Source organism: Frankia sp. R82 (genome assembly GCF_023716925.1).
GTDB lineage: Bacteria > Actinomycetota > Actinomycetes > Frankiales > Frankiaceae > Frankia.
The window spans coordinates 1-57,289 of the sequence record NZ_JAMQQG010000003.1; the positions used below are offsets into that span (position 1 = coordinate 1).

Annotated in this window: 53 protein-coding genes (1 of these 53 cut by a window edge); 30 read left to right on the forward strand and 23 right to left on the reverse strand. The window is 71.2% G+C overall.

Translation table 11 applies throughout. From position 1 onward, the window contains the following. The 4 genes from ND747_RS01340 to ND747_RS01355 all read left to right on the forward strand — a co-directional run. Window positions 1-531, forward strand: a 531-nt coding sequence (locus ND747_RS01340; RefSeq protein WP_251731068.1) for a PP2C family serine/threonine-protein phosphatase, incomplete at its 5' end; no start/stop codon positions are given. Then, window positions 531-1,853, forward strand: coding sequence for a VWA domain-containing protein (locus tag ND747_RS01345; RefSeq protein WP_251731071.1), 1,323 nt, complete (start codon window positions 531-533; stop codon window positions 1,851-1,853). The genes ND747_RS01340 and ND747_RS01345, both read left to right, overlap by 1 nt. Further along, window positions 1,850-2,548, forward strand: a complete 699-nt coding sequence (locus ND747_RS01350) for an FHA domain-containing protein (protein WP_251731073.1) — start codon at window positions 1,850-1,852, stop codon at window positions 2,546-2,548. Before ND747_RS01345 ends, ND747_RS01350 begins: the two co-directional genes overlap by 4 nt. A 212-nt stretch (window positions 2,549-2,760) precedes the next feature. Beyond that, window positions 2,761-5,385 (forward strand): ATP-binding cassette domain-containing protein, encoded by a 2,625-nt coding sequence (locus ND747_RS01355; RefSeq protein WP_251731074.1) that lies wholly within the window; start codon window positions 2,761-2,763, stop codon window positions 5,383-5,385. A gap of 109 nt (window positions 5,386-5,494) precedes the next feature. Here the strand turns inward: ND747_RS01355 and ND747_RS01360 are convergent, their stop codons facing one another. Both ND747_RS01360 and ND747_RS01365 read right to left on the reverse strand, forming a co-directional pair. Further along, window positions 5,495-7,069, reverse strand: coding sequence for an OmpA family protein (locus ND747_RS01360; RefSeq protein ID WP_251731075.1), 1,575 nt, complete (start codon window positions 7,067-7,069; stop codon window positions 5,495-5,497). A 4-nt stretch (window positions 7,070-7,073) separates the two neighbouring features. Beyond that, on the reverse strand, window positions 7,074-7,436 hold the full coding sequence (locus tag ND747_RS01365; RefSeq protein WP_251731076.1) for a hypothetical protein: 363 nt from the start codon (window positions 7,434-7,436) through the stop codon (window positions 7,074-7,076). Window positions 7,437-7,581: 145 nt separating this feature from the next. Here ND747_RS01365 and ND747_RS01370 point away from each other — a divergent pair, with 145 nt between their 5' ends. Continuing rightward, entirely contained in the window at window positions 7,582-8,211 is a 630-nt protein-coding gene (locus ND747_RS01370; RefSeq protein WP_251731077.1) for a TetR/AcrR family transcriptional regulator, read from the forward strand. On the opposite strand, the gene ND747_RS01375 is transcribed toward ND747_RS01370, so the two are convergent. After that, on the reverse strand, window positions 8,208-8,933 hold the full coding sequence (locus ND747_RS01375; RefSeq protein ID WP_251731079.1) for a helix-turn-helix domain-containing protein: 726 nt from the start codon (window positions 8,931-8,933) through the stop codon (window positions 8,208-8,210). The two genes, ND747_RS01370 and ND747_RS01375, sit on opposite strands and share 4 nt — an antisense overlap. 54 nt (window positions 8,934-8,987) lie before the next feature. Between ND747_RS01375 and ND747_RS01380 the strand changes: the two genes are divergently transcribed. The 7 genes from ND747_RS01380 (at window position 8,988) to ND747_RS01410 (ending at window position 16,369) form a co-directional block, all read left to right on the forward strand. Next, complete coding sequence (locus ND747_RS01380; RefSeq protein ID WP_251731080.1) at window positions 8,988-10,337, forward strand: 4Fe-4S binding protein; 1,350 nt, start codon at window positions 8,988-8,990, stop codon at window positions 10,335-10,337. A gap of 122 nt (window positions 10,338-10,459) precedes the next feature. Next, window positions 10,460-11,326 (forward strand): STAS domain-containing protein, encoded by an 867-nt coding sequence (locus ND747_RS01385; RefSeq protein WP_251731082.1) that lies wholly within the window; start codon window positions 10,460-10,462, stop codon window positions 11,324-11,326. Further along, entirely contained in the window at window positions 11,326-11,790 is a 465-nt protein-coding gene (locus tag ND747_RS01390) for an STAS domain-containing protein (RefSeq protein ID WP_251731083.1), read from the forward strand. The genes ND747_RS01385 and ND747_RS01390 overlap by 1 nt, the downstream gene beginning before the upstream one ends. A 2-nt stretch (window positions 11,791-11,792) precedes the next feature. Then, window positions 11,793-12,239, forward strand: coding sequence for an ATP-binding protein (locus tag ND747_RS29615; RefSeq protein ID WP_374216122.1), 447 nt, complete (start codon window positions 11,793-11,795; stop codon window positions 12,237-12,239). Further along, entirely contained in the window at window positions 12,227-13,390 is a 1,164-nt protein-coding gene (locus ND747_RS01400) for an ATP-binding protein (RefSeq protein ID WP_251731085.1), read from the forward strand. Before ND747_RS29615 ends, ND747_RS01400 begins: the two co-directional genes overlap by 13 nt. A 10-nt stretch (window positions 13,391-13,400) precedes the next feature. Then, window positions 13,401-15,221 (forward strand): ATP-binding protein, encoded by a 1,821-nt coding sequence (locus ND747_RS01405; protein ID WP_251731087.1) that lies wholly within the window; start codon window positions 13,401-13,403, stop codon window positions 15,219-15,221. Then, entirely contained in the window at window positions 15,218-16,369 is a 1,152-nt protein-coding gene (locus tag ND747_RS01410) for a PP2C family protein-serine/threonine phosphatase (protein ID WP_251731088.1), read from the forward strand. The genes ND747_RS01405 and ND747_RS01410 overlap by 4 nt, the downstream gene beginning before the upstream one ends. On the opposite strand, the gene ND747_RS01415 is transcribed toward ND747_RS01410, so the two are convergent. Together ND747_RS01415 and ND747_RS01420 are read right to left on the reverse strand one after the other, a co-directional pair. After that, on the reverse strand, window positions 16,335-17,228 hold the full coding sequence (locus tag ND747_RS01415; RefSeq protein WP_251731089.1) for a CYTH domain-containing protein: 894 nt from the start codon (window positions 17,226-17,228) through the stop codon (window positions 16,335-16,337). The two genes, ND747_RS01410 and ND747_RS01415, sit on opposite strands and share 35 nt — an antisense overlap. 580 nt (window positions 17,229-17,808) lie before the next feature. Next, complete coding sequence (locus ND747_RS01420) at window positions 17,809-18,927, reverse strand: ABC transporter substrate-binding protein (protein ID WP_251731090.1); 1,119 nt, start codon at window positions 18,925-18,927, stop codon at window positions 17,809-17,811. 728 nt (window positions 18,928-19,655) lie between these two features. On the opposite strand from ND747_RS01420, the gene ND747_RS01425 reads away from it, so the two are divergent. Beyond that, window positions 19,656-20,867: an alpha/beta hydrolase gene (locus ND747_RS01425; protein ID WP_251731091.1), complete on the forward strand. Its 1,212-nt coding sequence runs from the start codon at window positions 19,656-19,658 to the stop codon at window positions 20,865-20,867. 311 nt (window positions 20,868-21,178) lie between these two features. On the opposite strand, the gene ND747_RS01430 is transcribed toward ND747_RS01425, so the two are convergent. From ND747_RS01430 to ND747_RS01440, 3 genes are all read right to left on the reverse strand, one after another. After that, window positions 21,179-21,982 carry a hypothetical protein gene (locus ND747_RS01430; RefSeq protein WP_251731092.1) on the reverse strand — a complete coding sequence of 268 codons (804 nt, stop codon included), beginning with the start codon at window positions 21,980-21,982 and terminating at the stop codon, window positions 21,179-21,181. Between the two features lie 45 nt (window positions 21,983-22,027). Continuing rightward, entirely contained in the window at window positions 22,028-22,870 is an 843-nt protein-coding gene (locus tag ND747_RS01435; RefSeq protein WP_251731093.1) for an SDR family oxidoreductase, read from the reverse strand. A gap of 145 nt (window positions 22,871-23,015) precedes the next feature. Beyond that, entirely contained in the window at window positions 23,016-23,504 is a 489-nt protein-coding gene (locus tag ND747_RS01440) for a MarR family winged helix-turn-helix transcriptional regulator (protein WP_251731094.1), read from the reverse strand. A gap of 69 nt (window positions 23,505-23,573) precedes the next feature. Between ND747_RS01440 and ND747_RS01445 the strand changes: the two genes are divergently transcribed. Further along, a complete protein-coding gene (locus tag ND747_RS01445; protein ID WP_251731095.1) occupies window positions 23,574-25,217 on the forward strand; it encodes an MFS transporter in 1,644 nt (547 codons plus the stop codon). A gap of 33 nt (window positions 25,218-25,250) precedes the next feature. Next, window positions 25,251-26,576 (forward strand): acetyl-CoA hydrolase/transferase family protein, encoded by a 1,326-nt coding sequence (locus ND747_RS01450; protein WP_251731096.1) that lies wholly within the window; start codon window positions 25,251-25,253, stop codon window positions 26,574-26,576. A gap of 28 nt (window positions 26,577-26,604) precedes the next feature. On the opposite strand, the gene ND747_RS01455 is transcribed toward ND747_RS01450, so the two are convergent. After that, a complete protein-coding gene (locus tag ND747_RS01455) occupies window positions 26,605-27,468 on the reverse strand; it encodes a universal stress protein (protein ID WP_251731097.1) in 864 nt (287 codons plus the stop codon). 436 nt (window positions 27,469-27,904) lie between these two features. Here ND747_RS01455 and ND747_RS01460 point away from each other — a divergent pair, with 436 nt between their 5' ends. Next, the gene (locus ND747_RS01460; protein ID WP_251731098.1) at window positions 27,905-28,924 is read left to right on the forward strand and encodes a nitroreductase; all 1,020 of its coding nucleotides are present in this window, start codon (window positions 27,905-27,907) and stop codon (window positions 28,922-28,924) included. Between the two features lie 277 nt (window positions 28,925-29,201). On the opposite strand, the gene ND747_RS01465 is transcribed toward ND747_RS01460, so the two are convergent. Next, on the reverse strand, window positions 29,202-29,840 hold the full coding sequence (locus ND747_RS01465; protein WP_251731099.1) for a CBS domain-containing protein: 639 nt from the start codon (window positions 29,838-29,840) through the stop codon (window positions 29,202-29,204). Further along, window positions 29,819-30,103 (reverse strand): hypothetical protein, encoded by a 285-nt coding sequence (locus ND747_RS01470; RefSeq protein WP_251731100.1) that lies wholly within the window; start codon window positions 30,101-30,103, stop codon window positions 29,819-29,821. Before ND747_RS01470 ends, ND747_RS01465 begins: the two co-directional genes overlap by 22 nt. 429 nt (window positions 30,104-30,532) lie before the next feature. On the opposite strand from ND747_RS01470, the gene ND747_RS01475 reads away from it, so the two are divergent. From ND747_RS01475 to ND747_RS01485, 3 genes are all read left to right on the forward strand, one after another. After that, window positions 30,533-31,447, forward strand: a complete 915-nt coding sequence (locus ND747_RS01475; RefSeq protein ID WP_251731101.1) for a PP2C family protein-serine/threonine phosphatase — start codon at window positions 30,533-30,535, stop codon at window positions 31,445-31,447. Between the two features lie 91 nt (window positions 31,448-31,538). Further along, window positions 31,539-33,161 (forward strand): AAA family ATPase, encoded by a 1,623-nt coding sequence (locus ND747_RS01480; protein WP_374216119.1) that lies wholly within the window; start codon window positions 31,539-31,541, stop codon window positions 33,159-33,161. Between the two features lie 208 nt (window positions 33,162-33,369). Then, window positions 33,370-35,190 (forward strand): GAF domain-containing protein, encoded by a 1,821-nt coding sequence (locus tag ND747_RS01485; protein ID WP_374216120.1) that lies wholly within the window; start codon window positions 33,370-33,372, stop codon window positions 35,188-35,190. A 115-nt stretch (window positions 35,191-35,305) separates the two neighbouring features. Here ND747_RS01485 and ND747_RS01490 read toward each other — a convergent pair whose 3' ends face one another. From ND747_RS01490 to ND747_RS01500, 3 genes are read right to left on the reverse strand one after another with little or no spacing between them, the layout of a single operon-like run. Beyond that, window positions 35,306-35,959 carry a response regulator transcription factor gene (locus tag ND747_RS01490; RefSeq protein WP_285899806.1) on the reverse strand — a complete coding sequence of 218 codons (654 nt, stop codon included), beginning with the start codon at window positions 35,957-35,959 and terminating at the stop codon, window positions 35,306-35,308. Window positions 35,960-36,000: 41 nt separating this feature from the next. After that, window positions 36,001-36,903, reverse strand: a complete 903-nt coding sequence (locus ND747_RS01495) for a M48 family metalloprotease (RefSeq protein WP_251731102.1) — start codon at window positions 36,901-36,903, stop codon at window positions 36,001-36,003. 36 nt (window positions 36,904-36,939) lie between these two features. Further along, window positions 36,940-37,425 (reverse strand): BlaI/MecI/CopY family transcriptional regulator, encoded by a 486-nt coding sequence (locus tag ND747_RS01500; protein ID WP_251731103.1) that lies wholly within the window; start codon window positions 37,423-37,425, stop codon window positions 36,940-36,942. Window positions 37,426-37,582: 157 nt separating this feature from the next. Here ND747_RS01500 and ND747_RS01505 point away from each other — a divergent pair, with 157 nt between their 5' ends. Beyond that, window positions 37,583-38,116 carry a DUF2231 domain-containing protein gene (locus tag ND747_RS01505; protein WP_251731104.1) on the forward strand — a complete coding sequence of 178 codons (534 nt, stop codon included), beginning with the start codon at window positions 37,583-37,585 and terminating at the stop codon, window positions 38,114-38,116. Between the two features lies 1 nt (window position 38,117). Here the strand turns inward: ND747_RS01505 and ND747_RS01510 are convergent, their stop codons facing one another. The 3 genes from ND747_RS01510 to ND747_RS01520 form a co-directional block, all read right to left on the reverse strand. Continuing rightward, a complete protein-coding gene (locus tag ND747_RS01510) occupies window positions 38,118-39,002 on the reverse strand; it encodes a universal stress protein (protein WP_251731105.1) in 885 nt (294 codons plus the stop codon). Window positions 39,003-39,409: 407 nt separating this feature from the next. Further along, a complete protein-coding gene (locus ND747_RS01515; protein ID WP_251731107.1) occupies window positions 39,410-40,063 on the reverse strand; it encodes a hypothetical protein in 654 nt (217 codons plus the stop codon). Next, entirely contained in the window at window positions 40,060-40,512 is a 453-nt protein-coding gene (locus ND747_RS01520) for a hypothetical protein (RefSeq protein WP_251731108.1), read from the reverse strand. Before ND747_RS01520 ends, ND747_RS01515 begins: the two co-directional genes overlap by 4 nt. Before the next feature lie 337 nt (window positions 40,513-40,849). On the opposite strand from ND747_RS01520, the gene ND747_RS01525 reads away from it, so the two are divergent. From ND747_RS01525 to ND747_RS01550, 6 genes are all read left to right on the forward strand, one after another. Beyond that, a complete protein-coding gene (locus ND747_RS01525) occupies window positions 40,850-41,725 on the forward strand; it encodes a universal stress protein (RefSeq protein WP_251731109.1) in 876 nt (291 codons plus the stop codon). A 95-nt stretch (window positions 41,726-41,820) separates the two neighbouring features. Then, window positions 41,821-43,536, forward strand: coding sequence for a sulfate permease (locus tag ND747_RS01530; RefSeq protein WP_251731111.1), 1,716 nt, complete (start codon window positions 41,821-41,823; stop codon window positions 43,534-43,536). 187 nt (window positions 43,537-43,723) lie between these two features. Then, a complete protein-coding gene (locus tag ND747_RS01535) occupies window positions 43,724-44,905 on the forward strand; it encodes an HAF repeat-containing protein (RefSeq protein WP_251731112.1) in 1,182 nt (393 codons plus the stop codon). Between the two features lie 193 nt (window positions 44,906-45,098). Then, window positions 45,099-45,794 (forward strand): DUF4232 domain-containing protein, encoded by a 696-nt coding sequence (locus ND747_RS29105; protein WP_285899807.1) that lies wholly within the window; start codon window positions 45,099-45,101, stop codon window positions 45,792-45,794. Between the two features lie 178 nt (window positions 45,795-45,972). Then, window positions 45,973-46,383 carry a VOC family protein gene (locus tag ND747_RS01545; RefSeq protein ID WP_251731115.1) on the forward strand — a complete coding sequence of 137 codons (411 nt, stop codon included), beginning with the start codon at window positions 45,973-45,975 and terminating at the stop codon, window positions 46,381-46,383. Between the two features lie 105 nt (window positions 46,384-46,488). Next, window positions 46,489-46,854 carry a hypothetical protein gene (locus ND747_RS01550; protein WP_251731116.1) on the forward strand — a complete coding sequence of 122 codons (366 nt, stop codon included), beginning with the start codon at window positions 46,489-46,491 and terminating at the stop codon, window positions 46,852-46,854. Window positions 46,855-46,904: 50 nt separating this feature from the next. On the opposite strand, the gene ND747_RS01555 is transcribed toward ND747_RS01550, so the two are convergent. The 4 genes from ND747_RS01555 to ND747_RS01570 form a co-directional block, all read right to left on the reverse strand. Further along, entirely contained in the window at window positions 46,905-47,951 is a 1,047-nt protein-coding gene (locus tag ND747_RS01555) for a type III polyketide synthase (RefSeq protein WP_251731118.1), read from the reverse strand. Window positions 47,952-47,986: 35 nt separating this feature from the next. After that, window positions 47,987-49,315 carry an acyl-CoA dehydrogenase family protein gene (locus tag ND747_RS01560; RefSeq protein ID WP_251731119.1) on the reverse strand — a complete coding sequence of 443 codons (1,329 nt, stop codon included), beginning with the start codon at window positions 49,313-49,315 and terminating at the stop codon, window positions 47,987-47,989. Further along, the gene (locus tag ND747_RS01565) at window positions 49,312-50,070 is read right to left on the reverse strand and encodes a class I SAM-dependent methyltransferase (protein WP_251731120.1); all 759 of its coding nucleotides are present in this window, start codon (window positions 50,068-50,070) and stop codon (window positions 49,312-49,314) included. The genes ND747_RS01560 and ND747_RS01565 overlap by 4 nt, the downstream gene beginning before the upstream one ends. Before the next feature lie 133 nt (window positions 50,071-50,203). Further along, window positions 50,204-50,959, reverse strand: a complete 756-nt coding sequence (locus tag ND747_RS01570) for a UbiA family prenyltransferase (protein ID WP_251731121.1) — start codon at window positions 50,957-50,959, stop codon at window positions 50,204-50,206. Window positions 50,960-51,251: 292 nt separating this feature from the next. Here ND747_RS01570 and ND747_RS01575 point away from each other — a divergent pair, with 292 nt between their 5' ends. The 3 genes from ND747_RS01575 to ND747_RS01585 all read left to right on the forward strand — a co-directional run bounded on the left by ND747_RS01575 (window position 51,252) and on the right by ND747_RS01585 (window position 53,749). Next, window positions 51,252-51,599, forward strand: a complete 348-nt coding sequence (locus ND747_RS01575) for a hypothetical protein (RefSeq protein WP_251731122.1) — start codon at window positions 51,252-51,254, stop codon at window positions 51,597-51,599. A 189-nt stretch (window positions 51,600-51,788) separates the two neighbouring features. Then, on the forward strand, window positions 51,789-53,240 hold the full coding sequence (locus tag ND747_RS01580; protein WP_251731123.1) for an MFS transporter: 1,452 nt from the start codon (window positions 51,789-51,791) through the stop codon (window positions 53,238-53,240). Beyond that, complete coding sequence (locus ND747_RS01585) at window positions 53,240-53,749, forward strand: universal stress protein (protein WP_251731124.1); 510 nt, start codon at window positions 53,240-53,242, stop codon at window positions 53,747-53,749. The genes ND747_RS01580 and ND747_RS01585 overlap by 1 nt, the downstream gene beginning before the upstream one ends. Window positions 53,750-53,816: 67 nt before the next feature. On the opposite strand, the gene ND747_RS01590 is transcribed toward ND747_RS01585, so the two are convergent. Further along, window positions 53,817-54,695: an SDR family oxidoreductase gene (locus tag ND747_RS01590; RefSeq protein WP_251731125.1), complete on the reverse strand. Its 879-nt coding sequence runs from the start codon at window positions 54,693-54,695 to the stop codon at window positions 53,817-53,819. Continuing rightward, on the reverse strand, window positions 54,692-56,188 hold the full coding sequence (locus tag ND747_RS01595) for an NAD(P)/FAD-dependent oxidoreductase (protein WP_251731127.1): 1,497 nt from the start codon (window positions 56,186-56,188) through the stop codon (window positions 54,692-54,694). Before ND747_RS01595 ends, ND747_RS01590 begins: the two co-directional genes overlap by 4 nt. A 183-nt stretch (window positions 56,189-56,371) precedes the next feature. Here ND747_RS01595 and ND747_RS01600 point away from each other — a divergent pair, with 183 nt between their 5' ends. Next, on the forward strand, window positions 56,372-57,289 hold the 5' portion of the coding sequence (locus tag ND747_RS01600; protein WP_251731129.1) for a CdaR family transcriptional regulator. It continues 276 nt past the right edge of the window; the window shows 918 of its 1,194 coding nt (coding positions 1-918); it begins with the start codon at window positions 56,372-56,374; the stop codon falls past the right edge of the window.

The following is a 57,289-nucleotide window of genomic DNA, read 5'->3' on the forward strand; positions in this document are numbered from 1 at the left end:
GCGCTGCGGGTCGCGGCCGCGGCCGGGCAGGCGGCGATCGCGGCGCTGGCCGTGGCCCCGGGAGATGAGCCGTCCTGCACGTTTGCCGCGGCGCTGTACGCGGACCGGACGCTGACCGTCGGCTGGCTCGGCGACAGCCGGGTCTACCTGCTCGACCAAGCCGGCGCGCGGGTGCTGACCGTCGATGACACGGTCGCGGCGGCGGCGGCCCGCAAGGGACTCATCCCACCCGAGGTCGCTGGGACCGCGCCGGGCGCACACACGATCACGACCTGGCTGGGCTGGGGCAGTCCCCGGACCATCCCGCACATCCGCACCGCTCACCTGGCGCCCCCGGGACGGGTCGTGGTCTGCACGGACGGACTGTGGAACAGCTTCTCGGCGGTCGGGCCACTGGCCGCCCGGGTTGCCGAGCTGCCCGGCGAGGCCGCCGCGGTCGAGATCGCCCGCCATCTGGTCGCCGTCGCCCTGCGCGCCGGCGGTCGGGACAACATCACTGTCGTCGTCATGGACATCCCCGGGAGAGCCTGATGGTGTCGTTCACCTGCGCGGTACACCAGAACCCCTACCTGCCCGCGGACGGGACACAGGTCGACGCGGTCGTCACCGTCACCGCCGACGTCGACGTCGCGGGCCCAGGCGGGGCCGCCGGGGCCGCCGGGGCCGCCGGGGCCGAAACCAGGCCGGACGCGGTGGAGGTCATCCTGCTCGACTGTTCCGGGTCGATGTTCAACGACAACCGGATCGGCCAGGCCCGCCGGGCGGCGGCGGTAGCGGTCGACACATTGCGCGACGGCATCGCGTTCGCCGTGGTGCAGGGGACGTCCACGGCGAAGCTCGTCTACCCGGACCGGGGCCTGGCCATCGTGTCCGACCGGACCCGTGCGGAGGCGAAGGCCAGGATCGGACGGCTGGCGGCCCATGGCGGCACCGCCATCGGCGCCTGGCTGCTGGCCGCCCGCGAGCTGATGCTGAGTGCCCGCGAGCTGGGGTTGACCGCGCCGGATGCCATTCACCATGCGCTGCTGCTCACCGACGGGGAGAACTTCGAACCACCGGGGACACTCGAGCATGCGCTGTCCGCCTGCGAGGGCGTCTTCCAGTGCGATGCCCGGGGCGTCGGCGACGGCTGGAAGGTCGACGAACTGCGCAAGGTTGCCACGGTGCTGCTCGGCGGGGTCGCCCTGCTGCGCCAGCCCGCGGACCTGGCGGCCGACTTCGAGGCGGTGATCTCCACGGTGATGGCCCGTCGGGTCCCGGACGTCCGGCTGCGGATCTGGGTGCCCCGTGGCGCGCGGATCCGCTTCGTCCGGCAGGTGTCGCCGCAGCTCGACGAACTGACCGACCGGGCGGTGGCCGTCAGCGATCTGATCGCCGACTATCCGACCGGCGCATGGGGATCGCAGACCCGCGACTACCACGTGTGCGTCGATGTGCCGCCTGCCCCGGTCGGCGGCCGGCGCCTGGCGGCCCGCATCACCCTGCTCGACGGCGAGGAGACCCTTTCCACGGCGAAGGTCGAGGTGCTCTGGACCGACGACACCGACGAGGCCACCCGGATCGACGAGGTCGTCGCCCATTACACCGGGCAGGCGGAGCTGGCCCGGGCCATTCAGGACGGGCTCCGGGCCCGTCAGGCCGGAGACGAGACCAGCGCCGTCACCGCCCTCGGCCGGGCCGCCCAGCTCGCCTTCGAGGCCGAGGACGAGCTGACCCTGCGCCGCCTGGCGAAGGTGGTCGACATCCTCGATGCGCGGACCGGGCAGGTCCAGCCGCGCCACGGCGTCGAGCGGCTCGACGAGATGGACCTGGACGCCTCGTCCACGCGGACCGTCACCCCGAAGCTTCCGTGAGCGCAGTCTGCCCGGAAGGACACCACTCCGTCACCGAGGACTGGTGCGACAGCTGCGGTTCCCCGATCTCACCCGGCCCCATGATCCCCAGCCCCCTTGTCGTGCCCGTTCCTGTAACGCGTGGCCCCGAGGGGGGCGACCTGTCGTCGACGACCCGGCCGGACTGGCCACCGGCCGACCCTCCCCCGCCCGCACCGAACTGCCCGATCTGCGCCGAGCCCCGGGCGCGCCGACGGTACTGCGAGAACTGCGGCTACGACTTCGACACGGGAACCGCGCTGGACCACCTCGTCCGGACGGGGGTGGTGGTCGGCTGGGTGGCCGAGATCCGCCCCGACCGGGAGTTCTTCGACCGCAACGACGATGACGTCGTGTTTCCCACCGTCCTCACGCGCCGCCAGGTCGCCCTGGCCGGCGACCGCACCCTGATCGGACGGTGCAGCCCCCGCCGCAACATCCACCCGGACATCGATCTGTCCCTGGCCCCGGAGGACCGCGGCGTGTCGCGCGTGCACGCGTTTCTCGATCACACCGCAGACGGACGACTCACCGTCACCGACGAGGGATCCGCCAACGGCACCTGGGTCGGGGACGACCCCGATCCGATCGTGGCGGGACGCACCGTTCCTCTCGCCGACGGTGATCACATCTATGTCGGCTCCTTCACCCGGATCACCATCCGTCGACGTCGCTGACACCGGCCGTCAGGCAACATCGTCGCGCCGCCGGGCTGCCGGTCCGTCCCCGTCCGCCTCGGACAAGCCCGCCGTCCTACCGTGTGGTCCGGCACAGTCGCGGTGTTTCGTCGGCTTTCGGTCAATGGACGCTCATGGGTGGTGCGACCGATTATGCTCGCGGCGAATCGGCCGGCCTGACCAGCCGGTTCTTCATCGCGAGGGGGAGATGCATGTCCACGGCCGTTCTGAAAGTGACGAGCATGGCCGGCGAGGTGACGGTGCCGTCAGGACAGCCACGCTTCATCATCGGTCGGGCTCGCAACTCGGACCACGTGATCGCGGACGGCCAGGTCTCCCGGCAACACCTGATGATCGAACAGATCGGTCCCGGCTGGGCGGTACGCGACGTCAGCACCAACGGCACCTGGTTCGGTGGCAGCAAGATGCTGACCGTGATCGAGGTCCGCGGCGAGACCCGGTTCCGGCTGGGCACGCCGAGCGGCCCGGAGGTCATCATCCGCGCCGAGGCCCTCGGCCGGCCCGGCGCCGGTTACGGTGACACCGGCGGCGCCTACGGCGACCAGTACGCCGACCAGTACGGTGCCGCGTTCGGCGGGGACGCCGATCAGCACACCATGCTGCCCGGCCAGGCGGACTACCTGCCGCCGCGGGCGCCGCAGCGGTCCGCGGTCCCCCCGGCGCGGGAGCTGGCCCGCTCGGGAGCCGCGGCCGGTGGATCCGGCTCCGGTCGGAGTGGCCCCGGCAGCGCCCCCCGCCAGCCGGCCGGTCACGCCCGGCTGGACCGTGAGCACGAGCGCAGCACCACCTATCCGCTGCGCCAGGGCAGCATGACGATCGGCCGGGCCCGCGGCAACGACATCGTCATCGCCGACCTGCTCGCCTCGCGCCACCACGCCACGCTGACCATCCGCGGCGGCAACATCGATCTCGTCGACCACGATTCGGCGAACGGCACGTTCGTCGACGGTCGCCGCATCCAGCGCGCGCAGGTCGCCCAGGGCAGCATCATCGCGATCGGCCACCACGTCCTGCAGCTCGAGGGCGATCAGCTCGTCGAGTACATCGACTCCGGTGACGTCAGCTTCGAGGCCGAGCATCTCAACGTGTGGGCCGGCGACAAGCAGCTCATGCACGACATGACGTTCCGCCTGCCCGGCCAGGCGCTGCTCGGCGTCGTCGGCCCGTCCGGCGCCGGCAAGTCGACCCTGCTCGGCGCGCTGACCGGCTTCCGTCCCGCCAACGAGGGCACCGTCCGCTATGCGGGCCGGGACCTCTACGACGAGTACGACGAGCTCCGTCGCCGGATCGGCTACGTGCCGCAGGACGACATCCTGCACACCTCGCTCACCGTGCGCCGCGCCCTGGAATACGGCGCCAAGCTGCGCTTCCCCCCGGACGTGACCGAGGCCGAGCGGGCCCGGCGGATCGACGAGGTCCTCGCCGAGCTGAACCTCACCCCGCATGCCGGGACCGTGGTCGCCCGGCTGTCCGGCGGCCAGCGCAAGCGCGTGTCGGTGGCACTCGAACTGCTCACCCGGCCCACCCTGCTGTACTTGGACGAGCCCACCTCCGGCCTCGACCCGGGCATGGACCTGCAGGTCATGCAGTCGCTGCGGGCGCTCGCCGACGACGGTCGCACGGTCATCGTCGTCACCCACTCGGTGGCCCAGCTCGACCTGTGCGACTACGTCCTGGTGCTTGCCCCCGGCGGCCACGTGGCCTACTTCGGGCCGCCCGGGGACGCGCTGCCGTTCTTCGGTGAGCAGGGCTATCCGTGGGTGTTCCTGCGCCTGCAGGAGGACCCGGGAGCCGAGTCGGCGGCGCGTTTCCGCCAGTCCCGCCATTACGTCCCGGCGTCGGTGACGGCCCCGTCCGCGCGGCCGGAACCGGAGGAGCTGCCCAGCATCCGGCAGCAGACGGTGCTGTCCCAGCTGGTCTCGCTCAGCAAACGAACGATGTCGGTCATCGCGTCCGACAAGGGCTATCTGCGGCTGGCCGTCGCGTTCCCGTTCGTCCTCGGGACGATTCCACGGTTCATCGGCGGCGACTTCGCCGACACCAACGACAAGTTCACGCCGAACTCGAACGGCCCCACGATCTTCCTGATCATGGTGCTGTGTGCCTGCTTCATGGGCATGTCGAACTCGGTGCGGGAAATCGTCAAGGAACGGGCGATCTACCAACGAGAACGCGCGATCGGCCTGTCCCGGGCCGCCTACGTCGGGTCCAAGGTGCTGGTGCTGCTCATCATCACCGCCCTGCAGATCATTCCCTTCACGCTCATCGGTCTGGCCGGCCGGCAGCCACCCGGCGGGCTGCTGCTCGGCAACTCCCTGCTGGACTGCATGCTCGCCATCTTCATCGTGACCTTCGCCTCCGGCATGATCGGCCTGGTGATCTCGGCGCTGGTCGACAACGCCGACAAGACGATGCCGCTGCTCGTCATCGTCACGATGATCCAGCTGGTGTTCTCCGCCGGCATCGTGCCGGTCTCCGGGCAGGTGGGCCTGCAGCAGGTCTCGGTCATCTCCCCGGCCCGCTGGGGTTACGCCGCCCTGGCCGCCGACGCCGACTTCAACGTCATCACCCGGGCCGGCGTCCAGCGTCCGAAGACGGTCAACGGCCAGCCCGTCGCCAGCGGCGAGACCATTCCGATCAACCCGAACGCCCCGGAACGCGACGCCCTGTTCGACCACACCAAGAAGCAGTTCGCCATGGACATCGGCGGCGGCGTCGTGGTCACCGTCGTCTTCATCGGCATCACCGCCGTCCTGCTGCGCCGCCTCGACCCCAAGACCAACCGCAAGAAGAAGCCGGCCCCGGCGACGCAGTAGCTGGCCGGGCTGCACCGGGCAGTTCCCCGACCAGCCGGTCGAGCCGGTCCGGCTGGTCGGGGAACGCGGATGGACGTGGCCCGCGACCACCTGCGCGGGTCTGCACCACTCAGGAGGCGATCCGGGCGGACAGGGCCGCGCGGTAACCGCCGACGACGACGTCCACCGCGCGCTGATCGGCAGGCAGCGCCGCGAACAGAGCCCACTGCACGAGGGTGCCGCCGGCGGGGACCGTGTCGGCGCCGGTGCCGTTGGCCAGCAGTCCCCACCACGACGGGGTGAACACGCACGGTCGTAGTCGGCCACCGGTCGACGAGACCAGGCTCAGCTCGCCACCGGTGTCGGCGCGGATACCGTCCGGGCTGGTACGGCTCGGGTTGTTGAGATAGCCGAGCTCGCGGTCGGTGCTGCCGGAGTTGTGGATCGCCACCTCGGCGAGGGTGAATCCGGCGAGGCCGGAGACGCTGCGTACCGCAGGGACGAGCGGGCTGCCGTCGAGAGCGGTGTTCGGCGCCTCGCTGGTCGGCGGAGGCTGGCCCGAGGCGTCCGGTTCCGGGTCGACGGTCAGCTCCACCCGCCGGTTGCGGGCCCGGCCGTCGGGATCGTCGCTGCCGTCCGGACGGGTGTTGGGGGCGACGGGGTCGGCCGCGCCGAACCCGACGGTCCGGTAGGTGAAGGTCGCGCCGAGCCGGGCGGCGAGTGCCTGTTGCACGGTGGCCGCCCGCGCCTCGGACAGCCGCTGGTTGTCGGCGTCGCCGCCGACGGAGTCGGTGTGGCCGGCCACCGTCACGGTGCCGCCGGTCACCGTGAGCTGACTGGCGAGCGCGTCGATGGCCTTCGCCGCGGCCGCGGTCGGTATGGCACTGCCGAAGTCGAACAGGACATCGCTGGGCAGCCGAAACGAGGCCCTCGCCGGGCGACCCGCGGCCGGGGTGGCCTCGGTCGGGCAGACCAGTGGCGCTACCGGTGGGTCCAGCTCGTCGGGCGGCGAGCTGGCGACGTGCAGCACAGGATCGTCACGCAGCGCGGGCGCGCCCTCGGCCTGGATCGGCACCTCGACCGGGACGAAGCCGTCGACGAGCACCAGCATCGAGCGGGCCGCCGCCGGTGGCGCCGGGAAGACCAGGGTGACCGTCGCGGAGTGGCCGGGCGCGACGTCGTGCTCGGCGGAGGCGCTGACGCGGGCCTCGCCGGGAGCGGACAGGTCGATGTCCGGACTGGCCTGCGGTGTGCGCTGCGTCGCGTAGCCGGTGCCACGGGGCAGATCCACCAGGAACGCGATCACATGGGTGAGCGGATCCAGGCCGAGGTCGGCAGGCCTGAGATCGGCCGGGCCCGCGTTGGCGAACTCGAACTGCAAGGCCAGGTCGGACCGGCCGAGCCGAACCAGCCGCAGGTCACGCGCCGTGACCTGCACCCCGCTGGACACCGAGAGGTCCCTGGCCCCGGTGCTAGCAGGGACGTCCGGGCTGCCGGTTGCGCTCCTGTCACCAGGGACGGCGGAGGCCGCGGAGGTGGTCGGGCGCGTGGCCGGTGGCGCGCCGCCGACTGACGCGGCACCGGTGCATCCGGCGGACATCAGCACGAGCGCCGCCGCGACGCCGACGACCGTCCTCGGCAACCGGCCGGGCGTGCGCCGCACCGCCCGGCGCCCGACCGCCAGCCCGTGGGAATCGACCGCCATCGACTCAGCCGCCGCTGAGGGACCGCAGCACACGGACCTCGACCGAGCTGGCCCGCACCCCGGCCGCGGCGATCTGCTGCCGCACGCCGAGACGGCCACGCCAGGCCGTGGCGGCCTCGGCGGACTCGAACGGAATGATGACCATCACCCGGCCGGCCCGCTCGTCCTCGACCAGCACCACCGGTTCGCCGCCGCCGGCGGCCCGGCGGGCGGGCGTGCTCGCCGTGAAGTTCGCGAACCACACCGGGATGTCCGCCACGACCTGGCGCACCACCAGACAGCTGGCCGAACTGTTCGCGGCGCCGCCGCGGTGCGCCGCCGTGCTCGCCGTTACGGGCCGGACGATCGCGTCGCCGAAGGTGCTCATGACACGTCCTCTCCTGATGTCGGTGGCCGTCCCGAGGTCGACGGCCGGTCGAGTGCACCCCAGAGTGTCACACGTGTGTCATTATGGCAAAGGTGAGTCACAGAGGCACAGATGAGTCATCGTGGCAGACATGTAACCTCGCGCCATGGGAACCGACGGCCCAACCCTGTCCAACCAGCGCCAACGCACCCGCTCGGCGCTACTCCAGGCCGCCGGCCACCTGCTCGCCCAGGGAGCCACCCCGACCGTGGCCCAGGTGGCCGACGCGGCACTGGTCAGTCGACGCACGGCCTACCGTTACTTCCCGACCGCCGACCAGCTGCTCGCCGACGCGGTGCTGGAGCAGACGACCGACGAGATCAGCAACCGGATCACGGCGGTCGACCCGATCGACCGCACCGACGAGTTCGTCGCGGCACTCAACGAGATGACACTGCGTCAGGAGCAGGCGCTGCGGACCCTGGTGCGGACCACACTCGACTCCCCGCGGGATCCCGCCGGCGCGCGTCGTGGCCGGCGGCGGATGGCCTGGATCGAGCAGGTCCTCGAGCCGGTGCGGGACGAGCTCACCCCGGCGCAGTGGCAGCGGGTCACGGCGGCTCTCGCCCTGACGGTGGGCATCGAGGCGCGGCTCGTCCTGGTCGACGTGGCCGGGCTGACCGACGACGAGGTCGACGAGGTCACCCGCTGGGTTGCCCGGATCATCGTCCGGTCAGCGCTCGACGAGGCCCGTCCGGCCAGCCCCGCCGGCCGCCAGTCGCGCGACGACCGCTAGTCCACCAGGCCGCCGGTCTGCTGTCCCGCGGTCGCGTGGGAGGCGGGTCCGGTCGACAGCGGCGGGAACACCGCAAGTGCGTCGAGGAACCTGCCGATCTCCCGCTCGTCGCCCCGCATGGTCACCCCCGGATGCCCCGCGGCGCGGGCCTGAGGCCGGGTGGCCAGGTAGAGAGCCAGGTCACGCCGGGTGCCGAGCAGTTCGACGTCCGGGTCGGACGCCGCCTGCGCCACCAGCGACCATCGGCCGTCCCGGCCGCGCAGGGTGAACGCGTCGTCGCGGTCGAGCGTGCGGACCACCCAGGTGGCCGGGCCGACATCGATCCCGGCCCGGTCCAGCACGAGCCGCACGGAGCGAAGCAGGTGCTCGGGGTGAGCCGGCTCGCTCGGCGCGGGTGGCGCCGCGAGGTGGCGCAGGCCCCACAGCGCCAGCTCGTCCAGCGCCGGCGCCAGATCGAGGCCGGCCGGGGTAAGGCGGTACCACACCTCGCGGCGGCCCGGTTCCCGGTCGACCTGGACGAGCCCGTCCGCCTCGAGATCGCGCAACCGCTGCGTCAGGGTCCGCGGGGTGATCCCACCAAGCCGGTCCATCAGGTCGGTGAAACGCTTCGGACCGGTCAGCAGATCGCGCACGACGAGCAGCGCCCATCGGTCGCCGAGGCGCTCCAGCGCCTTGGCCAGCATGCAGAAATGCGCATACGCGGTGCGCGGCGTGGTCGGCACCTCTCACAGCCTATCCCTTCACGTAGATACTATATCTACGATACTATCACCGCCATGTCGAACGAGACCAGAGGGATCTTCCGTGGCACGGCCGAGGCCGAGGCGACCCGTCGTGCCCACGAGGCGGCACTGCCGACCCCGTCACGCCCCGACCGCGTCACGGCCGCCTGGCTGCGGGAGGTGTGCCTGGCCGCCGGTGCCGACGACGTCGGCTTCGTGGAGGTGGACCGGGCCGGCCTGGGCGCGGAGGGCGACAACGCCCGCCGGGTCTTCCCGGCCGTGCGGGCGCTGGTCTGCCTGGTCGGGATCTCCAATCGGGACGCGATCCGGTCGACCTCCCACGCCACCGCCAACAACGCCTGGCACCACACCGGCAGCCGGCTCGACAGCGCCGCCGCGCAGCTGTGCGCCCGGCTGGGCGCGGCCGGCATCCGCGCGGTGCCCACCACGATGGGCTTTCCGATGGACGTTCAGGTGCCCCCCGGCCAGTCCAGTTGGGCCATCGCGCACAAGATCGTGGCTGTCGAGGCGGGCCTGGGCCACATGGGCGTCAACCGCAACGTCATCCACCCCCGATTCGGGAACTTCGTCCTGCTCGAGACCGTCCTGATCGACACCGAGATCGACACCTACGATCAGCCGCTGGACTACAACCCGTGCCTGGGTTGCAATCTCTGCGTCGCGGCCTGCCCGGTGGGTGCCATCAGCACCGTGGCGGACTTCGATTTCTTCGCCTGCCTCGGACACAACTACCGCGAGTTCCCGTTCAGCGCCGTGGACTGGGTCGACGCCGTCGCCGCCGGCGACGCCAGCGCCTACCGCGCGAAGTTCCGCGATGACGAGACCCTGTCGATGCTGCAGTCCCTGCTGTTCGAACCCACCTACAAGTCCGCCTACTGCATGGCGGTGTGCCCGGCGGGTGAGGATGTGATCGGCCCCTACCTGGCCGACCGGGCACGCTACCGCGACGAGGTACTGCTACCGCTGCGCCGGCACCCCGAGCCGATCTACGTACGGTCCGGCAGCCAGGCCGAGAAGGCGGCGGCGCGCAACCCGGCCAAGCGGGTGCGTTACCTCGACTTCCGGCCGGACGTCTCCACGGTCGCCAACTTCGCCCTCGGCCTGCGGCACATGTTCACTCCGGACACGGCACCGGCCGACGGGCTGCGCGTCGCGTTCCGTCTTCCCGACGGCGCGCTGCTCGCCACGGTCGCGGACCGGCAGCTGACGACGGCGCCGGTCGACGACCTGCCCGTGGACGCGACCGTGGCCTGTGATGCGCCCGACTACATCAGGATCCTGCACCGCCCGACCACCGGCCGGGCCGCCTCCGTCGAGGTCGGGCAGTGCACCGTCACCGGCGATCCGACCGCCTTCGCACGCCTGCTGGCCTGCCTGGACTGATGCGGACCGACAGCGAGTGGCGGCGATCGGCAGCGAGCGACGGCGAGCGACGGCGAGCGACGGCGAGCGCAGCATCCGCACTCAACTCTGCTGGAGGTGCACAAAGGTTATATGGTCGGCCCGTGACCGACCGGGTTGACCCGCCAGACGAGGGTGACAGCACGTGGATCTCGGCGTTGCTCGGCGAGCAGGCGGAAATCCTCTCCCACTGGATCGAGCGGGCCGGTGAGATGTTGCGCGCGCGGTTGACCGCCGCGGAGCTGGCCCGCGAGCTGGGTGACCTGTACGGGTCGCTGGCCCAGGCGCTGCCCGTGGCCGGCGCCGACCTGCGGGCGGGGGCGTTCGGTGAGCTGCGGGCGCTGCTGGCCGAGCTGTCGGCCAGCCGGGCGCGGCAGGGTTTCACCCCCCGGGAGACCGCGATCACGGTGTTCGCCCTCAAGGACGCGGCCGCCACCATCCTGGAGAAGAAAAGCGTCAGTTTCCGCGCCTACCGGCGTTTCTCCGACTTTGTCGACGAACTGGGCCTGTTCACGCTGGAAAGTTATATCGAGGTCCGGGATCAGGCGGTACTCGAGCAGAGCAATCAGCTACTCGAACTGTCCACGCCGGTGATCAAACTCTGGGACGGGATTCTCGCCGTGCCACTGATCGGCACGCTGGACTCCGCTCGCACGCAGCTGGTGATGGAAAACCTGCTGGAGAGCCTGATCTCGACCGGCTCCAAGCACGCGATCATCGACATCACCGGAGTCGGCGCCGTCGATACGCAGGTGGCGCAGCATCTGCTGAAGACGGTACGGGCGGCCCAGCTGATGGGCGCGGACTGCGTGATCTCGGGTATCCGCCCACAGATCGCGCAGACGGTGGTGAGCCTCGGGATCGAGTTCGGTGAGATCGCGACGAAGGCGACCCTCGCCGAGGCGCTGGCGGTGGCGCTGCGCCGGGAGGGTTTCGCGGTGTCGCGGTCGGCCACCGGCGGGGTCCGTTGATGGAGCGGATTCCCGTTCTGAAGCTGGGGAACCTGCTCCTGGTGTCCATCCAGGTGGACCTTGAGGACCGGTTGGCCCTGAACCTGCAGGACGACCTGGCCGAACGCATTGTGGCGACCGGTGCCCGTGGCGTGCTCATCGACATCTCCGCGCTCGACATCGTCGACAGCTTCGTGGGCCGGATGCTGTCGACGATCGCCGCCATGTCGAAGCTGTTGGACGCCGAGACGGTGGTCGTCGGGATGCGCCCGGCGGTGGCCATCACCCTGGTCGAGCTGGGCCTGGACATGCCCGGTGTGCGCACCGCGCTCACCCTGGAGCACGGTCTTGCGCTGCTCGGCGCCGAGGTGCGGGTCAGGCGGTCCGACGACACCGACAGCGCCGACCGTGCCGACCTGCCCGGCAGCATCGAGGAACCGACGGGCCCAAGCGGTACGGCCGTTGCCGGGACCGTCGTCGGGTGACCATCGGTGGGCTCGGACCGCAGGGTGGTGGCGCTGCCAGCAGTTCGGCCGGGTCACCGCAACGCCACGCGATCGTGGTGGAGTCCGACGTCGTCCGGGTCCGTCAGGTGGTCCGCAGCGCGGCCGTGGCCGCCAGACTCTCCCTGGTCGACCAGACCAAGATGGTCACCGCTGCCAGCGAGCTGGCCCGCAACACCCTGGTCTACGGCGGTGGTGGCGCGGTGACGATCGACATCGTGGACAACGGTCGGCGGCGCGGGGTCCGGGCGGTGTTCACCGATTCCGGTCCGGGCATCGCCGACCTCGACCTGGCGCTGACCGACGGATGGACGAGTGGATCGGGCCTGGGCCTGGGGCTGTCCGGCAGTCGCCGGCTGGTGGACGAGTTCGAGCTGGAGAGCAGCCCGGAGACGGGCACCACCGTGCGGGTCGTGAAGTGGTCGCGCTGAGCACCACCTCGCCCGTTCCCGGGTTTCCCGGTGCCCGCCTCCCCCTTGTGGAGGACGTGGCCTGGTTCACCGCCGAGGAGGATTCGGCGGCCGGGGCGGCGCGGCGCGCCGCGATGAAGCTGGCCGACACCCTCGGCTTCGCCGCACAGCGCCGGGACGAGATCGGCATCGCGGTGACGGAGGTGGCGACCAACCTCGTCCGGCACGCCCAGGGCGGCCGACTGCTGCTGCGTGCCCTGCGCTGGGTCGATCCGGCCCCGCCCGCCTCGGTGACGCGCCCCGCGCCGTCATCCGCCGTGCAGGTGGTGGCGTTGGACAGCGGCCCCGGCATCGTCGATGTCGCGGCGGCGATGCGCGACGGGACCTCTTCGGCGGGCACTCTCGGGGTCGGGCTCGGGGCCATCGCCCGTCTGTCGGACGGGTTGGACCTGCACTCCACCCCAGGCCTGGGCACGGTGATGGCGGTGACGTTCCTGCCCACGCGCAGGCCCACCGCGGGAGGACAGCCGGCCGGGGTACGCGGTGCCGAGCCGTTCGTCACCTCCCGCATCGCGGGACTGACCCGTCCGATCACCGGCGAGCTGGTCTGTGGGGACGCCTGTGCGGTGCGACCGGCGGGCGCCGGCGTGGCCGCGCTGCTGTGCGACGGGCTGGGCCACGGCGAGCTGGCCGCCCGTGCCGCCACCGAGGCCGTACGGATCTTTCTGGACGGCCCGGAGTCGACCAGCCCGGTTGATCTGGTGCAGCGGATCCACCGCGGCCTGGCACACACCCGGGGTGCGGCGGTGACCGTCGTCGTCCTGGAACCGGCGCAGGGCACGGTCCGCATGGCGGGCGTCGGCAACATCTCCGGTGTGGTCCTCAGTGGAACCCGACGCAGCGGCCTCGCCGCGCGGCCCGGCATAGTCGGCCACCAGCTGCGCAGCCTGGTCGAGACCCACCACGATCTGGAACCCGGCTCGGTGCTGATCCTGCACAGCGACGGGGTGAGCCCCCGCTTCGACCTGGCGGCACATCCGGGGGTCACCAGCCACGGTGCCCTGCTCGTGGCGGCGACCGTGCTGCGGGACGCGGGCCTGCGCCGCGACGATGCCTCCGTGCTCGTCGCGATCACCGCGCCGGCACCGGGCGTCCACCCGGCCAGGGTCTAGCGGGCACCGGATGGCCAGGACCACAGGTGGACCAGACCGGGGGCAGGCGGGCGGGCCGGCCGGCGAGGAGCTGACGGACGTCGCCTCGCTGCACATCGCCGACGAGGCCGACGTGTTCACCGCCCGCCAGATCGTCCGCGTGACCGGCGCCGAGATCGGGCTGGACAGCCAGGACCAGGTGCGCCTTGCCACCGCCGTCAGTGAGGTCGGCCGGGAGGCGCTGGCCGCGGGCGGCGCGTCGGTGACCGTCGGGCTGCGGGCCCCGGCCACGCTGACCATCACCATCGTGGCTCGCAACCCGTTTCCGGCCGAAGCCGCGGGGCTGCTCGCCGCGGCCCGCCTCGTCGACACCACCGTGGCCGCGCAGGGATCGGCCCGGACCGTGGTGCTGGCCAAGTTCCTGCCCACGGCGACCAGGCTCGAGACGGTGCACGTCGCGCGACTGCGCCGGGCGCTGGCCGCCACGGCTCCCGTGTCACGCCTCGACGAACTGCGCATCCAGAACGACGACCTGGTCAACGCGCTCGCCGAGCTGAAGGAAAACCAGAGCGAACTGGTGCGACTCAACGCCGAGCTGGAGGAGACCAACCGCGGCGTCATGGCGCTCTACGGCCAGCTGTCGACCGAGCTGGAGGAGACCAACCGCGGCGTCGTCGCCCTCTACGCCGAACTCGACGAACGTGGAATGGCGCTGGAACGGGCGAACGAGGCCAAGACCCGCTTCCTGCGCAACGTCAGTCACGAACTGCGCGCGCCGGTGACCTCGGTGCTGGGGCTGGCCCGGCTGCTGCTCGACCCGACCGGCGACCCGCTCAGCACGGAGCAGCGGCGCCAGGCGGACCTGATCCTGGCCAGCTCGGGCGATCTGCTGACGCTGGTCAACGACCTGCTCGATCTGGCCAAGGCGGAATCAGGACACCTCGACACCGCCTTCGAGGAGGTGGACGTCTCCGCGATGCTCGCCACCGTCGAGGGTTCGATGCGCCCGCTGGCAACCCGGGCCGCCGTGCGACTGGTCTTCGACGTCCCGGCGGACATCGGCCCGCTGCGCACGGACGAGAGCCTGCTCTGCCGGATACTGCGCAACCTGGTCACCAACGCGCTGAAGTTCACCGAACAGGGCGAGGTGCGGGTGAGCGTCCGGGGAGGCAACCCGCTCGTATTCGCTGTGAGTGACACCGGAATCGGGATCGGCCCGGCCGACGCCGAGCGGGTGTTCGACGAGTTCTACCAGGTGCGCACCCACCTGCACGCCCAGGTCCGCGGCACGGGCCTCGGCCTGCCCTACGCCCGCCGGGTCGCCACCCTGCTCGGGGGCCGGCTTGATCTGGACAGCGCGGTGGGTGCCGGATCGACCTTCACCGTCGCCCTGCCCCGTGAACCGTCCCCGGTGCCGGAGCCGGTCGCCGCCGGGGAGGCCGACGACACCACGGCGACCTCCCCACCGCCCGCGCCGGTCCCGCTCGCCCTGATCGTCGATGACGACCCGGCGTTCCGGACCGCGCTGCGCACCCTGCTGGTCGACCGGGCCGCGCGGGTCGTCGAGTCCGGTGACGGGGACGACGCGCTCCGGCTGATGCGCGCCGAGCGCCCCGACATCGTCTTTCTGGATCTTCTCCTGCCCGGCCGCAGCGGCGGCGAGGTGCTCTCGGTGATGAACGACGATTCCACCCTTCGGGACGTCCCCGTCGCGGTCGTGACCTGGAGCGATCACAGTGCGTCTGCCAGCCACGGCGCTCTGGATGCGGCCGTGGCGGTGCTGGCCAAGTCGACCCTGAGCCAGGTGACCATCGACGCCGCGCTGCGCCGGGCCGTCGGGCAGCGGCGATGAGCGTGCCACCGGACGTCAAGCCGGCCGTCGTCCTCGTCGTGGACGACCGGGAGAGCAAGCGCTACATCCTCGGCAGCTGGCTTCGCCGGGCCGGCTACCAGGTGGTGGAGGCAGCCACCGGCGCCCAGGCGCTACGCCGGCTGACCGAGGCGCCACCGGACCTGGCCGTGCTCGACATCCACCTGCCGGACATGAGCGGCCTCGAGGTGTGCCGGCGCATCAAGGGCGACCGGGCCTCGGCCGGCATCCCCGTCCTGCACGTGTCCGCGATCGCTGTCGACGCCGCCGACCGCAGCGCCGGACTGGACGGGGGAGCCGACGCCTACCTCGTCGACCCGATCGAACCGCGCGAGTTCCTGTCCACCGTGAAGGCCCTGCTGCGCCAGTCCCGCCGGTTCGCCACGGAACACCGGATCGCCCACACCCTCCAGCGCAGCCTGCTGCCCGCCGCCCTGCCCGACCTCGCCGGCCTGCGGGTGGCCGCGCGCTATCACGCCAGCGCCGACCAGGCGGAGATCGGCGGCGACTTCTACGACGCGTTCGAGACACCGACCGGCCACGCGGCCATCGTCATCGGGGACGTGCAGGGCCATTCCCTCGCGGCCGCGGTCATCATGGCGCAGCTGCGGTACTCCCTGCGCGCCTATGCCTTCGACGGGCACGGCCCGCAGGCCATCGTCGAGCGCCTCAACCGACTGATGGTGGCGCACCATCCGGACTCCACCGCCACCCTGTGCATCATCACCTTCACGCCGGATCGCTCGCACGCCTCGATCGTCAACGCCGGACATCTCCCACCGCTGCTCATCGAGCCCGACGGCCTGCGCTACTGGGACGGTGGGGGCAGTGTCCTGCTCGGCATCGAGGCCCCGCCGCCAGGTCTGGAGACCATCCCGATCAGTCCCGGTACCCGCGTTCTGCTGTTCACCGACGGCCTGGTGGAACGGCGCGACCGTTCCCTCGAGGAGAGTCTGGCCGAGTTCGCCCGTCTGCTCGGGCGCGCCCGCACATTCCCGGACGAGTCCGCCGAGTCCGCCCGGCCCCGCTCCCTGACCGCACTCGCCGACCAGCTCATCGCGGTCGCGAACGAGGCCGAGGACGACGTGGCTCTCGTCATCGCCGAGGTGGACCGCCCGCGCCCCGCCTGAGGCGGTCGCGGCGCGCGCGCTGCGCTCCGCCCGCGGCGCCGGTGGCCAGCTGCCCGGTGAAGTACTCCAGGGTGACGCGGGTCTTGGTCCGCTGCGGTCCGCCCAGGTCGATACCGTGGTGGCCAAGGACGGCCGCGGTACTGGCGGCCGCTCGCAGGGCTGCCCGGGGGGCGCAGCGGGTCGACAGTTCGAGAATCTCCGAACCGTCCGGAAAAACCCACCTTTCCGCGAGAAGAAGCCCGGGGTGTCCGGTCAGATCGAGGGTGCGCCGGTAGGCCTGGACCGGGCCGAGCACCATCAGGTCCTCGACGTCGAACTTTCCCTTGACGTGAGTCCGCAGCAACCGGAGCTGCGGCCCGGTGAACAGCGCGCGCAGGGAACGGCGCCCGTTTACCGCACCTTTTGCGACCTTGGCGTCCAGCCGACTCTTCAGTGCGCCGGAGCAGACATAGCCGCCGGGCATTCCATCCACCTCGACGACGAAGTCCCGGCGCTGCCGCAGCCGCGGCGGAAGGCCCTGGGGAACCACGGGCCGAAGTTTCACCACGGAGTCGTCCGTCCCGCCGGAACCGCGCCGGACCCGCAGGATCATTCCCCTGCGGTGCAGGGCCCGGTCCGGGGTGTCAAGATAATAGACGCGGTGGGTGGGCGTTCGAGGAAAGGTGAGATCAAGGGCGTCCCGGGCCGCCTCGTGGGCATGCGCCGGGACGGTCAGTTTCAGTTCCAGCCGGTCGACCTGAGCAGCGAGATCCAGCAGCTTCGTCAGCTGCCGTTCGGGTAACTGCCAGAACTGCTGCGCGGCCCGCGCCCCTCGTATCGGCGGGCGCGCTGACGCGGCGGTGACAGGTGCGTTCGACATCAGCGTTCAGGCCGCCATGGATGGACGGTTTCGCTCGCCACCGGCACAGCCTGGCAGTCCGACTGTCATCAGGTTCACGTGCCGACTCCGTTTCTGACGATCCCGTTTTCCCGGCGATTCCGTCTACCGGCCGAAACCGCCATCGACCAGATTCGGTCCCGAGCCGGTAAAAAATCAGATCCGACCATGTGGGCAGATCTTCCACGGGGACTACCCCAAATCCCGACTCTAACCCCTCGATCGGCCACCGGCCGCCGGCTCTACCCGGGCGGCCACCCGACACCCGGCCGCCGATGATCGATCATCGGCGGCAGCGATGCGACACCAGCACCGAGGTTCTCCGTCGCCGACCGACAGGTGAACGTTATCGGGACCCCTCGGGACCCCGCGGGACCCGTCAGCTGGGTACCGGGGGTGATCGGGTTCCGCACAGCGCGAGGTCGGTCCCGGACGCCCGTTCACGACATCAACGACCGCACCGCTGACGGGCCGCCGTACCGGCTCCCGACCGAGCTGGTCGGGAGCCGGTACACGTCCGAGATGAACGCCCGAGGTGAACGAGCGAGGTCGACGGGTGAGGTCAGGGCTGCGTCGGGTGGAGGATGCCGGTGACCTCGGCGTCGGTCAGCTTGTAGGAGTAGAAGGTCTGATAGAACTCCTTGATCTCCTGCTCGACGCTGACGTCGGTGAACTGCGCGGGGTGCAGGGTCTTGGCCACGAAGATCGGCTGCAGGGCCTCCTCGGCGCTGCGCGCGGCCCAGACGAACACGCCCCGCGGGTTGACGATGAGGTGCTTGTTGCGCACCGCGGAGACCGACGACCAGCGCGGGTCGGCCTCGATCGCCCGGCAGGACGAGGCGTCCCGACAAAAGACGTACTCCGGGTCCCACTGGACGATCGACTCGGCCGAGACGTCCTTCATGGTGCCGGTGACGCCGTGCGCGGTGGCGACGTTGACGCCGCCGGCGAGGGTCGACCAGTTGTCGATGATGGAGCCGCCGCCCTCGGTGTTGAGCGGGCTGTTGGCGGTGTAGTAGAGCTTCGGCCGATCGGTCGACGGCAGGCTCGCAAGACCCTTGTTGATGGTGGCGACATTGCCGTCGACGTATTCGACGTACTGCTGGGCCCGCTTGGGCGCGTCGCCACCGAGCACGTCGGCGAGAAAGGTGACGCCGTCGTCGAGCTTCTTGTAGTCCGGGAAGGAGGCGATCTGGACCACCGGCACACCCAGATCGGTGATCTTCTTCACCAGCGCCTGGTTACCGGAGGTCAACACCACCAGGTCGGGCTTCTGCGCGAGCAGGGTCTCGGTGTTGACGGTGGTGGTGTCAGCACCGAACACCGCCTTCTTCTGCGCCAGCGGCGGGTAGATCTTCTTGAACAACGGCAGGGTCGTCAGGTTGCTCAGCGGCACACCGACGACCCGCTCGATCCCACCGAGCATGAAGATGATCTGGGTGACGGCCGGATAGTTGGTGACGATCCGGTTCGGATGGGTCGGCACGGTGACGTGCCGACCGCCCATGTCGACGACCTCGTGCGTCGTCGGCGTGGCCGAGGTGGCCGCCGCCGTGGGCGTGGCGGAGTCGCCGTCGGAATCGCTGCCGCAGGCGGTGAGCGTGACGAGTGCGATCAGAGCCGCGACCAGGGCGGCGAGCACGGCGGCGAACGGGTTTCTGCGCTGGTGTGTGGCTGGCATGTGTTCCGTGGTCCCCATAACAGTCGTCTGATGGAAGGGCGCGCGAACAGGCGGCGGGTGGCCGAGGCGTTCCGGGCCCACCACCGCGATCTGCGACGCGCTGAGCTGCGGCTGTCCCAAGGGCCGCACCCCGCAGGACCACACCGGGGAGTTCGGTGACAGCTTCCGTCCCGCCGGTCAACGCCGAACGGCCAAAGCCGGACGGCCGACCCCGAACAGCCGACGCCGGAGGGCAGCGCCGGACGTCCGGTTGCTTCCTGGCCGGGAGCGTCCGGAGAACACCGGTTCGGTTCTGGTCGGGTCTGGCACGGGACCGCGCGCCAACCCCGGCCACGCGGCAGAGATGGATGGAGCCACATGCACAGGAAGTGACCGACTTCCTCGCCAGGTGACACCCGTGCACCGATCTCCGCGGATGCGGACTCAGCCGTCAAGATATTCCGCTTCCTCGGTATCTGTCCGCAAGTTTGGCAGGATCTGCGGCACATTAACCAGCTCCGCACCGTGCCTGGGGGCGCGAATCACCGTCACTCTCCGAACGGTCACCGGCCGCATCCGAAGCCCGGGCCGCCTCGACGCCTCGCCTGACGATCAACGAGTTCACGCGGACGGCCGACGACACACGGCCGGCCGATACCTGCCCGGCATCGACCGAAAACCGGGTTAATACTTTCCGTAGCCACTCGCACGCGAAGAGAAGTGGGTGGGGAACGGTGAGAGGACACAGGATGGCGAATCAGGATCTCGAGCGCGCCCGGCAGGCGATCGGGCCGATCGGGCTGGTCACCGCGGCGGGGGAACGCCCGGCCCGGCCGGCGCAGGCTGCGGATGACGAATGGCCGCTTCCGGGCGGAACGGCACGGGTCTACTACGGCCAGGGCAACCGTGGCGTGACCCGCCCGGTGCTGCTTTCGGATGGCTTTAATTCCGGACCGACGGATTTCGATGCTTTCTGGGAGCACGTCGACGGCGCGCCGCACCGGTTCGCCAGTCGGCTGCGCGAGCGCGGTCGTGATCTGATTCTAATCGGTTTCGACGAGCGTTCCGCCTCCATTCTGAACAATGCCCGAGCGGCCACGGCCGCGATCCAGCGCGCCATCGCGGAACGTCTCGGTGACGCCCGGCTGGTGGTCGGCGGATTCAGCATGGGCGGCATCGTCACCCGCTACGCGCTGGCCAGGTCGGAGCTGGAGCGTATCGACCACCAGACCGCGGTCTACCTGTCGATCGACAGCCCGCACCTGGGCGCGTCCGTGCCGATCGCCCTGCAGGCGATCGCCCACCACCTCGCCCCCGTGAACGACGCACTGTCCCAGCAGCTCAACAGCCCGGCCGCCCGCCAGCTGCTGTGGCGCCACATCGAGGAGCCGACCGCGGTTCCCGCCCAGGACCAGGCCCGCACCGAGCTGCTGGAGCAGCTGCACCGGGTCGGTGACTGGCCCCGGATTCCGCGTCTGCTCGGGGTCGCGAACGGCGTCGGTGACGGCCGCCGCAACGGGGTGCCGCCCGGCGTCGAGGCGCTGCGCAGCAACGGCCCATACCTGACCGACACCCGGCTGCTCACCCAGGCCGGCGGGCGCGACCGCGTGGTCGCGGAGCTGCGCGGCCTGCTCGGCGAGGTCACCGTCCGCACCGACGACTTCCCCGACATCGACGGTGCGCCCGGTGGCACCCTCGACTCGTTCGGCATTCTCGCGGACACCCTGAAGGACGCCGGCGAGAACGTCGACGTCTCCCACCGCTCGATCGGTTTCGTGCCGACACCCAGCGCCGTCGCGATCCGCGGCATCGAGACCAACGACGATCTCTACGCCGACATCACCAGCCTGCCCCCCGAGGACAGCCAGCTCGACGACTTCCTCACCTCGTCCACCCCGACGCCGCACAGCGCCCTCACCGAGGAGATCGGCGCCTGGATCCTCGACCGCCTCCCCGACTGACCCGCTGGCGCGATCAGCGGGGTGAGGGTGTCAGCCGTCACGACGACGGGGCAGGCGGTACCGATAACGGCTGCCACCACGAGGTCGACGATGTCGCCCCGCCAGTGAGGAACTGCCCGAATCCGGTCACGTCAGACGCACAGGGCGGTGGGCGCCGGGCCGGCGGCGTCCATGGGCCGAACGAACGGGCGATGCACAAGCCGCGGTGGGGCGCGTTCTTCGCCACCGGGTCGGGCATGGTCACGCCTGACCGCTGAGCCCACGGACCGGTCCGGAGAACCACGTCGGAAGATTGCCGGCGCCGCCTGGCCCTACCTCGGGTTGGGCGCGCCGGCGAGCAGGTTCTCGGCCTTCGTGCGGATGCGGACGACCAGCGGCGGTGCCGTGGCCTCCCGTTGCGCGGCCCGCGCCGCCTTCGTCGGGGACCGGCCGTAGAACCAGTGATCCCAGGGCGAGTTCGGCCGGGCGAGACGAACACTACCGATCGCGGCCAGTGGAATCAGGAAGATACCCAGCAGCGCCATTCCGTACTTGCCCTTCAGCAGCGAGACGGCCACCAGCAGCATGCCGGCCACGATGTCCGCCACCAGGAACATCCGAAATGCCAGTTCCTGCTGCCGGACATCGTCCACGCCAAGCGGAGAGAAACCCAGCAGAACACAGCCCATGATTCCGGCGGCGAGCAGCACCGCGTTGACCGACGCCCGCCCGGCCTGCTCCCAGTAGACGTCCTCCAGGTGCAGAATCAGGGCGAACTCGTCGAGCACCAACGCCGCGCCGATCCCGACCACCACTCCCGCGATCTCCCGCCAGGGCGCGTGCGCCGGAGCTCCGACTGCCAGCAGCCCCCCGCTGATCAGCGCAAGCGTGCCCGGCACGACATGGTGCACATGCATCCCCCCGGCCGAGACGTTACGGAAAGGGCCGCGCCCGGCTCTGATGAGCCGCACGATCGTCCGGGTCACCAGGAATGTCACCAGAAACGCCACCAGGCACAGCAGCAACGGTTCTTTTCCGGGCTCCGCGATGTTCCGCTCCCACCATCCGCTCATCTCGCCAGCCTCGCACCCCACCGACGGTGGTGGGGTGCGCAGCCCGACGGCGGGCCCGGCCACGCCGCCCGGGCACCCGGCCCGGGTGGTTGCGCGCGACTGGTTCGCTCAGTCCTTCCGGCCGAGGGCGAGCATGCCCCGCAGGGTGACTCCGGCCTTGGTGCCGCCGTCGCAGAGAATGTCGGTACCGGTGAGGTAGCCGGGGCGGGTGCCGGCGCAGAACGCCAACACCTCCGCGATCTCCTCAGGCGTACCGAACCTCTTCAACGCCGCAAAGTCGAGCATTTTCTCCGAACCGCTCTTCTTTTCCAGCCGACCCATCGCGGTGTCGAAACTGCCCGGCGAGACGGACAGGATCCGGGCCTCCTTCGCCCCGAAGCGCGCGGCCAGCTGCCGCGAGTACCAGATGACGAAGGCCTTGCTCACGGAATAGGCGAGACCAGCACGTTGCGACTTCGGGCCACGCTTGGCGGCGGCCGTGAGCTTGCTGACCAACCGAGTGGTGTCGCCGGTCAGCGCCAGCCGGTAGGCGCGGGTGGGCACGAGGAGTTTCGGCAGCGTGTGCCCGGCCAGGGAGGCGACGTTGACCAGGGCGAACCCCGGGGAGGCGACGGCCAGCGCGGCCTCGGTCAGGTGGATGGTGCCGACGGCGTTGATCCGCACGATGAACTCGGGCGAGCCCATCTGGGGGCTGACCCCGGCGGCGTGCACGACTGCCCGCAGCTCCCCGCCCGCCTGGGCACGGGCGAACAGGGCATCGACGGAGGAGCGGTCGGTGATGTCGCACACCACCCCGTCCGCGTCGAAACCGAGCTGGGCCAGCTCGGCGACCGCGGCGTCCAGCCGCTGCTGGTCGAGGTCCGCGAGGACGACCCGATGGTCGCGGCCGAGGATCTTCGCGGTCGCCAGACCCATGCCGCCGGCTCCGCCGGTGATGATGGCCGATTGCATACCGCTCCCTGGTAGGTCGATGGTCGATGGTCGGTGGTCGATGGCCGGTGGCCGGACAGCGCCGGGGTCACTCGGGCCGCGGGCAACTGCCTCGACCTGCCTACTCTTTCAGCCGGTGCCGCCGAACGCGACCGGTTCCCGGGGCTCAGGCGACGGGGCCCTCGTGGTCGATGAGGGCAGCGCAGAGCAGGTCGTGCAGCAGGCGCCGTTGGGTCAGGGTGAGCCGGTCGAGGACGGCGTCCTGCACGCCGCCCATGGCATGTTCGGCCGCCCGTAGCGCTTTGGTGCCCTCGACGGTGCGCTGGACGAGATGGTGGCGCCGGTCGACCGGGTCCCGCCGCCGTTCCACCCACCCGGCCCGTTCCGCCTCGTTCAGCAGTAGGACGGTGTTGTTCGCATCGATGCACAGCGCGTCCGACAGCCACCGCTGCGGGACTCCCGACTCCTCACGGACGTGGTTGAGCAGGAGAAACGCCTTCATCGTCATGCCCAGGACGCCGTCACCGGCCGCACGGTAGACCCGGCGGGACAGTCGGGTCAGCAGGACCAGGGTGCCGGCGTCGCCCAGCAGGGCACCCGGGTCACCGCTGCTGGCCAGGTCACGGCTGTTGGTCGAGCCGGGGGTGGCGGTCATGATCGGATGACGTTACTCTCCCCTCATTTTCTACACCACCTCTGATAGTCACCTTTAGAGTGACTATCCATGCCTGAGGCCGAAGTAGTGCATGCCGCCCATACCCGCCGATGGCTGGCCCTGGTCGCCGTGCTCACCTCCCAACTAGTGATCATTCTGGACGGTAATGTCCTGAATGTGGCGCTGCCCGCCATTCAGGAGGATCTGGGGATCAGCCAGGCAAAGCTGACCTGGGTCGTCAACGCGTACCTCATCAGCTATGGCAGCCTGCTGCTGGTGACCGGTCGACTCGGCGACCTGATCGGGCGCAAGGTCGTCTTTCTGGCCGGTATGGCGACCTTCACGGCAGCCTCCGCGGCCTGCGGCCTCGCGTCGAGCCAGGAGATTCTCATCGCCGCCCGTTTCACCCAGGGCATCGGCGGCGCGCTGGCGTCGGCGGCAGCACTCGCGTTCATCGTCACCGATTTCCCCGCGGGCGCGGAACGCGGCCGGGCGATGAACTACTACATGATCATCACGGTGGGTGGCGGCTCGATCGGCCTGCTGCTCGGCGGCCTGCTCACCCAGGTGCTCAGCTGGCACTGGATCTTCGCGATCAACATTCCGATCGGTCTCGCCTCGCTGGTCGCGGGCCTGCGGCTGATTCCGTCCCGACCCGGCACCGGTACCGGCGGGCTGGACGTACTCGGCGCCGTGATGGTGACGGCTGCCGCGATCATCGGGATCACCGGGATCGTCGGCGCGGCCGACCACGGCTGGTTCTCCACCCGCACGCTCCTCGCCGTGGGGGTGGCCGTCGCGCTTCTCGCCGCGTTCGTCGGCTGGGAGTCACGGGTGGCCAACCCGATCGTCCCGCCGCGCATTCTGCGCCAGCGCGCCCTGGTCGGATCCGCCGTTGTACGTTCCGCCGCCATCGGCGGGGTGTTCGCGGTCTTCTTCTTCGGCACGCTGTTCCTGCAGCGGGTGCTGCACTACAACGCGATCGAGACGGGACTGGCGTTCCTCCCACAGAGCATCGTGATCATGCTTTTGTCCCTCGGCGTCACCACCGGCCTGATGACCCGCCTGGGCGCACGCGCGGTCCTCGTCATCGGGCTGATGCTGCTGATCGGCAGCCTGGTGCTGCTCGGCTGGTCCGAGGGCTACAGCAGTGGCGGCTACTTCCCCTGGCCGTTCATCGGCCTGCTCGGCGTGGGGCTCGGCGCCGGCCTGACGTTCCTCCCCCTGCTGACGATCGCCATGAAGGACGTCCCGCCCGCCGACGCGGGCCTCGCCTCCGGCATCGTGAACGTGACCATGCAGATCTCCGGCGCGGTCGCCCTCGCGATCCTGGGCACCCTGGCCAACAACCGGACCGAAAACCTGGTCGCCAGCGGCCACGACCCTCTGTGGGCCTTCGCCTCCGGCAGTGCGTTCGGCATGTTCGTCGGAGCCGGTTTCGTGGTCTTCGCCCTGTTGCTCTCGTTCGTTCTGCTGCGTCCGGGCCGGCTGAACCCGGCGGCCAGCCCCGTTCACCGGCCCGACGAGACAGCACTCGACGGCTTGGCACTCGACGGTCTGGCGCTCGATGGCCTGGCGCTCGACGGGGTGCCCGGCACCGAGCGGACCGTGCTCGACGGCACGGCACCCAACGAGGTGGCATCCGAGGCGCCGGTCGCCATCCCGGCCCAGCAGCCGTCCATCGCCGACCACGACCTACCCGCCAAGGACTGAGCACCGCGGTGTCCTTCCGCGACAATTGTCAGAATGAGGACTGTCAGTACGTCCCTGCTCGCCAGGATGATCGCGGCTCGTCTCGCCGGCCACGGCGATGGCAGCCGCGCAGATCATCCAGGGGACCGTCGACCGGTGGTCGTGGCGTCGGGAAACTTCGCGAGTCCGGATGTCGTGCTGGGTGTCGTCGACGAGACCGTCGCCGCCTACCGGCTGTTCGTGCTGAATCCCCAGGCAGGTCTGCCCGCCCGTCCAGGGGTGTCACAGGTGACACCGTTCGTCGGTCCCGGTGCGCGGGGGCTCGCGACGCTGGAGTACGTGCCCTGTCGGCTGAGTCTGGTGCCCCGGCTGTTCGCCGGGCCGTACCGCCCCGATGTGGTGGTGGTGCACACGAGTCCGCCGGTGCACGGTCGGGTCTCGCTCGGCACGGAGGTCAACATTCTGCCGGCGGCCATCGAGGCGGCCCGCGCCAGCGGTGGCCTGGTCGTCGCCCAGCTCAATCCGGACATGCCCTACACGTTCGGCGACGGTGAGCTGTCCGTCGACGATGTGGATCTGGCCGTCGAGGCGCAGCAGCCGTTGGCGCATCCGGCCGTCCGGGCTGGCGACGCGGTGATGCAGGCGATCGGAGCGCGGGTCGCGGCGCTGGTGGGTGACGGCGCGACCCTGCAGCTGGGGATCGGGGCAGTGCCGAACGCCGTGCTCGCCGCGCTGTCCGACCGGCGTGGCCTACGGGTGTGGACGGAGACCTGCTCCGACGGCGTGCTGGCGCTCGAACACGCCGGTGCGCTCGACCCCGATACCGAGCTCGTGACGAGCTTCCTGTTCGGATCGGCGCAGCTGTATCGCTGGGTGGATCGCAATCCGCGGGTGCGGCTGCTGCGGACCGAGACCGTCAACGATCCGGGGCGGATCGCCCGCCGGCCAGCGATGACCTCCATCAACACCGCGCTGCAGGTCGATCTGCACGCCCAGGCGAACGCGTCCTATGTGCGGGGGCGGATCTGGTCGGGCTTCGGTGGCCAGCCCGACTTCGTCGCCGGCGCCCTGCACGCACCGGGCGGGCGGGCGGTGATCGCGTTGCCGAGCTGGCACGCCAAATCGGACGCCTCGACGGTCGTGGCATCCCTGCGCGAGCCGACGACCAGCTTCCAGCACAGCCACATCGTCAGCGAACACGGAACCGCGGCGCTGTGGGGGCAGAGCCTGCAGGGGCAGGCACAGGTACTGGTGTCCCAGGTCGCCGATCCGCGAGCCCGTGAGGAGCTCACCAGCGAGGTCGAGCGCTGGTCCCCGGCTGCGCGCTCCGGTCCGCAGACCAGTCCGTCGCGGCGGGCCGTACGCGGACCGGAGGGCTGAACGCGCCACGCCGGCACACCGCTGCGGGCTATGCCACGGCAGGGATGACGGCGACCGGGCACGGGGTGTGGTGCAGGCACTGGTGGGTGACCGAACCGAGCAGCAGTTCGGCGAAGCCGCCGCGGCCGCGGGACCCGACGACGAGTAGTTGGGCGTCCTCGGCGGCGCTCAGCAACGCGTGGGTGGCGCCATCGGTGACCAGCATGTCCTCGACGACCAGGGAGCCGCGTTCGCCGATCCCCGCGTCCAGGCAGGCGTCGAGCACCGCGCGGGCGGCCTTCTCCGAGGCCTCGAAGTCCACCCCGACGTACACGGTGGGATAACCCACCGGGACCGGTGCCCAGGCGTGCACCACCCGCAGCACCGCGCCCCGCAGACGGGCCTCCTGCGCGGCCCAGCGCAGCGCCTCGACCGACGTGGCCGAACCATCCACGCCCACGACGACCGGACCGCTCGTGCGCACCTGACCGGCACGCACCACGACGACCGGCGTGGTGGCCCCGTGCACACAGGCGGCCGAGACGGAACCCATCAGGATGTGGCGCAACCGGCCCGCCCCATGCCGGCCGACCACCAGCAGGTCGGCCGCACCCGCGGCGGCCAGCAGCGCGTCCGGGGGATACTGCGGTTCCACCCGTTCGACCACCGGTACCGGGCAGCGCGGGTCGACCGTGTTACGGACGGCCGTTTCCAGCACCCGCCGGGCCGTGGTCTCGGCTTCGTGCTGACCGGAGCCGACGGTCATCCCGGCGACGGAGACCGGCGCGTCCCCGGGCGACCAGGCCAGCAGGGCGGTCACCGTGGCGCCACGCACCCGCGCCTCCTGCATGGCCCACCGCAACGCCTGCTCGGCCTCGGTCGAGCCGTCCACTCCCACTACGATTGAGCTCATCGCCTGCCTCCGTCGCGTCGAGATCTCTGCTGTACCGGACACAGCCTCGTCTCGCGGCGACCGCAGATCGAGGGCTGTGCGGCAATGCCGGCCGGGCCACTGGACCCGGTCCTTCCGTACCAAGGACTCGTTACCTACCAGGCGGAGAACCGCGCGCTTCGTTTTCACCTCTTTCGACATGAACAGCCGTGTCCCGGGGTAAATATTCGCCATAGGCAGGTCTGGCCGCGGGCGCCTTGCCTCCCGGGTGGCCGTGCCGATGCTCCGGGACGGGCCGAGCGACCCGGGCAGGAGGGACGATCGGCCCCCGAACAGACTTCCCAAGGAAGGAAGTCCGACTGCGCCCTGATGGGAATACTGAACGTGTCCGGACAGACGACATCGGGCGGCGGGCCGACCGTAATGTGCCTGCCGAAGCAGCGATGGGAGCACATCCATGGTCACCAGCACGACGACGCTGTCCGCGGACCTGGCCAGGTCCGCGGTGGAAACCGCCATCCTGGCGCCCTCGATCCACAATTCCCAGCCGTGGCGCTGGCGCCTTCGGGACGGCGTTCTCGAGCTCTCCGCAGACCTCGACCGCGCGACCCCGGTCGCCGACCCGGACCATCGCCAGCTGGTGATGAGCTGCGGTGCGGCACTGTTCCACGCCTGGGTGTCGCTGCGGGCGGCCGGGCTCGTGGTGCAGATCGACGAGCTGCCGGACGGTCCTGACATCTCTCGTGGACGTCTGGCCACCCTGCGGGTCGTCGGCGCGAGCGCACCCGCGCCGGGGGACCTCGCGCTTGCCACCGCGGTCCACCACCGGCACACCGACCGGCGGCCCTTCGACCCGGCTGACCTGCCCGCCGAGGTGATCCACGGGCTGCGCCGGGCCGCCGAGGAGGAGGGCGGCTGGCTGGACTCGCTGACCAGCCGGGAGGCCCGGGTGGAGCTGTCGGTGGTGCTCGCCCACGCGGACTGGATCGAGACCCACGACCCGGCCTACCAGGCCGAGCTGCTCCACTGGAGCCGCACCGACCCGGACGCGACCGACGGTGTCCCCCGCGGTGTGGTGGTCGACAGCGAGGAGCCACGCCAGTCGGAGTTCTCCCTGCGCGACTTCGACGTGGTCGGCAAGGCCGGCCAGCAGCTGCACGCAGCCCAGGTCGAACGTCCCGGCGTGCTCGTGCTCGGCACGGACGGGGACGGCCCGGCGAGCTGGCTGCACGCCGGTCGGGCGTTGGCCCGGGTCCTGGTCGTCGCGACCGCCGCAGGTCTGGCCGCCTCCCCCCTCGGCCAGGCGATCGACCTGGAGTCCACCCGCGCGCTGGTCCGCGAGGCCACCGGCGGGATGGGAACGGCCCAGATGATTCTTCGCATCGGCTACCCGGACCCGGCCGCGCAGCCGCTGCCGCCGACCCGGCGCCGCCCGGTCACCGAGGTTCTCGATCTCGCCGATCAGGCACCGGCCTGATCGGCGTACCTCATCCGGTCGCCACCGGTAGAACGAAAACGAAAGGCGACCAGGCCGATTATTCGGCCTGGTCGCCTTTCTGGTTCTCCCGTCAATGTCCGTCAATGTCGTGCTCCCGAACGGTCATGGTCCCGAACGGTCGTGCTCCCGAACGACGAACGCCGCCGGCACCGGCGGCAGACACGTTTTCCGGACAGACCGTCCACCAGCTCCAACAGGTCGGCCGCCGGATCACCCTGACAGCCTCACCCCGAGGTGAGTCATTTTCGACTCGGTACTAGCGAGGCTGAGCGGGGACGTGGACCGCGATGACGCCGGGAATCGCGCGGATGAGGGCGAGCAGCAGGTCGGGGAGGGCAGCCGCCGGCCCGGCCAGAGTCACCTCACCGTCGACCACCGAGATCGCCGGGGGGACCTCGGCACACCAGTCGACAAGCACCTGCCGCACATCGTCGGCGATGTCCGCATCGGTCCGGGCCAGCAGCCGCACCAGGTCACGGCGACTGACCAGGCCGACGAGCCGGTTGTGGTCGTCGAGGATCGGCAGCCGGGTCAGATGGCGGGACAGCATGATGCGCGCCAGATCGGCCAGGTCGGCGTCGGCCCTCGCCGTCACCACAGGCGTCGACATGATCTCGGCGACGATCCGCCGATCCTCGGACCGACCAGAGGCGTCGACATGGTCCGCCGCCATGCCCGCCACGATCAGATCACGGCGGGCATGGCGGCGCGGGTCCGGTGCACAGCCGATGGCGAGCAGGTCCGCCTCGGTGACCATCCCCGCCAGGGTGCCGTCCGCGTTGACCACCGGAAGTCCGCGGACATGCCGGCGAAGCAGCAGCGTCGCCACCTCCTTCACCGAGGTCTCCGGGCCCACGCAGTACACCTCGGTTGTCATGACGTCGTCGGCGCGCATGATGCTCCTTCCTTCTCGTTCCGATCGGCAGCCCCGTGCGAAGGAACAACCACGAAAATCTTCTCGGGGGTGGTCACGGGCAGCCCGAGCTCGTCGTAGATCGGCGCGCCCAGCTCCCGCAGCCGGGCGGCGCTGGCGCGCAGGTGATGGGCACACAGAAAGATCTCCTGCGCGTCACGGTCGCCCGACCGCGGCAGGACAACCCGGGCAACCGGCTGGCTCGGGCAGCAGCAGGCCCGGGTCGCCGCATCGATCGGTGTCACCTGGCCGACGGGCGGACCCCCGGCCGGTCGAGGCCGCGCGGCCTCATGCCCGGCAGCCGGAGCAACGGGATGGGTACGTCGTGCGCCACGGAAGCTCATGGGACCAACACTGATCCTCCTCGCTGTGCACAGCGACTACCAGAGGTCCCCCCCGCCGTGGACCAACGGCACGCCGACCTGCAACGCATGACCATGCTGACCATGCGTACGCGGCGGCGACGCGGCCGGAACACGCATGAGGATCACCTGACAGTCCGCAGGCCACAGGCGGGATGGGTCGGTCGGCGTAGGCCGAAGGTCCCTTTCTCGCGGCACCCGGGATACGGAGCATGAGGCACCGACAGGCCCGGTCCGACCTCATCCGGACCCGACAAGGTGGCACGCAGGTCAGAGCCACCACGGACCGACCCAAGCCGACGGGAGTACCGGATGATCGGCGCACATGCTCACCCCGGTGCGGGACCGGCCCAGCTGCGGGCCTGGTGGCGCTGTGAACCCGTGCCCGGATGCGCTGGCGGGGACTGGGTCGACGTCGTCGCCCTGCCCCGCGGCGCTCTCGCCGTGACCATCGGCGACGCCGCCGGGCACGACGGCCAGGCACGGGCCCTGGCCGCGGTGCTGCGCTCGGCCATCCGCCGCGAACTGCTGCGCGGCCTGGACCCCGGCGACGTGCTCGCCCGTGCGCTGACCGAGATCGCCGCGCTCAGCGACATGGGCGAGATGTTCGCGACCGCGTTCGTCGCCGTCGTCGACCCGATCACCGGCCGGGTGCGGTACGCGAGCGCGGGACACCCGGCACCCGTGTTCATGCCCGACGAGGACGGTAGGGCCAAGGGATGCGGATCGGCGCAGGTCCTGCCCGGGGGCGGACCCGTGCTGTCCGATCTGTTCGCCGGCCGGAACCTGTGGCCGACCCGGTCGACGACTCTGGCGGTCGGTGACCGGCTGGCGCTGTTCACCGACGGGATCACCGAGGCTCGCGACCAGCACGGCACCCAGTTCGGGATGTCACCGCTGCTCGCCCACCGGCTGCGCGCCCTGCCGCCCGAGCAGATCGTGCCGGCGCTGTTCGCCGAGGTGGGCGCGTACAGCCCCGGTCGGCCTCGCGACGACCAGGCCGTGATCGTACTGGCCAGGGTCGCGGCCCGGCCGGCTCGACCGACGGCGCCCGCAGTCGGTCATGCCGTCGTCGTGCCCGGGCCTGCGCGGCCGGCGGCCCGCCGTGGGGCCCAGGTTTTCGTCCCGGCCGGCGCCACGCGCCGCTACGGCATGGGTGGCGGTGGTACACCGGGCGATCCCGGCCTGGTGGCCCTGACGAACGTTCACGGGACGGTGCCGAGATGACCGGTGACCCAGGTTCGGCGGCGGATGGTCACCCGCGGATCGGACGTCCACGGGCTGTTCCGGTCGTTCATCAGCAGGGAAGGCTGGACCCATGACCACGCAGATCGTGCCGAGCACAGCTTCGGCGCCCGCCGCCGCGGTGCCGGCCGGGAACCCCGGACCGGCCGGCGGCATGAGCCTGGCGTCCGCGTCACCGCCGGCCGTGGTGGAGACGCACACCTCGGTTCTGATCTTTCTGGGCGATCGGGTTTACAAGGTCAAGAAAGCGGCGGACCTGGGTTTCCTCGACTTCCGGACCCGCGAGGCACGGCTGGCGGCGTGCCGGGCGGAGGTGGCGCTCAACCGGCGGTTGGCACCGGACGTCTACCTGGGAGTGGCCGACGTGTCCGGGCCCGACGGCGAGCTGTGCGACCACATGGTGGTGATGCGCCGGTTGCCCGCCTCGCGTCGCCTGTCCGCGCTGGTCGCCTCGGGCGCGGACGTGACCGGTGCGCTCCGGGACACGGCGCGGGTGATCGCCTCCCTGCATGCCCGCTGTGACACGTCGCCACAGATCAGCGCGTTCGGCGGGGTGGACACCCTGCGTGCCCTGTGGGCCGAGGGGCTGGCCGGGGTGGCCCCCTTTCTCGGGGACCAGCTACCGGCGCAGAAGGTGGCCGAGATCGGCCGTCTGGCCGGGCGGTACCTCGACGGGCGTGGCGCCCTGCTGGCCCAGCGTCAACAGGGCGGCCTGGTCCGGGACGGCCACGGTGACCTCCTCGCCGACGACGTGTTCTGCCTGGATGACGGTCCGCGGGTCCTGGACTGTCTGGAGTTCGACCAGCGGCTGCGCGCCGGTGACGTGCTGGCCGATGTGGCGTTTCTGGCGATGGACCTGGAACGCCTCGGCCGCCGCGACCTGGCCGACCATTTCATGTCGGCCTACCGGGAGTTCTCGGGCGAGACCCATCCCCGGTCACTGGAGGACTTCTACGTCGCCTACCGGGCCTTCGTCCGCTGCAAGGTGGCGTGCATCCGATCCGCGCAGGGAGACGCGGACGCCACCGGGCAGGCCCGGGCGCTGGCCACGCTCGCGCTGTCCCGGCTGCGGCACGGGCGCACGCGCCTCGTCCTGCTCGGCGGCCTGCCGGCATCGGGAAAGTCGACGCTGGCCGCCGGCCTGGGCGCCGCCGAGGGCTGGACGGTGCTGCGCTCCGACGTCATCCGCAAGGAGCTGGCCGGGCTGGCGGCCACCACCCCTGCCCCGGCCGCACCCGGCGAGGGCATCTACCGGGCGAAGCTGACCGACGCCGTCTACACCGAGCTGATCCGCCGCGCCGGCGTCGCTCTCGAACGCGGCGAGTCGGTGATCCTCGACGCCTCCTGGGGAAGCCGCAGGCACCGGCGACAGGCCACGCGCTGTGCCCTCGCCGCCGCCGCCGACCTCATCGAACTGCGCTGCGCCGTGGCACCGGAGATCGCCCGCACCCGCATCGCCGCGCGCCTCGCCGCCCGCGCAGCCGGCAGCGGCACCGCCATGGACACGTTCGACGGGCTCCACGGCCCCAGCGGCGGGGACGAGGCCCGGGGTGGTGACGGCGGAGTGTCCGACGCGACCGTCCCGGTGCTGGCGGAGCTGGCCCGCAGAGCCGATCCGTGGCCCGAGGCCACCACCGTCACCACGACCGCGCCGGTGGCGCAGACGCTGCGGACCGCACGCAGACTCCTCACCTGAGTTCTCATCACCCGAGTCCTCATCACCCGAGTCCTCGCCTGCGGCGAGAGGACCACCGCCGGTCTCCGCGCCCCCAGCCACGCTCGGTGGACGTCGACACCGCGATGCCCGCCCGGTCCGAAGACACACAAACATGTCCTTGGGCGGCAGGCGGCCCTATCATCATCGGCGATCCGCAGTCCTGCTGCGACATGCACTCGGGGTGCCGGTGAGCGACCGTAACAACGATTCCGTCCGCGTCGGTGGGGTGAGCGCGTCCGCTCTCCCCACCGGGCCTGCGGCCAGAGCTCCCGGCGAGGATGTTCCCGAAGCCGGTCTGACGTTTCCCTCGGTCGCCCGGCTCGAGCTGGACGACCTGCTGACCCAGCTGGTGGAACGGGCGCAGGACGTGCTCGCCACCCAGGGCCGGCTGCGGGGCCTGTTGCGCGCCACCCGAATGATCACTATGGATCTGCGGCTGCCGGTGCTGCTCCGGCTGATCGTGGAGGCGGCCTGCGAGCTGCTGAACGCCCACTACGGCGCCATCGGAGTACTCACCCCGGACCGCCGACGGCTGGAGGAGTTCATCCACGTCGGCATGGATCCGGGCGCACCCGAACGGATCGGGCACCTGCCCACCGGCCAGGGGCTGCTCGGCGCCCTGATCGACGACCCGCGGCCCCGCCGGGCCGAGGACATCGCCCGGGACCCGCACGCGGTCGGCTTCCCACCGGGGCATCCGACGATGCGCACGTTTCTCGGCGTGCCGATCATCGTGCGCGGCGAGGTGTTCGGCAATCTCTATCTGACCGACCGGCGCGACGGCCAGCCGTTCACCGCGGAGGACGAGGAGCTGGTCCTGGCCCTGGCCACCCATGCGGGGGTGACGATCGAGAACGCCCGTCTGTTCCAGGAGTCCCAGGCACGGCACCAGTGGATGAGCACCGCCGCCGAGCTCGTCGGGCTGTTGATAACCGGGACCGCCTCTCCCCTGGAACTGGTCGCCGACCGGATGCGCGCGGTCGGCGAGGCCCAGTACTGCGCGGTCGTGACCGCCTCGGCGGCCACCCAGGAGGGCGGCGATGATGACCGGACCGGCCGGACAGCCCGCCTTGCGGTCGCGCTCGGTGCCGGTGAGCCGAATCCGCTCGGAGCCGCCATCGCCAGGGACGGCACGCTCGTCGGCCAGGCTCTGGCCGAACGGCGTCCGATTCTGGTCGACGACCCCCAGCTCGATGCCTCCGACCTGGAACGGGGCAGGGACACGGCCTCGCTGATGGTTCTGCCGCTGCCCGGCCCCCGGCACCAGCGGGCGATCGTGCTGCTGATGGGCCGAGACCAGGGCCGGCCGGCGTTCACCGAGTTCGACCTGGACCTGGCGGCCACCTGCGCCGGCCATATCGCGGTCGCGCTCGAACTGGCCCAGGCCCGGGCCGACCGCGAACGGCTCCTGGTCGCCGACGACCGTGGGCGGATCGCCCGGGACCTGCACGACCACGTCATCCAGCGCATCTTCGCCATAGCGCTCGGTCTGCAGGATCTGGCCCAGTACGAGAACCCGACGAACGCCGGCCGGCTCGCCACCTACGTCGAGGACATCGACGCAACCATCAGGGACATCCGCCGGACGATCTTCGAACTGCGGCCCGGGCCGACCGGCGCCGCCCGGGGCGGCGGGGTACGCGGCGCCATCGACAAGATCGTGGACGACGCCCGGCCCGGCCTCGGGTTCGTCCCGACCGTCCGCTACACCGGGCCGATCAACAGTGTGGTCGACGCGAACCTCGCCGAGCATGCCTATGCGGTCACGCGGGAGGCACTGTCCAACGTCACCCGCCACGCCCGGGCACGTTCGGTCGAGCTTGCCGTCCGGATCGCCGACGATCAGTTGATCATCGAGGTGATCGACGACGGTGTCGGCATGTCGGAAACAACCCGGCGCAGCGGACTGGACAACCTGCGCACCCGCGCCGAGTCCCTCGGCGGCACGTTCACCGTCACAGCGCCGGCCGGCGGCGGCACCCACCTGCGCTGGGCCGTGCCCCTGTGACGGACCGTGCCCCTGCGCGGGCTGCGCCCCGGAACGGCGGCCCCGGAACGGCGGCCCCCGCTAACGGCGGCCCCCGCTAACGGCGGCCCCCGCTAACGGCGGGCCCGCGCAACGGCTACTGCGACGGCAGCTCGCCGCCGAGATGCTTGTAGGCGATGACGGCCGCCTGGGTACGGCTGGTCAGGCCGAGCTTGTCCAGAATGCCGGACACGTAGTTCTTCACCGTCTTCTCGGACAGGTGAATCCGCCCCGCGATCTGCCGGTTGGTCAGCCCCTCGGCGATCAGACCGAGGATCTCGCGTTCCCGCGGGTTCAACGGTGCGAGCACCGGGTCCTCCCGCGGCCCCTCTCGCAGCCGGCTCAGCACCCGGCGCGTGACCGACGGAGACAGCAGTGACTGCCCGCTCGCGACGGTGCGGACCGCGCCAACCAGATCATTGCCCCGGATCTCCTTCAGCACATAACCGGCCGCGCCGGCCATGATGGCGGAGAACAGGGCCTCGTCATCGTCATAGGACGTGAGGATCAGACACGCGATGTCCGGGAACTCCGACCGGATCTCCCGGCACACGTCGATCCCGCTGCCGTCCGGAAGCCGACCGTCCAGAATCGCCACGGTCGGCCGCAACGCCGGGATACGCCGCAGTGCCTCCGCCACCAGCCCGGCCTCGCCGACAACCTCGATGTCCTCATGCCGCTCCAGCGTCTGGCGCAGCCCGTTACGGACAATCTCGTGGTCGTCGAGGAGAAAGACACTGATCACGCCCATGGCGCCGAGACTACGCGGTCCGCCCACCCTCGGGGTGCAGATCAGTGTTGCAACAGTGCCAGGCAGTCGATGCTGGCGTGCACCGCGGCCACCACCATGACCACGACCGTCGCCACACACGTGGTCGCCGACAGAACCGGGGCGCGCGTCAGGGCAGGGGGGGTTTCGAGCAGCGCCGCCATCCGGTCGGGGACACCGCCGTGCAGGAAGGCGGGGCTCCCCCCTGACGCGGGCGTCTGCTGCTGGGCACGCGCCGCCGCGAGGGCGGCCTTGCCCAGCGCGCGGGCGAGCAGCCGCCGGTCACCGATGGCGAGCGCCGCCGCCTCGTCAGCCGCCCGTTCGCAGCTCTGCTCGACCAGTCCCGGCAGGCGATGCAGCAGGGGGCAGACGGCGCCGCACCAGGCGGCCACCATGCGGTACCAGTGGTGGCCGCCGGCCAGGTGAGCTCGTTCGTGGGCAAGGACGGCCGCCTGCTCGTCCTCGGTCAGACAGCGCCGCAGGCCGCTGGTGATCGCGATCCGGCCGCCGGTCAGCCCCCCGACGGCGCATGCCCGCGGATCCGCGTCGGGCAGGTCGATGACGTCGCCGGCGAAGGGCAGCCGGGCGAGCCGCTCGGCGTGCACCAGTTCGCGGATGTGACGCGCACCGAGGAGACTCGTTCTGATCATGGTGACCAGCAGGACGCCGGCCGCGATGACGGTGAGCAGCAGCGGGACCGTCCGCAGGGCGGCCGGTGCGCCGACGAGCCCACTGCTGGAGTCCAGATAGGCGAGCCGGTCGGCGAGGACCGCGGCGAGCAGGACAAGCGACCACAGCCAGCAGCTGGCGCCCAGGACCGAGACTGTCGTGACGGCCGCGTAACCACGCCGGTGGGGCAGCTGACGGGCCAACGCGGGCAGTCCCGCAGCCATCACGATGTTGCCGAGCAGGGGCAGCCACACCATGTACCTCACTGCACGTCGTACCTCACTGCGCGTCCCTCATGGGTTGTCGGATCCGGAACCTGGCCGCTCGGCCTTGTCCGCACTGTGTCCGCCCGCCACGGCTCCACCCGGTCGCGAGGGGGTCTCACCCGCCTGTCCGCCGGGATCCGCCTCCGCCCGGCGCAGAAGCTCGAGCAGCGTCGCCTCGTCGTCCGGTTCGAGGCCGTCGACGAAATGACTGAGCACCACGGCGCGGGCCCGACCGCCGCCGAGCAGGGACCGCATCCGCGCCGCGGCTTCCTGCGCCGCCCGCCCGCTGGGCGTGTAGACGTAGGTACGGCCGACCGAGGAGCGTTCGAGCAGCCCCTTCGCGTGCAGGCGGGTCAGGGTGGTCGCGACGCTGGTGTAGGCCAGGTCCAGGCCCTGCTCGCGCAGCCCCTGCTGGGCCTGGGCCGAGCTCAGCGCCGTCGGCGCCGCCCACAGAACGGCAAGCAGGGCGTTCTCGAGCTGCCCAGCCTCCCGCCGGCCGGACCCGCCCGTCATCTGGGTTCCCCGCTCACCGGCCGATCCTATCCCGCCTACTACTCGAGTAGTATTACTATTCAAGTAGTAGACGCCGCGCCCGGCCGGGTGCGGCGTCGTCCCGACCGGACTGGCGCGGCTCGCTGGGCGACTCCCGCGCGGAGATGGGTGGACCTTCGTGGGACCAACCGAGATTCGTGGGCTGCCCGCGCACGCCCTGCTGGTGCACGTGGTCGTGGTGCTGGTGCCGCTGGCCGCGGCCATGGCCGTCGGTTCGGCCGTGTGGCCGGCCGCTCGCCGTCGTCTGGGAGCGGCCACACCGGTGGCCGCCCTCGTCGCGCTCGTCAGCGTTCCGCTGACCACCCACGCCGGCGAGTGGCTTGAGGCCCGGGTGCCCTCGACCCCGCTGGTCCGCCGGCACACCGAGCTCGGCGACGCGCTGCTGCCATGGGTGCTGGTCCTGTTCGTCCTGGCAGCCGCGCTCTGGCTGCTGCAGCGTCGCGCCGCACCGGCGACCGCCAGCCCGGACGGCCAGACGCGTTCGCAGGCCGGGCGGCCGATCCACGGAGCCATCACGATCGCCATCGCCGTGCTCACCATCGTCGCGGCGGTGGGCTCGGTGGTGCAGGTCGTCCGGATCGGTGAGAGCGGGGCGAAGGCGGTGTGGTCTGACAGCTTCAGCTCCGGGGCGCAGGACCGACCCGGCGGTTGAGTCAGCCGGAGCCGGTCGCATGCGCCTCGTCGGTGGCCCGGACGACGGCGACGGGGCAGGCCGCATGGTGCACACAGTGATGGCTGGCCGACCCGAGCAGCATCTCGGCAAGCGCGCCGTGTCCATGTGAGCCGACGACGAGCAGACCCGCGTTGATCGACTGGCGGATGAGGGCGCGGGCCGGACTGTCCCTGACCAGCACCGGTTCGACGTGCAGGCCGAGCGTCTCCTCCCGGACCTGGTCGACGCAGTGCTCCAGCAGAACATTGGCGGCCTTCTCGAACACCGGCTCGTCGAAGCCGTTGGTGCCGGCATAGATGGCGGGGACGGGCGTCCAGGCATGCACGACCCGCAGGGCAGCCCCCCGCGCCCGGGCCCGGCCGGCGGCCAGCCGCAGTGCCTGGATCGATGCCGCGGAGCCGTCGACCCCGACCACCACCGGCCCGCTCTGGTCCAGATGGCCGGCGCGCACCACCACTGTGGTCACGGTCGCCCGGTGCAGGCAGATGTCGGCGACGTTGCCGGCCAGCAGGCGCTGCTTGCGGTTGGCGCCGTGCAGCCCCAGAACCAGCATGTCCGCTCCGGCCGTAGCCTGCAGCAGCGCTCGGGCCGCATCCGCGTGTTCGACTTTCTCGATCAGCTCCGCCGGCCGTCGCTGGCCGGCCGCACGCTCGACCGCGGTGTGCAGAACCCGGAGGACCGCTTCCTCGGTTGCCTGCTCGCCTTCCTCCTCCACCGCCCGTGCCAGGGCCGACGGCAGATGCCCGCGATCCCAGGCGAGCAGCACGGTCAGCGGTACCCGCAGCATCCAGGCCTCCCGCACCGCCCACTCCAGGGCTGCGCCGGCATCGGCCGATCCGTCATATCCGACCACAATCCCAGCCATCACTGCTTCTCCTTCGAAGGTTCCCGACGCCGTCGGACCGGGAACCGGGGAAAGTAACCAGCTCCCGGTCCGACGGCTGCGACGACGCTCAGCCCGCTGCACCGCGATGCGCGGGTCGTGTTCATTGCCTGGTCGGCGTCCACCCGCACACGGATCTCCAGAACGCCGTCGGGGTAGGGGGCCGTGACCTCGTCCTCACCCGCGCCGGGGGAACGAGGAAGCGAGCGGAACAACGAGCCAGACGATCCTCCTTTGTCTCGGATATCGGTCATCGAGATTCGGTCGGCTCCTCGCGTACCGCCGCGACCGGGCGGCCCGCATATGCCAGACACCGCGAGACGGTGGAACCCACCGCTCCTCGATGTCGGCGTCGTCCGCCCGGACCGCAGGGAATCAACCGCAGGGAATCAGCCCGCGAGGTCGATGGCCAGCCGCGGTGGGTTCGCCAGTTCGAGCACCCGGAAACCAACCCGGTCACTGACACCCAGGCCAAGGTGGACGTACCCCTCGTAGTCGCCGGTCATCCGGTACTGCACGACAGTGGGCAGGCCACCGCCGGACCGCGGGGTGCGCAGCGTCGAGCTGCCGGCCTGGTCGTGGGCCACGGCCCGGAACAACACCACCTCCAAACATGCCCGGCCGGGCAGCGCAACCACCTCACCCCGACCGGGCGAGCGCACCTCGGGCACGTAGCGCACGTCGTAACCCGGAACACCGCCACGGAACTCGATCACCAACCGGTCAAAGTCGTCGCCTCCGGCGTTGTGGGCAGCACGCAGCGCGACCACCGTCGAGCTGCCCGGCAGCGTGGACCCGACATGCCGTGGCGCGACCGACCAGGCGGCGGTTGTCGGCTTCCCGGTCGGGGACGGGGTGCTCGTCCGGCCTGTGGGCCGCGACGGCGGGTGGGTGGCCGCAACCGAGGGCGAAGCCGAGGTCGTCTGCGGTGAGGCCGGCGGGGTCTCGACCGCGACGCCACGCCCCGAGGAACCTCGGCCGCATCCAGCCAGGGCGAGCAGGAGCCCGCCGAGCACCATGACCGTCACTCGCGACCTGCTCATCTGGTCCGCCTCCCGCGCAACCAGCCGGGCACCGGGTGCCGATGGCCATGCCCGGTCCGATGCGGGCCGCCACGGGTGCGGACGCTGCCCCCACGCAGGCTCACCCAGCCGCCTGGGCCCATCCGGACGTAGGCCCGCGGTGCCGGACCGCGGCGCGCCAGCTGCCTTGCCACCGCCACGGCACCGATCGCCACCTCGGCGGCCACCATCGTCGCGGTGAGGTTCAGGGCGGGATGGCGCACCACGATGGTGATCGCCCGCACCGGGCCAGTCGGTGTCCTCGCGGGCTCGGACTGACCGGTCGCAGCCGTGACGGGGTCGGTTGCTGCCACGGCCGGCGGCCGGGCGGATTCGGCGGCTGCCGGGCCAGCCGGCACCGGCACCGGCGGCCTGCGGTGGGCAAGCGCCGACTCAACCGGGGTCTGTGGCGCGACAAAGATGGCCTTCATGACTTCCGCCTCCTCGACCATTAGGTCCACCTTTGGTGTTCCCATCCACACTTGCACCGAGATGGCCAATGGTCCCAATTCGGCAGGAAGAAGGTCCTGCCAGGGCATGCGCATCGGCCTTCCTCCCTTTTTCCCGAAATTCTTGATCTCGCCAGCCATCGATTACTCTCCCAGGTCATGACAGTCGAGCGGGACCAGGCAACCGACATATCGACACAGGCCGAAGGACCCGCACTGAAGGTGCCCTCTGCCATTCCGGCATCCGGCCAGCCCGCTGGATGATGAGCTGCGCCAGGTTCACCGCAACGAGCGATTGACAGAGCTGGAGGCCGCAGGCATGAGCACGGAGCGCAGACAGCGCATTCTCGTCGGCATTGATGGTTCCACCGGATCCGAGGCGGCCCTGCGCTGGGCCTACACAACTGCCCAGCTCGAGCACCGACCCGTCACCGCGCTGCTGGGCTGGACCGCCGACGGCCTGCCCCGCGGGGTCTACCAGGCCGCGGTCAACGCCGACTACCTGGGCCTGACCAAGGCCGCCGAACAGACCCTGCATCGCACCGTCGCCCGGGTGCCCATGCCCGACCCACCCGTCGAACTCCACCAGGTCGTCGTCGAGCAGGACCCCGTCGACGCCCTCGTCAACGAGGCCAAGAACGCCGCCATGACGGTGATCGGCACCCGCGGATCAGGGTTCGTCCACCGGGTTCTGGCCGGCTCCGTCGCCCACCAGCTGCTGCACGAGCACACCGGACCAGTCGTCGTGGTCCGCGACACCAACGACCCGGCCGCGCCAGACCGGCGGCCGATCGTGGTCGGCGTCGACGGCTCGGACCCCTGCCTGGCCGCCGTCCGCTGGGCCGCCGACCAGGCAACAGAACGCAACGTCCCGCTCTACCTGATCAACGCCTATCGCGCGTACATGACCCCGTTCGCCCCGCCCGTCGACTACCTCACCTCGCTGCGCCAGAGCTCCGAACAGCTGCTCGCCGACATCATCACCGTGGACTTCGACGACGACACCGACCTCGACATCCACCCGATCGCCGTTGACGACTCCCCCAGCCGCGCCCTGCTGCTCGCCGCCCAGGACGCCCAGCTCCTCGTCGTCGGCACCCGCGGTCGCGGCGGCTTCACCGAACTCGTCCTCGGTTCCACCGCCCACCAGTGCGTCCTGCACGCCCCCTGCCCCGTCGCCGTCCTGCACGCCTAGTGTCATGGACCGACCCCGGACCCACCCACCCGGCGGGAGTTCCAGGATCGCCTGAAGCCGAGCAGCGGAAGTGCCCGATCCACGTACATCGCCACGTGCGCGGGTCTGTTCCGTCGGCGTACTCCTGGCCACAGGTGCGCGGGGATGCCGCGAGCGGGCTGGCCGTGGCCGCGTACCTGATTCCCCAGGTGATGGCCTACGCGTCACTGGCGGGCGTGCAGCCGGTGGCGGGCCTGTGGGCAGCCGCACCCGCCATGGTGATCTACGCGTTCCTCGGGTCGTCGAGGCTGCTCTCGGTCGGCCCCGAATCGACCACCGCGCTGATGACCGCCGCCACCGTCGCCCCCCTGGCCGGCGGTGACCCCACCCGGTACGCCCGGCTCGTCGCAGCCCTGGCCATCATGACCGGCGCCTTCGCGATCCTCGCCGGACTGGCCCGACTCGGCGTCATCGCCGAACTGCTGTCCCAGCCGATCCTGGTCGGCTATCTTGCCGGTGTCGCCATCATCATGATCGTTGGACAGTTGGGCAAGGTCACCGGGGTACCGGTGGATGGCGACGACCTCTACGAGGAACTGCGCTCGTTCGCTCACGGTCTCCCCCACGCGCACGGCCCGACGGTGGCGCTCGCGACTGTCTCCCTGGCCCTGCTCTTTCTGCTGGCCTGGCGGGTCCCCCACCTACCGGGACCGCTGTTCGTGGTTGCGCTGGCAACAACCGTGGTCGCGGCGGCCGGCCTCGACGCGCACGGACTGCGCGTCGTCGGAACCATCCAGGCTGGGCTACCCGGCTGGCATCCGCCCGCCCCGACGGACCTTGCGCGGGTCACGCCCGCCGCACTGGGCGTGCTGTTCGTCGGCTTCACCGACACCATGCTGACCGCCCGCGCGTTCGCCGCCCGCCACGGCCACACGGTCCGTCCCAACCGCGAGCTGCTGGCGCTGGGAGCGGCGAACATCGGCGCCGGGAGCGCCCAGGGACTTCCCGTCTCCAGCAGCGGGAGCCGCACCGCCCTCGCCGCCGCCGGTGGTGCGAACACGCAGGTCTACTCCCTCATCGCGGTCGGCGCGGTCGTCGGCACCCTGGCGTTCCTGCGCCCGGCGCTGGCGATGTTCCCCCTGGCGACCCTGGGCGCGCTCGTCATCTTCGCCGCGATCCGCCTCATCGACCTCAAGGGGTTCCGTCGGCTCGCCTCGTTCCGCCGCAGCGAGCTCCTTCTCGCGCTGCTCGCCACCGCCGGGGTACTCGTGTTCGACATCAGCTACGGGATCCTCATCGCCATCGGCGTCTCCCTGCTCGACCTGCTCGCTCGGGTCGCCCGGCCCCACGACGCCGTTCTCGGCCGGGTCCCGGGCCTCGACGGCATGCACGACGTCGACGACTACCCGAACGCACACACCGTCCCCGGACTGTTCGCCTATCGGTACGACTCGCCGCTGTTCTTCGCCAACGCGCAGAACTTCCGGCATCGAGCCCTCGCCGCGCTGCGCAGATCCACTGACCCGGTCGACTGGTTCGTCCTCAACGTCGAAGCGATCGTCGAAGTCGACATCACCGCCCTGGACGCACTCGAGGACCTGCGCGCCGAGCTGACCAGACGCGGCATCACCTTCGGCCTCGCGCACGTCAAACAGGATCTCCTCGACGACCTCGACGCCTACGGGCTCACCACCGCCATAGGCCCAGAAATGATCTTCCCCACCATGCGGGCCGCCGTCACCGCCCACGAGGCACGCCGGACCGATCCGGCGCACCCACCACGCCTGGCGCCGGGAGCGAAGCAGGGAAAGGACCAGCTAGGGCTGACCTGACGGCCCCGCGGGACCTTTCCTCACAGGACTTTCCTACCATCAGTACACACCTTCCGCCAGAAGCCATTCCGCGCAGGACGGAACATGCTGGGCTCGTAATACCGCCGGTCGCCTCGCCTGGCCGCGTTCGAAGGCAAAGGCTTCCGGCCCGTCCCCGGTCCCGGCAGCCAGCAGGAAGGTGCGCATCATGCACACCACCAGATTCCGTCTTGCGCTCGCGACAGCTCTGGCAGCCGCCACCGGTCTGGTGACGTTCGCCGGCGCAGCCGAAGTCGCCTTCGCCGAAGCATCGCCTACGACCGCCACCGTCATCGATATCGGCCGAGTCGTCCCGGAAGGTCATGGAGGCAGCGCAGCCGACGTGAGCGACTCGGGCATTCTCGCCGGCCACGAGTACGTTCTGCCGTACTCCGCCGCGGCCTTCGTCTGGCGCAACGGCACGGCGACCGTCATTCCGGTGTCCGGCACGGTCTCCGCGGTGAACAACGCGGGCGTGGTCGTCGGCTCGACCGAGGCGCACTACAACCACCAGGCTTTTGTGTACAGGAACGGCACGGTGACTCTGCTGAGCTACCTCGGCGGCGATTCCCGGTACCCGTCGGGCTACGACAGCCGGGCCGTCGACGTGAACGCCGCCGGCATCGTCGTCGGTTCGAGTACCACCAACGGCGGCGACGGTCATGATCACGCCTTCGTGTACTCCGCCGGCCGGATGCACGACCTGGGCACTCTCCCCGGTGGCCAGAACAGCAGCGCGTCCGCGGTGAACCTGGCCGGCGTGATCGTCGGCGCGTCCGGCACGGCCGGCGGTGCACAGCACGCCACCATGTGGATCGGCCGCCGCCCCATCGACCTCGGGACGCTCGGCGGGGCGAACAGCTACGCCGTCGACGTCAACGATGTCGGTCAGGTCGTCGGGTACAGCGAGACCCCGTCCGGTGCCATCCACGCGTTCAGCGTCCGCTCCGGTCGGATGGTGGACCTCGGCAGCGGCAACGACACCGAGAGCCGGGCGGTCGCGGTCAACGACCGTGGCCAGGTTCTCGTCGCGGGATACCGCGGGACCGTCCCGGCACACGGCTTCGTCTGGTACGACGGCCGACGTACCGACCTGGGCGGACTCGGCGGTGGTTCCACCCGGCCCGTCGCGATCAACGGGCGCGGGCAGGTCGCCGGCATCGCCACCCTGCCAGGTGGCGATGAGCGGGCCTTCCGCTGGGACAACGGGCTGATCACGACCCTGCCGGTCCTGCCCGGTGGTCACGACGCCAAGGCCACGAGCATCAACCTGCGCGGCGACGTCGCCGGCTCGGCCACCCTCGCCACCGGCGACAGCCACGCGGTGCTCTGGCCCGCGGCCTCCCGCTGACCCGCCACGACGTACCTCGACATCACCGACGCGCTCACGCCGGCCCACCGGCCCACCGGCCTGGGACCTAGGTCACCACGGGAGCCGACGAACAGTCGGTACACCACCCATCGACACGACACGATGCTGACTCAATGACAACGACAGCTACACAACGTGACCATGGTCTTCCCCGTGAATCTGGAGCACCGGCATGAAACGACGGTCAACCCGGCCGCAGTGGAACGTAGCGGCGGGATCGCTCGCAGCAGCCCTCTCGCTCGCCGCCACCTGCGGCTGTGCCACCAGAGCGACATCGAGCAGTCCCGCTCGCCTCGCCCCGGCCGGGCCGCCCGCGTCCTCGGTATCGACGTCGACGAAAACACTCCCCACCCCGGGCCCGACGCCCACAGCAGCGGTCCCCGTCCCGCGCCCCGGGACCACCCCGACCCGGGCCAGCGGGACCGAGCCAGGGGGATGTCGCACCTCCGACCTGCGAGCGACCGTCGAGAACGGCAATGGCGCCATGTACCACACGGGCATGGACCTGGTCCTCACCAATGTCAGCGCCCGGTCCTGCGTGACAGGCGGTTTCCCCGGCGTATCGGTCGTCGACGGCACCGGACGACAGATCGGTGCCGCCGCGGACCGGGTGGGCTCCGCACTCGGCGCGATCATGCTCAGCCCTGGGCAGCACGCCACCTCGACCGTGGTCATCGCCCACACCGCGGCCGTGATGGGCGGCTGCCGACAGCCCGGCCAGCTGGCCGCCATCGCCGCCCTGCGCATCTACCCGCCCGCCGGCCTGGCCGCGCTGACGGTTCCCTACGCCGATACCCATGCGGTGCACAACGAGGGATGTATGGACCCCACCCAGCACGATCTGACCGTTACCGCCCTCACCCGTTAGCCGCCAGCATCCCCGCTCCGCCGTGCCGATACAGCACCGCGCCAGGAGCGCAGCCGGGAGCTCGCGCACCTCGCTCGGCGGGGTTGATTGCCGGGAACACGCCCTGCCCGCGGCGATGTCGGCCAGGCTGGAGGCGCGACCGGCAGGCGGTCGGCAACCGGGCAGGAGAGAGGTAGCAATGCCGATCACGACGGGTTTCAACCACGTGGCCACGATCACGGCCGATGTCGACCGGGCCATCCGGTTCTACACCGATGCCTTCGGCGCGGAGGTCACGTTCGAGATGGCCGCGCGGGAGGATCATCCCCGGCTGGTGATCCTCGATCTCGGCGGGGGTGCCGCGCTCAACGTGTTCGAGGCCGCGGCCGAAGGCAGCGCCTGGGAGCGCCGACGCCCGGGCGGACGCGGGCCGATCGATCACTTCGGTCTGGCCGTCGACTCGTTGGCCACCCTGGAGAAGACCCGGGACCGGCTGCGCGAGCTGGGCGCCGACACCGGCGAGATCCAGCGGCTCGGATCCGAATGGTCCCTGTTCTTCCGCGACCCCGACGGCATGGAGCTGGAGGTCTGCTGCCACGCCGACGCGTGACGGCCACCCCTCCCATTCCGCGCCATATCGACAGCAGTTGATTACCTTGAGTGACTCCGGGTACACCTGGCGTGCCATGTCGTTGACATGCTTCGGAGGTGCGTCGTGCGAGGAGTTTCGAGGCTCAAGGCCGTTGCCCTGGTTGTCGGGATCGGAGCGCCCCTGACCATTGTTCCGATGGCAACGTCGGCGATGGCGGGCACCATCAACAACCCCCTGCAGGTCACCGGAACCGTCCGCTGCCAGGTCGGATCGGCCGAGTCGCTGTTGATCACTGGTGGCGGCGAGTCACACGGCGCGTCGACGGGCGTCGGCGGGCGCTTCTCGATCGTCTTCGGCAACCCGCAGCTCCCCGGCACCGCGACCGCCCAGGTGCGCTGCGACGTATTCGGCAAGCGCACCTACCGTACGACGAACTTCCTGCTGTACCGCCCGCAGGCCGGCCCGCTCGTGGTCACCCTGACCGCCTGACCGCTGACCACCTGACCGCTGACCGCCGCCCGGGGTCGCACGATGATCCATCAGGGCCCGACCGGGTGGGCTCCGGGCTGGCGGTGGCGGAGCAGGGCGAGGCAGAGGGTCAGGCCGGGGCCGAACGCCATCGCGACGACGGTCGCGTCGGGGGTGAGGTCCCGGCGGAGCTGGTCGAGGACGAGCAGGACGGTGCCCGACGAGCAGTTGCCCCGGGCGGCGAGGGTGTCCCGGGTCGCCTCGGTCTGCGCCGGCAGCAGACCCAGGCGCTGCTCGACGACGTCGATGATGCGCGGACCGCCGGGATGCACGGCCCAGCCCTCGACGTCGGTGAGCGACGCCGCGATCGGGGCCAGCAGCGCCGCCGTCGCCGCCCCGACGTGTGCGGCGAGCAGGTCGGGCACCCGCGGGGACAGGCCCATCCGGAAGCCGTGGTCGGTGACGTGCCAGCTCATCAGGTCCTCGGTGGCGGGCGCGGTCGCGGCCGTGGTGTCGAGCACCTCCAGGCCGTGGGTGGCGTCGGGAACGATGACGATCGCCGCGGCGGCGTCGCCGAACAGGGCGTGCGCGACGACCTGTTCCAGATCGCGGTGCGCCTGCGCCGGCTGGACGTGCAGGGAGGGCAGCTCCACGCAGAGCACGAGCGCGGGCAGCCCACGGGCCCGGACGAAGTCGGCCGCCGTTCCCAGGCTCGGGATCGCGGCGTAGCAGCCCATGTGGCCGACCAGCAGCCGACGCACCGACGGCGGCATGCCGAGGTCGCGGGCTAGCTGGATGTCCAGGCCCGGTGTCGCGTAACCGGTGCAGGACACGACGACGAACAGACCCAGCTCCGCGGCGCCGATCCCGGCGTCCGCCAGGGCACCGCGCACGGCCTGGCGGCCCAGCGGCCCGGCCTCGTCCACGTAGCGGCGCATCCGGGCCGCGGTCGACCAGGCGCTGATGTCCTCCTGGCGCGGATCCACCACGCCGTGGCGGGTGCGCACGCCCGCGCCGAGGAACAGCCGGCGGGCCAGTCCGTCACCCTGGTAGCGGTGCGCGAAGACCTCGTCCCACAGGCTCTGCTGGTCAAAAGATCCGGGGAAGGCCGCGCTCATGCCGGTGATCACTGCCGCGGAGCGGGGCCCGGCGGTCACCACCGGGCCACACTCGCGTCGGCCTCCGGGTCGCCGCCGAGCGCCGCGACGCCCAGCCAGTCCGCGCAGACATCGCTCGTCGCGGGTTGCAGCGAACCGCAGCGGGCATCGCGGTAGAGCCGTTCCAGCCGATGACCACGGCGGGTGACCGCGGTCCCGCAGGCCTCGACGATCGAGGCCGCGACGTCCTGCGCCGTGCGCCCGGCGAGCAGCTTGGCCCGCCACACCCACCGGTTTGTCAGGTCGCTGCCGGGATCGGCGTCGACCCGGCGCGCGCACTCGTCGACCACGGCGTCCAGCGCGGCCAGCGCGGCGTCCGCCTGCCCGAACCGGGCCCGCACGGCAGGCAGCCCGGCGAGGCCGGGTGGCGTCCCGGTGCCACGCCGGGTGCGGATGTGCTCGACCCCGGCGTCGAACACGGCTCGGCCCACGCCGGCGTAGACGGCCGCGTAGGAGGCGACCAGCCACTGCGGCATCCCCCGCGCGACCAGCAGGCTCAGCCCGGCGACGCCACCGACCAGCGCCTGCGCCGGAACCCACACGTCGAAGCGCACGTCGTGGCTGCCGGTGCCCCGCATACCGAGCGAGTCCCAGCTCGGTTCGACGCTCACCCCGGGACCACGAGGCACGAGAAAATGACTGACCATGGCCGGTCCAGGCGAGCCGGACGGGGTGGACGGGGTGGACGGGGTGGACGGGGTGGACGGGGTGGACGGGTCGAGCAGACCAGCCGGATCGGCCGGGCTGGCCTGCGCCGCGCGGGCGGCGACGAAGAAGACGTCCGCGTGCGACGCTCCCGAGCAGAACGCCTTGACCCCGCTGATCCGATAGCCGTCGCCCTCGTGCCGGTAGCGGGTCGTCAACGCGGACAGCCGGGAGCCCGCACCCCGCTCACTCATCGCCACGGCGATGAAGTCCCCGGCCGCGGCGCGCGCCAGCAGCTGGTCGCGGGCCAGGAAGAACGACTCCGGAGCGCCCATCGCCCGGGCGAGTTCGTCCGGCGTCCGGGCCAGCGCGCCCACCACCGACGTGTGCATGTTCAGCACCAGAGCGGTCGCGCCGCTGGCCGAGGCGAGTACGCGGGCGGCGTCCGCCCAGTCGGCGAAGCCGCCACCGAATCCGCCGAGCCGGGTCGGCACGAGCAGGCCCAGCAGGCCGGCGTCACGCAGCTCGTCGAGATCGGCCGCGGGCAGCTCGCCGTCCCGGTCGGCGGCACCGGCCCGTGCCGCGATGGCGTCGACGACCCCGTGGGCCAGCTGCGCACCGTCGACGCCGAGGATGGCACTGGAGCCGCTGGAGCGCGGCAACGGCGTCAGGGCGCTCACCGTCCGCCCCGTCCGCTCGTGGCGCGCACGCCCACCGCCTGGTAGACCCCGGCGGTGGAGCCGGTCGGCAGCATCCGGACCGAGTCGGCCCGGCGGGCGAGCCATCGGGCGTAGTCGACGAGCGACGGACGCAGCCCGCCGACCAGCGTCATCTCGATGCCGGCCCGGTCGAGCGCGCGGGCCAGCCGGTCGGGCGCGACCAGCAGCGCCGGATCGTGCACCCGCGGCGGCGGTCCGCCGGGAAGGTGTTCGGCGATGCGGACCAGCGCCAGCCGGCAGAACAGGGTGTCCGCGAGGGTGTCGATGACGAGAGTGCCGCCCGGTGCGAGCACCCGACCGATGGCCGCGCAGGCGCCGTCCAGGTCGACCAGATGCTCGAACAGCTCGCCGGCGACGACGCAGGTAAACCGTCCGTCCGGAAACGGCAGCCGGTGCACGTCGGCCCGGATCGCCGCCACACCGTGACCGGCTGCCTGGCGCAACGCCGGTGCCGACAGATCGACGCCGACATGATGCCAGCCGGCAAGCCGTCCGGTGAGTGCCACCGAGAGCAGCCCTGCGCCACAGGCCAGGTCAAGCAGCGCGGCGCCGGGGTGGGGCGGGTTCGGAATGAGCCGTCCCCTGGCCTGCGCGAGCCAGCGCAGCGCGGCGAGTCGCCCGTGCGGCTGCCACCACTCGTCGGCGAGGTCGTCGTACTGCGCGGGATCGTTCCGGGGCCGACGCGGTTCGTGCCGTGGCAGCAGGGCAACGTTCACAGGTCTCCCGAGGGGGCGTCGCAGCTGTCGGCCGACGGCAGCGCCAGCCTCCCGCCTGCACACAATGTGCCTGCATCAACTCCCAGAGTAACGAATCTGTGGACGAGTTCCCATCACCGAGAACCCGCGCACGTCAGTGGAGCTGCACGCCGGCGGTGACGACGAGCGCGACGTCGATCGCGGCGACGGCCATCGCGGCGCGAAACGCCGACCGATCATCGCGCCGCAGGCCGAACCCGGTCAGCACCGCGACCGGGGCCAACGCGGCCAGCCGCCAGGCACAGCGCCGTGGCGGGCCGAGCGCGGCCACCACGGAGCCGGCCGCGAGCAGCACCGCGGCGGATCGGCGCGAACCGGTCGCGCCCAGCCGCTGCGGCAGGCCGCGCACCCCGGTGCGCACGTCGACCTCAAGATCGGGCAGAACATTGGTGAAGTGAGCGCCCGCACCCAGCAACCCCGCCGCCAGCGGCAGCCACCACGGGGTCGCCGGCCGGTCGGGCCGCCCCCGCACGACGAAGACCGGCAGCAGCGCGAACGAGAGCGCATAGGGGCCGGCGGACAGTGGGGTCGCCTTCAGCCCGAGGTTGTATCCCCACGCACTGGCGACCGCGACGAGGTGGACGGGCCCGGCCGGCCCGCCCGCGACCACCGACAGTGGCACGCAGGCCGCCAGCGCCGTCCCCGTGGCCACGGCCACCGTTTTCGGCGCAAGACCGGCTCCGACCAGAGGCTTGCCCGTGCGCTCGCCGGCCGCGTCCCGGTGCCGGTCGAGCAGGTCGTTGCTCCAGCCGACCGAGAGCTGACCGGCCAGCACCGCCGAGGCCACCGCGGCCACCCCACCTGCCCTGCGACCGCTGGCAACCGCGAGCGCCGACGCGAACACCGTCACCGCAACCGTCGGCTCCGGATGGCACGCCCACACCAACGCCGTCAGCTGCCCGTGAAGCCCCGGCCAACCCGTCGCGTCGGCTTCGGCTTCGGCTTCGGCTTCGGCTTCGGAAATCTTGACCCTGGGCCGCGTCCCGATGTCCGGACCCGGCGGTTTCTCCGATATCACGCCTGCCATGATTTCCGATCACCGCCATCTGGCCAACCCGCGCGTGAGCAGGTGTTTCGTCCGGACCCGACAGAACCGAGCCTGGCGGACACGGTGGACGCCGTGCACGGGCGACTGGGCCGTCGTGGCCACCGCCCCGAACACCATCGTTGATCTGCTCCCCCGGCGCAGCGCCCTGGTCCGCTCGTCTGCGTCCTGCCGCTCCGAAGGGCAGGTCCCGGCGGCGAACATCGACCTTGTCGTGCTGGTCGCCGCGTCGTGCTCGTCGCCGCGTCGTGACCGTCGCCGCGTCGTGCTCGTCGCCGCGTCCTCGACCGAGCCGGCTCTCGGCCGGATCGAGGGGCTGCCCGCCCCGGCCCGCGAAAGCTCGGGGGTTCGCGGCGATCCGCCTGGCGGCCTGCCCGGACCCGGCCAGCGGCGGGAAGCGACGGCCGGCGGCACGTCGCGTATTCCCGACGAAGCCGGTCTTTAGCTGATGGTAACGATCCTCACAGTCCGCCGGCAGCCCTGTTCGCCTGGCGGGTAAAGGGCGAAGGTAGCCAGAGAAAGCCCGCGGCCGAGTACCCGGCTTTTCTCCCGGATTCCGTACGCCCAAAACCAGAAGGTATTGATGCGCCAAGGTCCTCTTGCTGGCAGATACGTGGCGTCCGCAGCAATGGTGATGTCCGCGATTATTCCCTATCTGGCTCTGTCGGCCGCGCTCGATCCGTTGGCACCGATCATCGCCAGGCAGGTGCACATGAGCGCGCAGACGATGAGCCTCAGCTCGGGTCTGGGTAACGCGGCCTACGCGCTGGGGACGGTGCTCGCCGTACAGCTGGGCCTGCACCTGCCGCAACGGCGGATGCTGCTCGGCTACGCGGCCCTGCTCGTCGTCGGATCGGTACTGACGGCGGCGGCGCAGGACGCGGCCATGTTCATCATCGGCCATACGCTGCAGGGCCTGGCCACCAGCATGCTGCTGATCGCCGCCGTCCCGCCGCTGGCGATCGGCTACCCCCGCGAGCGGCTGCACACCACCGTAATGATTATGAACATGGGTATCTTCGGCGCGGTCGCGCTCGGCCCGTTCATCGGTGGTCTGCAGGCGAACGCCGATGCCTGGCGGCCACTGTTCTGGATCGTCACCGGGATCTCGGTGCTGGCGTTGCTGCTGGTCGTGCTCACCTTCGAAGACGCTCCGGCGGCGAACCCCAACGCCCCACGCGACCTGCCGGCGATCGGGCTGGCCGCGGCCGGCAGCCTCGCGGCCTTCCTGGGCGCGTCCGAACTGACCAGCCACAGCATTCTGGACGTCGAGGTGATCGCACCGTTGCTCGGCGGTCTGGCCCTGATCACCGCGCTCATCGTCTACCAGTTCCGGGCCGCACAACCGCTGCTGATGGTTCGGGAGATGCTCACCAGCGCGATCCCGGTCGCGGGTGTGGTGACCGCGCTGTTCGCCGCGGCGGCCTCGGTGTCCGCGACGGTGCTGACCGCCTCGGTGTACGCGGAGAAATACGGCCCGGTGCGGGTCGGGCTGCTCTACCTGCCCGAGCTCGGCGGCGCGGTGATCGCCGCGGTCGTGTTCGGTTTCGTCATCGCCCGGCGTTCCCTGCACTACCTGCCGCTTGTGGGCATGATCCTGCTCGCCGCCGGGATCGGTGTCTTTCGGCTCGGGATGCCGGCGAACCAACCGCTGGCGCTCCTCGGTTCCGCGCTGACCGGGCTCGCGCTGGGCGCCACCGTCGCCCCCGCGTTGTTCGTGGCCGGTTTCTCCGTGCCGTCCGCGAACCTTCCGCGGGTGTTCGCCGTGGTCGAACTGCTCCGCGCGGTCGCCGCCTTCATGATCGCGCCGATCTTCGCCCATTTCGCTGCCACGGTGACCGGCGACCTCCACGAGGGAACGAACATCGCCCTGTGGATCGGCCTCGGTCTGGCGCTCGCCGGCGCCGCCATCGCCGTCACGATTTACGCCCTCAGCGGTGCCCGTCCGCAGACCCCCGACCTCGACACGTTCCTGGGTGGCCTGCGCCCGGCCTGGTACTCGCCGCCGTTGCTGAGCAGAATCCGCCGGTCCCACGATCTGGATGATCTGGACGTCGCCCTCCCCGTTCCGGAAAGCGTTGACTGATGTCCACCCCCCACTCCGACGCCGCACCCCACTCCGACGCTGTGCAGCCCGGTGCTCGGACTGGCCGCCCTACCGGCCCGGTGCTGTTCGCCTATGACGGCAGTGGCGTCGCCGGTCATGCCATCGAGTACGCCGCGACGCAGCTTTCGCCCGGACGCGAGGCGCTCGTGCTGTGCGTCTGGCAGCCGTCCGACGTCGGATTCACCCCGGTCGGCCCGCAGCATTTCGACGCGAACAACGCCGCCGAGGTCGAAAAGGCCGCGGCCGACATCGCCGCGCACGGTGCCCGGCTCGCCGAAGCCGCGGGACTGCGCGCCCACAGCATCACCGTCCAGGCGGCACCGACCTGGCAGGGCATCGTCACCACCGCCGCCGAGCGGCAGGCCGCGCTCATCGTCGTCGGCGCCCATCGGCACTCCCGACTGGCCAGCCATCTGCTCGGCAGCGTGGCCAGCTCCGTCGTCACCCACGCCGACGGCGCCGTCCTGGTCGTCCACCAGCACGACTGATCCGAGCGGCCGTCCACCGGAGCGGGGCCGCCCGCCGTCCTACCGTTCGGGTGCCGCGCGAGGCTGGTCACCCGGACGGTAGTGAGGCCTTGGTGCCGGCAGGGCGCAGAAGTCGCCGCAGAATCCGGACCGACAGGTCGGGATAGTGGCGGGGCAGCAGACGCACCGCGAGGTCCACGAGCCTGGCATCGTTGCCGACCAGGATGCGCCCCCGGTTGGCCTCGACGCCCCGGAGAATGATGTCGGCCGCTCGTTCCGGGGGAAGCCGGAGAAACTTCTCGTTGTAGAGCGCGGCCCGCTGGACGCGCTCCTCGGTGATCTCCTCGCCGCGCTCGCGGGCCTGCGCCAGCGCGGCGTTGGCGATGTTGGTCCGCACTCCGCCGGGGTGGACGACGGTGACCCGGACGGGCTGGTTGGCCTGCAGCATCTCGATGCGCAGCGTCTCGGTGAAGCCCCGCACCCCGAACTTCGAGGTGCAGTAGGGGCCCAGTCCGCCCTGGGCCATGAAACCGTTGAGGCTGGAGATGTTGATGACGTGCCCGTCACCCGAGGCGATCAGATGAGGCAGGAACGCCTTCGTGCCGTGCAGCACGCCCCAGAGATTCACCGACAGCACCCGTTCGAACACGGCCCAGTCGGTCTCCAGGATCGTGTCACTGATACCGGCGATGCCGGCGTTGTTGTAGAGCTGGTGCACGACCCCGAAATGCGCGCGGACCTCGCCCGCGTATGTCTCGACCTCGGTGCGGTCGCTGACGTCGAGGTGGCGGGAGCGCACCTCGGTGCCGGTCGCCGCGACCAGGTCCACGGTCTCGGCCAGGCCGGTGGCGTTGACGTCGGCCAGCGCGAGCCGCGCGCCCCGGTCGGCAAGGCCCAGGGCAAGGGCCCGGCCGATACCCGAGGCGGCGCCGGTGACGACGGCGACCTTGTCCGCGATGGTGGTCACGATGCTGCTCCTGTGCGCTGACGGGAGTGGGACAGCCGCAGTTCGTCGTCCGCCACCGGCAGGTGCCGCAGGAGCCTGACGTCGCCGAGGTAGTCGAACGACGTGAGCCAGGGCTTGCGGTTGCCCTGCCGGGGCAGCTCGTCGAGGACGCGTTGGATGTAGCCGGCGCCGAAGTCGAGGAACGGACGGGTCCCCAGGTCCGGGTCGGCGACCACCGGGCAGGCCGTGTCGTAGCCGTGCGTGTCCATGTGCGTCAGCAGCCGGCAGAAGTGCTCGCACAGCAGGCCGATCTTGAGCGTCCAGGAGGAGGTGGTGTAGCCGACCATGTAGGCGAGGTTCGGCACTCCCGAAAGCATGAGGCCCTTGTAGGCGACCGTGCTTGACAGTCGCACGGGCTCGCCGTCGACGGTCAGCGGCACACCCCCGAACGCCTGGACGTTCAGCCCGGTCGCGGTCACGATGACGTCCGCCGTCAGCTCCCGTCCGGAGGCCAGCAGCACTCCGTTCTCGGTGAAGGTGGTGACACGATCCGTGACGACCGAGACCGCGCCCCGGCGGATCGCCGTGAACAGGTCGCCGCCCGGAGCGAAACACAGTCGCTGGTCCCAGGGGTCGTACGGCGGGCGGAAGTGTTCGTCGACCGCATAGCCCGCCGGCAGCATCCGGACGTTCATCCGGCGGATGAGTCGCCGGGCGGCCTTCGGGAACCGCCGGCAGAACCGCCACATCGCCTGCTGGCGAAGGATGTAGAGAGTACGGGCGAGGGTGTGGGCACGCTTCTCGCCGAATATCCGGCGCAGACGGATGACCAGCGCGTCCCGGGGCGGGGTGGCCAGGATGTAGGTCGGCGTCCGTTGCAGCATGGTGACGTGCGCCGCGGTGTCGGCCAACGCCGGAACCAGCGTCACCGCCGTCGCGCCACTGCCGATCACCACGATTCGCCGGCCGGTGACATCGAGATCGGCCGGCCAGTGCTGGGGGTGGATGATCTGCCCGCGGAAGCGTTCCCGCCCGTCGAAGTGCGGGGTGAAACCCTCGTCGTAGCGGTAGTAGCCGGTGGCGCACAGCAACCAGGAGCAGGTCAGCTTCGAGCGGGCACCGGACTCGGTGTTCACCACCTCGACCGTCCAGCGGGCGTCCGGCGACGACCACGACGCGCTGACGACCTTCGTGTGGTAGCGGATGTCGCGCTCGAGGTCGAACTCGCGGGCGGTCTCGCGCAGGTAGGCCAGGATCTGCTCGCCGTCGGCGAGAAACTTCTCGCCCCGCCACGGCTTGAACGCATAGCCGAAGGTGTGCAGATCGGAGTCCGACCGGATGCCCGGGTAGCGGAACAGGTCCCAGGTGCCGCCGAGCGCGCCGCGTGCCTCGAGGATCGCGTGGCTGCGCTGCGGATGCTCCCGCCGCAGGTAGTACGCGGCTCCGAGGCCGGAGATGCCCGCCCCGACGATGAGGACGTCGAGGTGTTCGAGTTGGGCGGCAGCAGACGGCACGCGGGCACCCCCAAGCGGAACTCCAGGACGGGTCAGGCTCAGATGTTGCTACGGTCCGGGACCGCCCGCCAGGTACATCATGCACCTACCTGATGTTCCTGCGGTGCAGGATGCACCATCTCGCTCTAGACTGGGCTGATGGTGAGCTCCTGGGACCCGCCGTCCGGCAGGGTTCGGGAACTCATGCGGCGCGGTGCCGAGCTGGTCCTGCATCTGCCGCCCGCCTGGCTGGACGAGCTGGACGAGGCGACCCTCTCGGGTCCACACGGCCAGCAGATCGCTGCGGATCCCGTCCTTGCCGCGGCCATCCGGCGGGCCAACCGCTCGAACCTGCTGCACTGGGCGGCGGCGAACATCCGCGCGCCGGGCCAGCGCGTGCCGGCCAACCTTGCGGAGGTGCCGCTGGGGATCGCCCGTGACCTGGTCCGCCGCGGCCTGGACGACACGATGCTGGATGCCTACCGATCGGGCCAGAGCGTCGCGCTGCGACACTGGATCGAGATCGTCTTCTCCCTCACCTCCGACCCGCAGGAACTGCGAGCCGTGCTGGACGTGTCCTGCCAGTCGATCGCCGCCTTCGTCGAGGACACGATCGTCGCGGTCGCCGCCCAGATCACCCGGGAGCGCGCCGCCCTGACCCAGGGAACCCATGCCGAGCGTCGCGAAGCGGTCACCCTGCTGCTGGACGGGGCGCCGCTGTCCCCACGACGGGCCGAGCAGCGACTCGGCTACCGTCTCACCGGCGCGCACACCGCGGCCGTCGTCTGGAGCGACGACCCCGACACCGACCTCGGTGCGCTCGACCGTGCCGCCGACCTGCTCGCCACGGCTGCCGGGGACCCCCAACCGCTGACCGTGCTCGCCAGCGCGGCGACCCGCTGGGTCTGGGTGCACGGCACACCGGACCTGGCCCGGCTACGAGCCGAGGCCACCGATCTGCCGGCCGTACGCATCGCGATCGGCCCGTGCCGACCGGACCTCGACGGGTTCCGGCGCAGCCACCTTGATGCCCTCACCGTCCAACGGATCCTCGCCCGGCTCGCCTCGCCCCAGCAGATCGCCACCCATGCGGACATCGAACTCGTCGCCCTGTGCACCACC

Excerpts from the sequence above, each read along its gene's own strand:
- ND747_RS01345 (WP_251731071.1), top strand. The coding sequence starts at position 531 with ATGGTGTCGTTCACCTGCGCGGTACACCAGAACCCCTACCTGCCCGCG.
- ND747_RS01355 (WP_251731074.1), top strand. The coding sequence starts at position 2,761 with ATGTCCACGGCCGTTCTGAAAGTGACGAGCATGGCCGGCGAGGTGACG.
- ND747_RS01360 (WP_251731075.1), bottom strand. The coding sequence starts at position 7,069 with ATGGCGGTCGATTCCCACGGGCTGGCGGTCGGGCGCCGGGCGGTGCGG.
- ND747_RS01365 (WP_251731076.1), bottom strand. The coding sequence starts at position 7,436 with ATGAGCACCTTCGGCGACGCGATCGTCCGGCCCGTAACGGCGAGCACG.
- ND747_RS01370 (WP_251731077.1), top strand. The coding sequence starts at position 7,582 with ATGGGAACCGACGGCCCAACCCTGTCCAACCAGCGCCAACGCACCCGC.
- ND747_RS01380 (WP_251731080.1), top strand. The coding sequence starts at position 8,988 with ATGTCGAACGAGACCAGAGGGATCTTCCGTGGCACGGCCGAGGCCGAG.
- ND747_RS01390 (WP_251731083.1), top strand. The coding sequence starts at position 11,326 with ATGGAGCGGATTCCCGTTCTGAAGCTGGGGAACCTGCTCCTGGTGTCC.
- ND747_RS01405 (WP_251731087.1), top strand. The coding sequence starts at position 13,401 with ATGGCCAGGACCACAGGTGGACCAGACCGGGGGCAGGCGGGCGGGCCG.
- ND747_RS01410 (WP_251731088.1), top strand. The coding sequence starts at position 15,218 with ATGAGCGTGCCACCGGACGTCAAGCCGGCCGTCGTCCTCGTCGTGGAC.
- ND747_RS01415 (WP_251731089.1), bottom strand. The coding sequence starts at position 17,228 with ATGTCGAACGCACCTGTCACCGCCGCGTCAGCGCGCCCGCCGATACGA.
- ND747_RS01420 (WP_251731090.1), bottom strand. The coding sequence starts at position 18,927 with ATGCCAGCCACACACCAGCGCAGAAACCCGTTCGCCGCCGTGCTCGCC.
- ND747_RS01425 (WP_251731091.1), top strand. The coding sequence starts at position 19,656 with ATGGCGAATCAGGATCTCGAGCGCGCCCGGCAGGCGATCGGGCCGATC.
- ND747_RS01435 (WP_251731093.1), bottom strand. The coding sequence starts at position 22,870 with ATGCAATCGGCCATCATCACCGGCGGAGCCGGCGGCATGGGTCTGGCG.
- ND747_RS01440 (WP_251731094.1), bottom strand. The coding sequence starts at position 23,504 with ATGACCGCCACCCCCGGCTCGACCAACAGCCGTGACCTGGCCAGCAGC.
- ND747_RS01445 (WP_251731095.1), top strand. The coding sequence starts at position 23,574 with ATGCCTGAGGCCGAAGTAGTGCATGCCGCCCATACCCGCCGATGGCTG.
- ND747_RS01450 (WP_251731096.1), top strand. The coding sequence starts at position 25,251 with ATGAGGACTGTCAGTACGTCCCTGCTCGCCAGGATGATCGCGGCTCGT.
- ND747_RS01455 (WP_251731097.1), bottom strand. The coding sequence starts at position 27,468 with ATGAGCTCAATCGTAGTGGGAGTGGACGGCTCGACCGAGGCCGAGCAG.
- ND747_RS01460 (WP_251731098.1), top strand. The coding sequence starts at position 27,905 with ATGGTCACCAGCACGACGACGCTGTCCGCGGACCTGGCCAGGTCCGCG.
- ND747_RS01465 (WP_251731099.1), bottom strand. The coding sequence starts at position 29,840 with ATGCGCGCCGACGACGTCATGACAACCGAGGTGTACTGCGTGGGCCCG.
- ND747_RS01475 (WP_251731101.1), top strand. The coding sequence starts at position 30,533 with ATGATCGGCGCACATGCTCACCCCGGTGCGGGACCGGCCCAGCTGCGG.
- ND747_RS01480 (WP_374216119.1), top strand. The coding sequence starts at position 31,539 with ATGACCACGCAGATCGTGCCGAGCACAGCTTCGGCGCCCGCCGCCGCG.
- ND747_RS01490 (WP_285899806.1), bottom strand. The coding sequence starts at position 35,959 with ATGGGCGTGATCAGTGTCTTTCTCCTCGACGACCACGAGATTGTCCGT.
- ND747_RS01495 (WP_251731102.1), bottom strand. The coding sequence starts at position 36,903 with ATGGTGTGGCTGCCCCTGCTCGGCAACATCGTGATGGCTGCGGGACTG.
- ND747_RS01500 (WP_251731103.1), bottom strand. The coding sequence starts at position 37,425 with ATGACGGGCGGGTCCGGCCGGCGGGAGGCTGGGCAGCTCGAGAACGCC.
- ND747_RS01510 (WP_251731105.1), bottom strand. The coding sequence starts at position 39,002 with ATGGCTGGGATTGTGGTCGGATATGACGGATCGGCCGATGCCGGCGCA.
- ND747_RS01515 (WP_251731107.1), bottom strand. The coding sequence starts at position 40,063 with ATGAGCAGGTCGCGAGTGACGGTCATGGTGCTCGGCGGGCTCCTGCTC.
- ND747_RS01520 (WP_251731108.1), bottom strand. The coding sequence starts at position 40,512 with ATGAAGGCCATCTTTGTCGCGCCACAGACCCCGGTTGAGTCGGCGCTT.
- ND747_RS01525 (WP_251731109.1), top strand. The coding sequence starts at position 40,850 with ATGAGCACGGAGCGCAGACAGCGCATTCTCGTCGGCATTGATGGTTCC.
- ND747_RS01535 (WP_251731112.1), top strand. The coding sequence starts at position 43,724 with ATGCACACCACCAGATTCCGTCTTGCGCTCGCGACAGCTCTGGCAGCC.
- ND747_RS29105 (WP_285899807.1), top strand. The coding sequence starts at position 45,099 with ATGAAACGACGGTCAACCCGGCCGCAGTGGAACGTAGCGGCGGGATCG.
- ND747_RS01545 (WP_251731115.1), top strand. The coding sequence starts at position 45,973 with ATGCCGATCACGACGGGTTTCAACCACGTGGCCACGATCACGGCCGAT.
- ND747_RS01555 (WP_251731118.1), bottom strand. The coding sequence starts at position 47,951 with ATGAGCGCGGCCTTCCCCGGATCTTTTGACCAGCAGAGCCTGTGGGAC.
- ND747_RS01580 (WP_251731123.1), top strand. The coding sequence starts at position 51,789 with ATGTCCGCGATTATTCCCTATCTGGCTCTGTCGGCCGCGCTCGATCCG.
- ND747_RS01585 (WP_251731124.1), top strand. The coding sequence starts at position 53,240 with ATGTCCACCCCCCACTCCGACGCCGCACCCCACTCCGACGCTGTGCAG.